Source organism: Streptomyces sp. E-08 (assembly GCF_049913095.1).
Lineage (GTDB): Bacteria > Actinomycetota > Actinomycetes > Streptomycetales > Streptomycetaceae > Streptomyces.
Genome location: NZ_CP183971.1, coordinates 224630 through 281366, shown reverse-complemented (window position 1 = coordinate 281366; position 56737 = coordinate 224630). Strand labels below are relative to the sequence as shown.

The 56737-nt window shown below is 70.4% G+C and carries 52 protein-coding genes and 2 pseudogenes (2 of these 54 cut by a window edge); 30 read left to right on the top strand and 24 right to left on the bottom strand.

The features are described from left to right. The 4 genes from ACN9MM_RS01400 to ACN9MM_RS01385 all read right to left on the bottom strand — a co-directional run. On the bottom strand, positions 1 to 189 hold the 5' end (the start) of the coding sequence (locus tag ACN9MM_RS01400; protein WP_426361893.1) for an ABC transporter family substrate-binding protein. It extends 1509 nt beyond the left edge of the window; the window shows 189 of its 1698 coding nt (coding positions 1–189); it begins with the start codon at positions 187 to 189; the stop codon falls past the left edge of the window. Positions 190 to 268: 79 nt separating this feature from the next. Then, positions 269 to 2359: a dipeptide ABC transporter ATP-binding protein gene (locus ACN9MM_RS01395; protein WP_426361892.1), complete on the bottom strand. Its 2091-nt coding sequence runs from the start codon at positions 2357 to 2359 to the stop codon at positions 269 to 271. Further along, the gene (locus ACN9MM_RS01390) at positions 2356 to 3255 is read right to left on the bottom strand and encodes an ABC transporter permease (RefSeq protein ID WP_426361891.1); all 900 of its coding nucleotides are present in this window, start codon (positions 3253 to 3255) and stop codon (positions 2356 to 2358) included. Before ACN9MM_RS01390 ends, ACN9MM_RS01395 begins: the two co-directional genes overlap by 4 nt. 1 nt (position 3256) lies before the next feature. Further along, a complete protein-coding gene (locus tag ACN9MM_RS01385) occupies positions 3257 to 4240 on the bottom strand; it encodes an ABC transporter permease (RefSeq protein ID WP_426361890.1) in 984 nt (327 codons plus the stop codon). A 408-nt stretch (positions 4241 to 4648) separates the two neighbouring features. Here ACN9MM_RS01385 and ACN9MM_RS01380 point away from each other — a divergent pair, with 408 nt between their 5' ends. Continuing rightward, positions 4649 to 5812: an extracellular solute-binding protein gene (locus ACN9MM_RS01380; RefSeq protein WP_426361889.1), complete on the top strand. Its 1164-nt coding sequence runs from the start codon at positions 4649 to 4651 to the stop codon at positions 5810 to 5812. Positions 5813 to 5844: 32 nt separating this feature from the next. Here the strand turns inward: ACN9MM_RS01380 and ACN9MM_RS01375 are convergent, their stop codons facing one another. Both ACN9MM_RS01375 and ACN9MM_RS01370 read right to left on the bottom strand, forming a co-directional pair. After that, positions 5845 to 6585: a FadR/GntR family transcriptional regulator gene (locus ACN9MM_RS01375; protein WP_426361888.1), complete on the bottom strand. Its 741-nt coding sequence runs from the start codon at positions 6583 to 6585 to the stop codon at positions 5845 to 5847. 168 nt (positions 6586 to 6753) lie between these two features. Continuing rightward, a complete protein-coding gene (locus tag ACN9MM_RS01370; protein WP_426361887.1) occupies positions 6754 to 8007 on the bottom strand; it encodes a haloacid dehalogenase-like hydrolase in 1254 nt (417 codons plus the stop codon). Positions 8008 to 8270: 263 nt separating this feature from the next. Here ACN9MM_RS01370 and ACN9MM_RS01365 point away from each other — a divergent pair, with 263 nt between their 5' ends. From ACN9MM_RS01365 to ACN9MM_RS01340, 6 genes are all read left to right on the top strand, one after another. Further along, positions 8271 to 9620, top strand: a complete 1350-nt coding sequence (locus ACN9MM_RS01365) for an ABC transporter substrate-binding protein (protein ID WP_426361886.1) — start codon at positions 8271 to 8273, stop codon at positions 9618 to 9620. Between the two features lie 5 nt (positions 9621 to 9625). Beyond that, positions 9626 to 10558, top strand: coding sequence for a carbohydrate ABC transporter permease (locus ACN9MM_RS01360; RefSeq protein WP_426361885.1), 933 nt, complete (start codon positions 9626 to 9628; stop codon positions 10556 to 10558). Continuing rightward, positions 10555 to 11430 carry a carbohydrate ABC transporter permease gene (locus ACN9MM_RS01355; RefSeq protein WP_426361884.1) on the top strand — a complete coding sequence of 292 codons (876 nt, stop codon included), beginning with the start codon at positions 10555 to 10557 and terminating at the stop codon, positions 11428 to 11430. Before ACN9MM_RS01360 ends, ACN9MM_RS01355 begins: the two co-directional genes overlap by 4 nt. Positions 11431 to 11432: 2 nt before the next feature. Beyond that, complete coding sequence (locus ACN9MM_RS01350) at positions 11433 to 13187, top strand: glycoside hydrolase family 36 protein (RefSeq protein WP_426361883.1); 1755 nt, start codon at positions 11433 to 11435, stop codon at positions 13185 to 13187. A 22-nt stretch (positions 13188 to 13209) separates the two neighbouring features. Continuing rightward, a complete protein-coding gene (locus tag ACN9MM_RS01345; RefSeq protein WP_426361882.1) occupies positions 13210 to 14205 on the top strand; it encodes a LacI family DNA-binding transcriptional regulator in 996 nt (331 codons plus the stop codon). Between the two features lie 265 nt (positions 14206 to 14470). Then, positions 14471 to 16786: a SpoIIE family protein phosphatase gene (locus ACN9MM_RS01340; RefSeq protein ID WP_426361881.1), complete on the top strand. Its 2316-nt coding sequence runs from the start codon at positions 14471 to 14473 to the stop codon at positions 16784 to 16786. A gap of 87 nt (positions 16787 to 16873) precedes the next feature. On the opposite strand, the gene ACN9MM_RS01335 is transcribed toward ACN9MM_RS01340, so the two are convergent. The 8 genes from ACN9MM_RS01335 to ACN9MM_RS01300 form a co-directional block, all read right to left on the bottom strand. Continuing rightward, positions 16874 to 17902: a LacI family DNA-binding transcriptional regulator gene (locus ACN9MM_RS01335; RefSeq protein WP_426361880.1), complete on the bottom strand. Its 1029-nt coding sequence runs from the start codon at positions 17900 to 17902 to the stop codon at positions 16874 to 16876. A gap of 66 nt (positions 17903 to 17968) precedes the next feature. Next, complete coding sequence (locus ACN9MM_RS01330) at positions 17969 to 19960, bottom strand: glycoside hydrolase family 36 protein (RefSeq protein ID WP_426361879.1); 1992 nt, start codon at positions 19958 to 19960, stop codon at positions 17969 to 17971. Between the two features lie 5 nt (positions 19961 to 19965). After that, on the bottom strand, positions 19966 to 20781 hold the full coding sequence (locus ACN9MM_RS01325) for a carbohydrate ABC transporter permease (RefSeq protein ID WP_382856794.1): 816 nt from the start codon (positions 20779 to 20781) through the stop codon (positions 19966 to 19968). Next, positions 20778 to 21767 carry a carbohydrate ABC transporter permease gene (locus ACN9MM_RS01320; RefSeq protein WP_426361878.1) on the bottom strand — a complete coding sequence of 330 codons (990 nt, stop codon included), beginning with the start codon at positions 21765 to 21767 and terminating at the stop codon, positions 20778 to 20780. Before ACN9MM_RS01320 ends, ACN9MM_RS01325 begins: the two co-directional genes overlap by 4 nt. A 2-nt stretch (positions 21768 to 21769) precedes the next feature. Then, positions 21770 to 23104, bottom strand: a complete 1335-nt coding sequence (locus ACN9MM_RS01315) for an ABC transporter substrate-binding protein (protein WP_426361877.1) — start codon at positions 23102 to 23104, stop codon at positions 21770 to 21772. Then, complete coding sequence (locus ACN9MM_RS01310; RefSeq protein WP_426361876.1) at positions 23089 to 24249, bottom strand: aminotransferase class V-fold PLP-dependent enzyme; 1161 nt, start codon at positions 24247 to 24249, stop codon at positions 23089 to 23091. Before ACN9MM_RS01310 ends, ACN9MM_RS01315 begins: the two co-directional genes overlap by 16 nt. A gap of 188 nt (positions 24250 to 24437) precedes the next feature. Then, positions 24438 to 27842, bottom strand: a complete 3405-nt coding sequence (locus tag ACN9MM_RS01305; RefSeq protein WP_426361875.1) for a hypothetical protein — start codon at positions 27840 to 27842, stop codon at positions 24438 to 24440. Further along, entirely contained in the window at positions 27839 to 28090 is a 252-nt protein-coding gene (locus ACN9MM_RS01300) for an ABC transporter permease (RefSeq protein WP_426361874.1), read from the bottom strand. Before ACN9MM_RS01300 ends, ACN9MM_RS01305 begins: the two co-directional genes overlap by 4 nt. A 321-nt stretch (positions 28091 to 28411) precedes the next feature. Here ACN9MM_RS01300 and ACN9MM_RS01295 point away from each other — a divergent pair. After that, a pseudogene (locus tag ACN9MM_RS01295) lies at positions 28412 to 28513 on the top strand (transposase); the annotation flags it as partial. Between the two features lie 443 nt (positions 28514 to 28956). After that, positions 28957 to 29145, top strand: a complete 189-nt coding sequence (locus ACN9MM_RS01290; protein ID WP_426361873.1) for a hypothetical protein — start codon at positions 28957 to 28959, stop codon at positions 29143 to 29145. Positions 29146 to 29293: 148 nt separating this feature from the next. Here the strand turns inward: ACN9MM_RS01290 and ACN9MM_RS01285 are convergent, their stop codons facing one another. After that, complete coding sequence (locus tag ACN9MM_RS01285) at positions 29294 to 30349, bottom strand: hypothetical protein (RefSeq protein ID WP_426368627.1); 1056 nt, start codon at positions 30347 to 30349, stop codon at positions 29294 to 29296. A 257-nt stretch (positions 30350 to 30606) separates the two neighbouring features. Between ACN9MM_RS01285 and ACN9MM_RS01280 the strand changes: the two genes are divergently transcribed. Further along, positions 30607 to 31281 carry a hypothetical protein gene (locus ACN9MM_RS01280; RefSeq protein WP_426361872.1) on the top strand — a complete coding sequence of 225 codons (675 nt, stop codon included), beginning with the start codon at positions 30607 to 30609 and terminating at the stop codon, positions 31279 to 31281. Here ACN9MM_RS01280 and ACN9MM_RS01275 read toward each other — a convergent pair. Next, on the bottom strand, positions 31263 to 32156 hold the full coding sequence (locus ACN9MM_RS01275; RefSeq protein ID WP_426361871.1) for an alpha/beta fold hydrolase: 894 nt from the start codon (positions 32154 to 32156) through the stop codon (positions 31263 to 31265). The two genes, ACN9MM_RS01280 and ACN9MM_RS01275, sit on opposite strands and share 19 nt — an antisense overlap. Before the next feature lie 267 nt (positions 32157 to 32423). Here ACN9MM_RS01275 and ACN9MM_RS01270 point away from each other — a divergent pair, with 267 nt between their 5' ends. Further along, a complete protein-coding gene (locus ACN9MM_RS01270; protein WP_426361870.1) occupies positions 32424 to 33527 on the top strand; it encodes a PP2C family protein-serine/threonine phosphatase in 1104 nt (367 codons plus the stop codon). Between the two features lie 41 nt (positions 33528 to 33568). Here the strand turns inward: ACN9MM_RS01270 and ACN9MM_RS01265 are convergent. Next, positions 33569 to 33827 (bottom strand): annotated as a pseudogene (locus ACN9MM_RS01265) (SRPBCC family protein); the annotation flags it as partial. 361 nt (positions 33828 to 34188) lie between these two features. Between ACN9MM_RS01265 and ACN9MM_RS01260 the strand changes: the two are divergent. The 4 genes from ACN9MM_RS01260 (at position 34189) to ACN9MM_RS01245 (ending at position 39611) form a co-directional block, all read left to right on the top strand. Continuing rightward, positions 34189 to 34371, top strand: coding sequence for a hypothetical protein (locus tag ACN9MM_RS01260; protein ID WP_426361869.1), 183 nt, complete (start codon positions 34189 to 34191; stop codon positions 34369 to 34371). A 92-nt stretch (positions 34372 to 34463) separates the two neighbouring features. Next, entirely contained in the window at positions 34464 to 36404 is a 1941-nt protein-coding gene (locus tag ACN9MM_RS01255; RefSeq protein ID WP_426361868.1) for a CASTOR/POLLUX-related putative ion channel, read from the top strand. A gap of 152 nt (positions 36405 to 36556) precedes the next feature. After that, the gene (locus ACN9MM_RS01250) at positions 36557 to 36916 is read left to right on the top strand and encodes an ArsR/SmtB family transcription factor (RefSeq protein ID WP_361398345.1); all 360 of its coding nucleotides are present in this window, start codon (positions 36557 to 36559) and stop codon (positions 36914 to 36916) included. After that, complete coding sequence (locus tag ACN9MM_RS01245) at positions 36909 to 39611, top strand: HAD-IC family P-type ATPase (RefSeq protein ID WP_426361867.1); 2703 nt, start codon at positions 36909 to 36911, stop codon at positions 39609 to 39611. The genes ACN9MM_RS01250 and ACN9MM_RS01245 overlap by 8 nt, the downstream gene beginning before the upstream one ends. Positions 39612 to 39633: 22 nt before the next feature. On the opposite strand, the gene ACN9MM_RS01240 is transcribed toward ACN9MM_RS01245, so the two are convergent. The 4 genes from ACN9MM_RS01240 to ACN9MM_RS01225 all read right to left on the bottom strand — a co-directional run bounded on the left by ACN9MM_RS01240 (position 39634) and on the right by ACN9MM_RS01225 (position 42545). Then, complete coding sequence (locus ACN9MM_RS01240) at positions 39634 to 39981, bottom strand: VOC family protein (RefSeq protein ID WP_426361866.1); 348 nt, start codon at positions 39979 to 39981, stop codon at positions 39634 to 39636. Positions 39982 to 40104: 123 nt separating this feature from the next. Further along, positions 40105 to 40548: a VOC family protein gene (locus ACN9MM_RS01235; protein ID WP_426361865.1), complete on the bottom strand. Its 444-nt coding sequence runs from the start codon at positions 40546 to 40548 to the stop codon at positions 40105 to 40107. 122 nt (positions 40549 to 40670) lie between these two features. Further along, positions 40671 to 42194, bottom strand: coding sequence for an LCP family protein (locus tag ACN9MM_RS01230; protein WP_426361864.1), 1524 nt, complete (start codon positions 42192 to 42194; stop codon positions 40671 to 40673). A gap of 120 nt (positions 42195 to 42314) precedes the next feature. Beyond that, the gene (locus tag ACN9MM_RS01225) at positions 42315 to 42545 is read right to left on the bottom strand and encodes a hypothetical protein (RefSeq protein WP_426361863.1); all 231 of its coding nucleotides are present in this window, start codon (positions 42543 to 42545) and stop codon (positions 42315 to 42317) included. Between the two features lie 165 nt (positions 42546 to 42710). Between ACN9MM_RS01225 and tatA the strand changes: the two genes are divergently transcribed. From tatA to ACN9MM_RS01210, 3 genes are all read left to right on the top strand, one after another. Then, positions 42711 to 42935 (top strand): Sec-independent protein translocase subunit TatA, encoded by a 225-nt coding sequence (gene tatA, locus ACN9MM_RS01220; protein WP_426361862.1) that lies wholly within the window; start codon positions 42711 to 42713, stop codon positions 42933 to 42935. Between the two features lie 143 nt (positions 42936 to 43078). Continuing rightward, a complete protein-coding gene (locus tag ACN9MM_RS01215; RefSeq protein ID WP_382856733.1) occupies positions 43079 to 43345 on the top strand; it encodes a GlsB/YeaQ/YmgE family stress response membrane protein in 267 nt (88 codons plus the stop codon). Between the two features lie 154 nt (positions 43346 to 43499). After that, complete coding sequence (locus ACN9MM_RS01210) at positions 43500 to 44084, top strand: TerD family protein (protein WP_426361861.1); 585 nt, start codon at positions 43500 to 43502, stop codon at positions 44082 to 44084. A gap of 159 nt (positions 44085 to 44243) precedes the next feature. Here the strand turns inward: ACN9MM_RS01210 and ACN9MM_RS01205 are convergent, their stop codons facing one another. Further along, the gene (locus ACN9MM_RS01205) at positions 44244 to 45305 is read right to left on the bottom strand and encodes a hypothetical protein (RefSeq protein WP_426361860.1); all 1062 of its coding nucleotides are present in this window, start codon (positions 45303 to 45305) and stop codon (positions 44244 to 44246) included. Between the two features lie 275 nt (positions 45306 to 45580). On the opposite strand from ACN9MM_RS01205, the gene ACN9MM_RS01200 reads away from it, so the two are divergent. After that, the gene (locus tag ACN9MM_RS01200) at positions 45581 to 46471 is read left to right on the top strand and encodes a hypothetical protein (protein ID WP_426361859.1); all 891 of its coding nucleotides are present in this window, start codon (positions 45581 to 45583) and stop codon (positions 46469 to 46471) included. A 33-nt stretch (positions 46472 to 46504) separates the two neighbouring features. Continuing rightward, complete coding sequence (locus ACN9MM_RS01195; protein WP_426361858.1) at positions 46505 to 47497, top strand: hypothetical protein; 993 nt, start codon at positions 46505 to 46507, stop codon at positions 47495 to 47497. A gap of 351 nt (positions 47498 to 47848) precedes the next feature. Here the strand turns inward: ACN9MM_RS01195 and ACN9MM_RS01190 are convergent, their stop codons facing one another. Both ACN9MM_RS01190 and ACN9MM_RS01185 read right to left on the bottom strand, forming a co-directional pair. After that, complete coding sequence (locus ACN9MM_RS01190) at positions 47849 to 48649, bottom strand: maleylpyruvate isomerase family mycothiol-dependent enzyme (protein WP_426361857.1); 801 nt, start codon at positions 48647 to 48649, stop codon at positions 47849 to 47851. Between the two features lie 196 nt (positions 48650 to 48845). Continuing rightward, the gene (locus ACN9MM_RS01185) at positions 48846 to 49220 is read right to left on the bottom strand and encodes a hypothetical protein (protein ID WP_426361856.1); all 375 of its coding nucleotides are present in this window, start codon (positions 49218 to 49220) and stop codon (positions 48846 to 48848) included. Between the two features lie 292 nt (positions 49221 to 49512). Between ACN9MM_RS01185 and ACN9MM_RS01180 the strand changes: the two genes are divergently transcribed. The 10 genes from ACN9MM_RS01180 to ACN9MM_RS01135 all read left to right on the top strand — a co-directional run. Beyond that, positions 49513 to 50607 (top strand): carboxylate-amine ligase, encoded by a 1095-nt coding sequence (locus tag ACN9MM_RS01180; protein WP_426361855.1) that lies wholly within the window; start codon positions 49513 to 49515, stop codon positions 50605 to 50607. Between the two features lie 103 nt (positions 50608 to 50710). Further along, positions 50711 to 51199, top strand: coding sequence for a flavin reductase family protein (locus ACN9MM_RS01175; RefSeq protein ID WP_426361854.1), 489 nt, complete (start codon positions 50711 to 50713; stop codon positions 51197 to 51199). Positions 51200 to 51262: 63 nt separating this feature from the next. Beyond that, positions 51263 to 52228 (top strand): LLM class F420-dependent oxidoreductase, encoded by a 966-nt coding sequence (locus ACN9MM_RS01170; RefSeq protein WP_426361853.1) that lies wholly within the window; start codon positions 51263 to 51265, stop codon positions 52226 to 52228. Between the two features lie 106 nt (positions 52229 to 52334). After that, on the top strand, positions 52335 to 52895 hold the full coding sequence (locus ACN9MM_RS01165) for a hypothetical protein (protein WP_426361852.1): 561 nt from the start codon (positions 52335 to 52337) through the stop codon (positions 52893 to 52895). 16 nt (positions 52896 to 52911) lie between these two features. Next, on the top strand, positions 52912 to 53637 hold the full coding sequence (locus ACN9MM_RS01160) for a hypothetical protein (RefSeq protein WP_426361851.1): 726 nt from the start codon (positions 52912 to 52914) through the stop codon (positions 53635 to 53637). A gap of 98 nt (positions 53638 to 53735) precedes the next feature. Continuing rightward, positions 53736 to 54578, top strand: coding sequence for a class II glutamine amidotransferase (locus ACN9MM_RS01155; protein ID WP_426361850.1), 843 nt, complete (start codon positions 53736 to 53738; stop codon positions 54576 to 54578). Between the two features lie 132 nt (positions 54579 to 54710). Beyond that, positions 54711 to 55082, top strand: a complete 372-nt coding sequence (locus tag ACN9MM_RS01150) for an STAS domain-containing protein (protein ID WP_426361849.1) — start codon at positions 54711 to 54713, stop codon at positions 55080 to 55082. A gap of 95 nt (positions 55083 to 55177) precedes the next feature. Beyond that, positions 55178 to 55546: a hypothetical protein gene (locus tag ACN9MM_RS01145; RefSeq protein ID WP_426361848.1), complete on the top strand. Its 369-nt coding sequence runs from the start codon at positions 55178 to 55180 to the stop codon at positions 55544 to 55546. Positions 55547 to 55908: 362 nt separating this feature from the next. Continuing rightward, the gene (locus tag ACN9MM_RS01140; protein ID WP_426361847.1) at positions 55909 to 56568 is read left to right on the top strand and encodes a glyoxalase; all 660 of its coding nucleotides are present in this window, start codon (positions 55909 to 55911) and stop codon (positions 56566 to 56568) included. An 82-nt stretch (positions 56569 to 56650) separates the two neighbouring features. Further along, on the top strand, positions 56651 to 56737 hold the 5' end (the start) of the coding sequence (locus ACN9MM_RS01135; protein WP_426361846.1) for a YdeI/OmpD-associated family protein. 348 nt of this gene lie beyond the right edge of the window; the window shows 87 of its 435 coding nt (coding positions 1–87); its start codon is at positions 56651 to 56653; its stop codon lies beyond the right edge, outside the window.

Genomic DNA, 56737 nt, shown 5'->3' with positions numbered 1-56737 from the left:
GCCGTCCTTCACGTTGTCGTAGGGCTGCGGGTTGTAGTCGACCTTCGCCGAGGCCGCGGCGGGGGTCGCCCCCTTCCCGGGGGCCTTGCCGGACTCCGTGGAGCCGGAACCGGAGGCGCTGCACGCCGTGGCGGCGAGCGCGAGGGCCGCGGTGAGCGCGGCGGTGGGGAGGGCGATTCTCGATCGCATGGCGGGGTGGATCCTCATTCCTTCATGGGGGGGTGCGGCGGCACCATGGGGTTGCGGTGCCGCCGGATGGCGCCCGATGTCAGCGGGCGTGGCAGGCGTGCAGGTGCCCGGAGTCGGGCGCCGCCGGGCCGAGCAGAGGTCGTTCCGTACGGCAGCGCTCCCGGGCCGTGTCGTCGAGCAGCCGGAACAGCGGGCAGCGGTCGACGAAGACGCAGCCCTGAGGGAGGTTCGACGCGCTCGGCTGCTCGCCTTCGAGGACGATCCGCTCGCGGGACCGCTCGCGCCGCGGATCGGGCACGGGGATCGCCGAGAGCAGGGCCTCGGTGTACGGGTGCCGGGGGTTCGCGAAGAGCTCTTCGGTGCTGCCGGTCTCGACGATGTGGCCGAGGTACATGACCGCGATGCGGTCGGCGAAGTGCCGCATCACGGCGAGGTCGTGCGCGACGACCAGGTACGCCAGGCCGAGCTCGCGCTTGAGCCGGGAGAGCAGGTTGACGACGCCCGCCTGCACGGACACGTCCAGGGCGGAGACCGGCTCGTCCAGGACCACGACCCGCGGCCGGGTCGCCAGGGCGCGGGCGATCCCGACACGCTGACGCTGTCCGCCCGAGAGGGCGCCAGGGAAGCGGTCCGCGAGCGAGGCGTCCAGGCCCACCAGGCCCAGGAGCTCGGACACCCGGGCCCGGATCGCCGGCCGGTCGGTGCCCACGGCTCGTAGTGGTTCCGCGAGGAGCTGGAAGACCGGGAGCCGCGGGTCCAGGGAGCCCATGGGGTCCTGCATGACGATCTGCACCGCGCCGCGGAGCTCCCGCAGCCGCTCGGCCGAGCCGGGGGCGGCGACGTCCGTGCCGGCCACCTCGATCCGGCCGCCCTCCGGCGCCCTGAGCCGCAGGACCTCCAGGAGCGTCGTGGTCTTGCCGCTGCCCGACTCGCCCACCAGGCCGAGCGTCTCACCGGCCCGCAGGTCGAACCCGACACCGCTGACCGCGTGGAGCGTGCCGACGCGGCGCTTGAGGAGCGCGCCCTTGGTGACGGGGAAGGTCTTGGTCAGGCCGGACACCCTCAGCACCACGTCGCCGGGGGCGGTGTGCGTGAGGGCCTCCGGCTCCTCCGGCGCGGGGAAGAGTGCATCCGCCGTGAGGCGGCCGTCGCCTATCTCGTCCGCGCGCAGGCAGGCGACGTCCCCGTGCCCGGCGACGGGTGTCGCCTCGGGTTCCCGCGTACGGCAGGCGTCGAGCACGGCGGGGCACCGGTCCGCGAAGGCGCATCCGGTCGGGAGCGCCACCAACGACGGAGGTGCGCCGCCGATCGGCACCAGCGGGCGGGCCTTCGGGGCGTCGGGCCGGGGTACCGCACCCAGCAGACCGATCGTGTACGGCATGGTGGGACGCCGGAACAGCTCGTCCGCGCCCGCCCGTTCCACGATCCGCCCGGCGTACATCACGGCGACGTCGTCGGCGTACCCGGCGACGACCCCGAGGTCGTGCGTGATCAGCACCACGCCCGCGCCGGTCTCGGCCTGTGCGGTCCGCAGCACGTCCAGGATCTGTGCCTGCACGGTCACGTCGAGGGCGGTGGTGGGCTCGTCGGCCACGATGACGGAGGGGGCGTTCGCCATGGCCAGGGCGATGACGACGCGCTGACGCATGCCTCCGGAGAACTCGTGCGGGAACGACCGTGCCCTGCGCTGTGGTTCGGGGATGCCGACCAGGTCGAGGAGCTCCACCGCGCGTCTCCACGCGGCCTGCTTCGTCAGGTCCTGGTGGACCCGCAGCGCGTCGGACAGCAGACGGCCGACCGAGAAGATCGGGGTCAGCGCGGACAGCGGGTCCTGGAAGACCATGCCGATGTCCTTGCCGCGCACCCGGGACAGCCGGCTGTCGTTCAGGCCGACCAGGTCACGGCCGCCGAGGAGCACCTCGCCCGACACCCGGGCGGTCGGCGGCAGCAGCCCCATGATGCCCATCGCCGTCGCCGACTTGCCCGATCCGGACTCGCCGACGATGCCCAGCGTCCGGCCGGGCAGCAGGTCGAAGCTGATGCCGCGCACGGCCTCGACGGCACCCGCCTCGGACGGGAAGGAGATCCGCAGGTCCCGCACCGAAAGGACCGGGGCGGACCCGGTGGCCCGCGCCGGAGGATCGGCGGTGGGCAGGAGGGTGAATGTCATCGCGCGCCTCCCGAGGCCGCCGATACGGAGGTGGGGTCGAGGGCGTCGCGCAGCCCGTCGCCGACGAGCGTCATCGACACGGTGAGCAGCACGACGAGGCCCGCGGGGAACACGAACAGCCACGGGGCACTGGTGATGCTGCCGGAGCCGTCGGCGAGCATGGTGCCCAGCGACACGTCCGGGGTCTGGACCCCGAAACCGAGGAACGAGAGGGCCGTCTCACTGAGGACGGTGGCGACGACCCCGAGCGTCAGGTTGACCACGAGCAGGGAACCCAGGTTCGGGATGATGTGCCGCAGCACGATGTGCCAGGGCCGCACCCCCATGAACTCGGCAGCCAGCACGTAGTCGCGCTCGCGCAGCGAGGTGGACAGCGACCAGACGACCCGGGCGGTCGTCATCCAGCCGAAGACGGTGAGTACGAGGATCAGCACCCGCCAGTCGCCGGCGAGCCGGTGCGAGACCAGGGCCAGGATCAGGAACGAAGGCACCACCAGCAGGAAGTGGATGACCGCCAGGGTCAGCTTCTCCACCCTCCCGCCGAGGTACGCGGCGCCCGCGCCGATCACCGCGGCCAGCACGATCGTCAGCACCGAGACGCTCACCGCGATCACCAGGGAACGCTGGAGGCCGTGCACCGCCTCGGCGTACACGTCGTTCCCGCCCTGGTTGGTACCGAAGTAGTGGGTCGCGCCCGGAGGCTGGGTGAGCGCGGTGAAGTCCGCGTCGGTGTACGCGAACGGGGTGAGGAGACCGCCGAGCACGCTGAACAGCACGAGCAGCGCGAAGAGCGCCACGCCGAGCAGGGCCGCGCGATTGCGGGCGAACCGGCGCAGGTACAGCCGCCCGGCGCCGGGGGCGCGCGGTTCGGACGGTGATGTCACGAGGGTCGTCATGTCAGCTCACCCGCACCCGGGGGTCGAGGAGGACGACGGCGAGGTCGGCGAGGATCGCGCCGACCGCGGTCATGGCCGCACCGAACGCCGCCACCGCGACCGTTCCGTGCACGTCGTTCTTGGCGATGGTCTGGATGAAGTACTGACCCATGCCGTTCCAGCCGAAGACGGTCTCGGTGATGACCGCGCCCGTGAAGATCGCGGGGATGCCGAACGCCACGGAGGTGGCGGTCGGGATCAGCGAAGCCCGCAGGGCGTGGCGGCGGATCGCCTGGGCGCGGGTGAGACCGGTGGCGCGGGCGGTGCGCACGTAGTCCGAGCCGATGGCGTCGAGCAGCAGTGTGCGCTGGGTCAGGTGATAGCCCACGTACCCCAGCAGGGTCAGGCTCAGTGTCGGCAGGATGAGGTGCTGCGCCCGGTCGGTCACCGTCGGCAGCAGGCCCTCGACGCCCGGGGACTTCTCCCCGGCGACGTACAGGAAGCGCAGCCCGAGACTCTGGTTGAGCCAGATTCCCACGAGCACCACGCCCAGCGCGGCGACGGCGGTGGGGATGTTGAACAGGAACACCGACACCAGCTGGGTGATCCGGTCCCACCAGCCGTACTGCCGCGAGGCGGTGGACACGCTCAGACCGACACCGATGAGCACCGAGAGGAGCGTGGCGGCGGTGACCAGCTGACCGCTGACCAGCACCCGGAATCCGATCTCGCCGTTCACGGAGGCCCCGACCGGGGACCTCCCCCAGTCGAAGTGCAGCACCACGTCGCCGAACCAGTGCCACCACCGCTCCACGAGGGGCACCCGAGGGTCCAGGTTGTAGGGCGCCAGGGCCTGGTCGATCTCCGCCTCGGAGCGGACCGGGCGCGTGTCCTTGTAGTTGGACCTCGGGTCGAGGAACCAGGCGGCGAGTACGTACGTGACGTTGGTGGCGACCACGATCATGGCCAGCCAGACGGCCGTCTTGCGTGTCACATGACGGAGCATGACTCCGCCTTTCCGTGCGCCGGGGGGACGGTCCGGATACGAGGTGTCGCGGTGGGGGCCGTACGGGGGGCCGGCGGGGGTGTGCCGGTTCTGGACATGCTCGACGTGACTTTCTGAGGGGGGGTGGAAGCACGCGGCCCGATCCGGGCGAGGGTGTGCTCGTGGTGCGATGCCGGGCTCAGGTCCTCTGATTCAAAGGGAGTTGCGAGCTGGCGACACATCATTCTGTGGTCATGATCCACAGGGTGGGAACCATACGCAGGCGACTGTCATGTGACTGCAAGACGCACGACACATTGGAGCAATGAGCGAGATATGTGTCGATTGTCCGTTTTCGTCGAACCCGTACGAGTCGTAGGTACTATCCTCAGGCCATTAGACCTTTTGTTCGTTAGTCAGGAGTTCTGTATGTCCACCGACCGGCGAAGGCGCGCCACTCTCCCCGCCTGTACGGCCCTGCTCGCGACCCTCTCCCTGTCGGGCTGCGGCTTATTGGGGAGCGGACCCGAGATCCCCGACCGGGCGACGCTGAGCAAGGCGAGTTCCGTGGGCGAGGCCGGCGGAATGGAGACGCTCGTCGAGGCCGCCCAGCAGGAGGGTAGGCTGAATGCCGTCGCGATGCCTGCCAGTTGGGCCAACTACAGCGAGATCATCGCCCGCTTCGAGAAGCGGTACGGGATCGATGTGACCGTGGAGAACCCGGACGGGACGAGTCAGGACGCCATCAGGGCGATCCGGGAGAACCGGCCCGAGGGCAAGGCCGTCGACGTGGTGGAAGTGGGGGTGGCCCAGGCCGAGTCCGCGGCGGACGACGCACTCTTCGCCAGATACCGCATCGAGCGGGACCAGGACGTCCCCTCGGAGCGCAGGGATCCCGGCTCCACGTGGTACGCGAACTACGGCGGCTACATCTCCATCGGCTGCGCGGTCCAGTACATGAGGATCTGCCCCGACACCTTCGCCGACCTGCTGAAGCCCGAGTACAAGGGAAAGGTCGCGCTCAGCGGCGACCCCACCAAGTCGAACTCCGCCCTTTCGGGCGTCTTCGCGGCCGCGCTGTCCGACGGCGGCTCCTTCGACGACATCACCCCCGGTGTGGAGTTCTTCGCCAAGCTGACGGACAAGGGCAACTACATACCCGTCAAGCCGACCACGGAGTCGATCAAGAGCGGAAAGACTCCCATCGTCATCAACTGGGACTTCAAGAACTCCACGTCCTGGCGAGCGCTGCTCCACACCAACGCGCAGTGGGCGGTGGCGATCCCCGAGGACGGCGTCTTCGCCGGCTATTACGCCACGGCGATCAACCGTAGGGCCGCTCACCCCGCCGCCGCGAGGCTCTGGCAGGAGTACCTGTTCAGCGACGAGGCGCAGAACCTCAGGCTGAAGGGCTTCGCCCGGCCCGTGCTGATGAAGCCGATGCAGAAGGCGGGATCCCTCGACGTGATCGCCGCGGGCTGGCTCCCCCGGCTCCCGCACGACCAGCCGGTCGTCCCTTCGAGCGCTCAGATGACCAAGGCCAGCAAGGCAGTGGGCGACGGCTGGGGCAAGGCGACCGAACAGTCGCCGTGAGGGGTGGGCCCGGTCCTTTCGCGCGAGGCGCGTCAGCCGAGGAAGCCCCGGAGCAGGGCCGCGGTGCCGGCGAGGTGATCCTCCATGACCGAGCGGGCGGTCTGCGCGTCACCGCGGAGGATGGCCATCAGGATGCCGTTGTGCTGTTCGTGCGAATGCTCGATGTTGCGCTGGAGCAGCGGTATGGCGTTGAGGAGGTCGTTGAGCCGGAGCCGGGTCTCGGCGATGCTCGCGTACAGCGACGGCGAACCGCACATCTCCGCGATCGCGAGATGGAAGCGCGAGTCCATCAGCCGGTACGTCGACGCGTCGGCGGCCAGGACGTCCTCCAGGCGCGCCTGGAGGACCTGACGGTCCTCCGCCGTGAGGGGACGCTGTGCGGTCAGGGCGGCGGCACCGGGCTCGATGACCTGCCGGAACGCGAGAGCGTCCGTGAGCTCGTCGCCCATGGTCTCCGCGATGCGGCGGACGTCGCCCTCACTGGGCGCCGACGGGCTGTAGGTCACGAACGTGCCGCCGTACCGGCCGCGGCGCGACTCGACGTACCCGGCCTGCTGGAGCGCCCGGATCGCCTCGCGCAGGGTGACCCGACTGATGTCCAGCTGTACGGCGAGCTCACGTTCCGGGGGAAGGGTCTCGCCCTGGGCGATGAAGCCGAGCTTGATGGCACACAGCAGGCGCTCGACGGTCTCCTCGAAGGCGTTGCCTGCCCGCACAGGGCGGAAGACGACGTCCTTGGACGTTCTCCCGTCTTCACTGAGCGCCTGGCTCATCGTGGCTCCTCTTCACCCGAACTGTGCCGGACGCGGGCATGCTCCCGCGTCCCCACAGTAACGCCTATGGACTGGACAAGGCGCCTATAAGGGGACCTACGTGCGGGGGCGGGGCGCCGGTCGAACGACCGACGCCCCGCCCCCCCGGCTGAAGGGTGCTCCCCCGGATCAGAAGACCCTGTCCTCCTGGTCGGGGATGGTCTGTCCGTACGTGTCGACGACGGGGCCCTTGGTTCCGTCGGTCCGGGTGTATCCGGTCGTGGAACACGGGTACGGCGAGGCCAGACGGGGCTTGGCCCCGATGAACATGGGGTTGACCAGCCACTTGCCGTCGCCGTTGTGGTACGAACGGCACATGAGTTCCGGCTTGTTCCGGTTCAGGACGAGACGCATCTTCGTCGCGTCGCCCACGAAGGTGACGTCCGTGTCGGAGTCGCCCGCGCCGAACGCCTGACGCTTCGAGACCGGCTGCTGACGGAAGGCGGCGGCTCCCTTGACGTGGAGCAGGTTCTGGTTGACGAAGCAGCGCTTCCCCTCGATGTAGGGGATGACCGAGTCCTTCTCCGCACCGCCGCAGTCGGCGAGGTGCGGCGTCAGCCTGCCGTTCACCGACGTGGTCTTCACGCCGGTGACCTGCTGGGGGCCGAGCCCGACGCCTTCGGCCCAGACCTCGACCACCGGCTGGGCGGAGGCGGAGACGATGCGTACGTCGAAGCCGGCCTGCAGGAGGGTCGAGATCAGGTTCTTCTGCTGCGGGTAGTAGCGGGCCCACCCGGTGACGTTCTTGGTGCCGACCCGCTGCGCGGTGCCTTCCGGCGCCGTGAGGTTCTCCGCTCGCGCCTGGCGGGCGAACCTCTTGATCTCGTCGGCGGTGTAGCCCGAGAGCAGCTGGGCGGCCCAGGCGTAGGAGGGCTCCATGCGGCGGTGGTCGTAGCCCGCGAACGCCGTCGCCCCCGTGGTCGTCTCGCCTTCGCTGTAGACGGAGAGGATCTCGTCGGCGCAGGCGGTGTCGGATCCGGTGGGGAGCGGTCGGCCGGGAGCGGCCGCGGGGCCGCAAGCGGCCTTCAGCGCCGTGGCGGCGGGCTGAGTGAGGTAGCGGCTGGTCGTCGTCCAGTCGCCGCGGCCGGGCTGGCGAATCTTGCTGTTCTTCAGCATCCAGAACGTGGTCGCGTCGCCCACATCGTTCTTGATCACGGTGTTGTCCCAGTCGAACAGGGCCAGGGGGCGGCCCTCGGCGCCGGAACAGCTGCCGTTCTCGTCGATGAAGTCCTGAAGGGCCTCGCGGTTGTCCCCGTACCAGGCGAGGTCCTTGCTCAGCTCGGGACAGGATCGCACCGTCGCCGCCGAACTGGGGTTCGCGGCGGCGCATGCGGTGGACGCCACGAGGGCGGCGACGAAGGCGGCCGATCGAACGATCTTCATGTTCCTTCTTTCCGTCTGATCCGGGCTGGTCAGCCCCGAGCGGAGAGCCTACTAGAGAAGGTCTTAGGTAAGACCTTTATCGAATAGGGGACGAGCGAAGAGCCCAGTCACTTTCTCTGTGCATGCAGTTCCTGCCTGCTCGATGCGTCAGCAAATTTTCAATGAACTCTTGCAAGGCGAGTTGGCTGGTTGCTAGCGTCCCGGTCGCCGGGCTGGGAGCCGCCGATCCGGCGTCAGTTCTGTGAGCAAGGGGTGGAAGCGCCATGGACATGAATCGCCGCAGCGTTCTCAAGGCGGGTGGAGTCGTCGCCGCCGGAGTCGGCCTGGGCGGGCTCACCGCCTGCTCGGGTACCGGGAACACCGGGGCCGGGTCCGGATCCGCCGGGGATGCCGACAAGGGCGACATCACCGTATGGAGCTGGGCGGGCCCGGCCGCGGAGATGCGCGCTCTGGTGCCGGCGTTCAACAAGAAGTACCCCGGCATCAAGGTGACCGTCCAGGACATCGGAAACCCGGCGATCTGGGACAAGATAACCACGGGCATGGCCGCCGGCGGCTCCGGTCTGGCGGATGTCCTGCACATCGGCGTCGACTACCTGCCCGGCTACGTCGAGAAGTTCCCGGGACAGCTCGCCGACCTGGGCCCGCTCGGCGCCGACGCGTACAAGGGCGCGTTCGCGCAGGGCCTGTGGGAGACCGTCTGCCCGGACGGCAAGCGCGTCAACGCCCTGCCCTGGGAAGCCAACTCGGGCGGCTTCTACTACCGCGCCGACATCTTCGAGAAGGCCGGCGTCGACGCGAACGCGATCGACACCTGGGACGACGCCATCGAGGCCGGCAAGAAGATCAAGGCCAAGACGGGCGCCTCCCTCCTGGGCATCGACAAGCCCGCCTCCCAGGCGGACTCCGCCAACTTCTTCCAGATGCTCCTGCAGCTGCAGGGCACCATGTTCTTCAACCTCGACGGCCACATCATGCTCGACTCGCCCGAAGCGGTGCGGGCCATGACGCTGATCAAGAAGATGAACGACGCCGGCCTGGTCAGTGACATCTCCGGCGGCTGGAACGCGCTCATCAGCTCCATCAAGAAGGGCACGGCCGCGGTCGTTCCGTGGCCGACCTGGTTCGGCGGCGTCATCGAGGAGACCGTTCCCGGCGAGGCCGGCAAGTGGGGTGTCCGGCTTCCCCCCGCCGTCCGCCGCGGCGGCAGCCGGGCCGCCACGGTCAACTCGACCCACCTCGCCGTCTCCGGGAAGAGCCACCACCAGGCCGCCGCCTGGCGGTTCGTCGAGTTCGTCCTGACCCGGCCGGAGTCCCAGGTGGCCATCTACAAGGCCAAGGGCATCGCCCCCGCGCTCATCAAGGCCTACGACGACCCGGTCTTCCACCAGCCCTCGACGTTCTTCAGCGGTCAGAAGAAGGGCGAGATCTTCTTCGAGGCACTCAAGGCCCCCCAGCCGGCGTACAACTACACCAGCGACTACGCCCGTGCGCTGAAGGCCGTCACCGACGCCCAGACGAAGGTCCTCCTCAAGGGGGCCGACCCGGCGGCGGAGCTCCGCGCCGCGGCCTCCCTGCTCGCCGGCCAGACCGGTCGCGAGATCGCCGGGTGACGACCGTGGTCACGATCAACCCCCCGCTGAACGCCGAACGGACCGCGACGGAGCCGGACCGAAACGGCCGCGCCCGGCGCCCGGTCGGGCGACGCATCGCCCCGTACGCCTTCGCCCTCCCCGCGATCCTCCTCTTCGCGACGTTCAAGCTCTACCCGATCGCCTGGTCCTTCGTCCTCAGCCTCTACAAGACGGTCGACGGGGTCGACACCTTCGTCGGAGGCGACAACTACACCCGTCTCCTCGACGATCCGCTCTTCTGGACCGCTCTGAAGAACACCGGCGTGATCCTGGTCGTCCAGGTCCCCCTCATGCTGGCCCTGGCGACCGGTCTCGCCGTCGCCTTCGACTCGACCTTCCTGAAAGCACGTTCGGTCTTCCGGCTCGGGTTCTTCATGCCGATGGTCACCGGCCTCGTCGCCTACGGAGTCATCTTCTCGGTGCTCCTGAACGAGAAGTACGGCCTGGTCAACTGGCTGCTGTCCGCGGTCGGCGCCGACGCGGTCCCGTGGCTCACGGACCCGATCTGGGCGAAGATCTCCCTCGGCCTCGCGCTGACCTGGCACTACACCGGCTACAACGCGGTGCTCCTGCTCGCACGGCTCCAGACCATCCCCAAGGAGCTGTACGACGCGGCCTCGGTCGACGGCGCCGGTGCGTGGGGCACGTTCCGTCACGTGACCCTGCCGGGGCTCCGGCCGGCGATCCTGCTCACCACGGTGCTGTCCACCATCGGAACCCTGCAGATCTTCGACGAGCCGTACATCCTCACCCGCGGCGGCCCGGACAACGCCACGCTCACCATCGGCGTGTACCTCTACCAGAACGCCTTCACCTACTTCGACTTCGGCTATGCCTCGGCCATCGCCTACGCCCTCGCCCTACTGATCGGCATCCTCGGACTGATCCAGTTCCGCGTCCTGGGAGACAAGAGATGACCACCTCCACGACCGGACCCACGCGGACGAGAGCCCGGAGCGCACGGCGCCCGCGCACTCGGGGCAACAGCATCCTCCTGACCTCCGGACTCGCCATCGCCCTCGCGGCGGTCCTCGTCCCCTTCTACTGGCTCGTGATCGCCAGCACGCACACCAGCCAGGAGATCTTCGACTCCCCGCCGCCGCTGCTTCCGGGCGGGCACCTCATGGACAACATCTCCGCCCTTCAGGAGACCGTGTCCTTCGGCCGGGTCGTGCTCAACTCCCTGCTCATCGCGGTCCTCTACACCGTCTGCGCGGGCGCGGTCTGCACCCTGGCCGGATACGCCTTCGCCAAGTACCGCTTCAAGGGCCGCGAAGCACTGTTCGGGCTGATCATGCTCGGCCTGGTGATCCCGAACCAGGTCACCCTGGTCCCGCTGTTCAAGCTGATGGCCGACCTGGAATGGCTCAACACCTACCAGGCCGTCATCATGCCCAACCTGGCACTGCCGTTCGGCATCTTCCTGATGCGCCAGTCGATGGACGCCCTTCCCGACGAACTCCTCGACTCCGGACGCATGGACGGCTGCGGCGAGTTCCGCCTCTTCGCGCAGATCGTGCTTCCTCCCATGAAGCCCGCGCTCGCCGCCCTGGGCATCTTCCTCTTCCTCTACCAGTGGAACGACTTCATCTGGCCCCTGATCGTGCTGCGCGACAACGTGTCGTTCACCCTCCCCGTGGCGCTCGCCTCGCTGCAGGGAGTCGACGACACCGACTACGGAGCCCTCCTCACCGGCACCGCCATCGCCGCGATCCCGATGGCCGTCGTCTTCCTCGCCCTCCAACGCCACTTCGTCTCCGGCCTGCTCGCCGGAGCCGTCAAGGAGTGAAAGTGACCACCCTGTCCCACGAGGCCGTCACCACCGCCGAGCTCGCACCGGCGACGTACCGGCCCCTCCTCGACACCGTCGAGGTCGCGGTTCTCGCCGCCGGATCCGAAACGGACTGGCACCTCACGGAGACCCCGGACGGACCGCGGATCCTGCACGTCGACGCGAGCGGCGCGCCCGTCGAGATCCGGCTCTCCCTCCCGCTGGGCGACGCCGCCGGCTACTGGCACCCCAAGGCCGGCTGGAAACGCACCATCGTCGCGGACTGGGAGGGCCGCGACGAGGTCAGCCTCGTGGACGGCCTCGCCGCCGGCTGCCTCTACGACTACGGCGGCGCCACGCTGCTCACCTTCGGCGTGGCCGACCCCGTGCCCGAGGTGTCCCTCCGGTACGGCGTCTCCGAGGAGAACGACACGTACGTCGTCCACCTCCACCTGCCCGCCGCACAGCGGCCCCACCGCCTCGTCCTCGTACCGCGCAGCCCCTCGGTCGGTGCGGCGGTGGGAACCCTGCGCGCCTGGTACGCCGCCGAGACGGCACCCATGCACGTCCCCGAGACGGCCCGCGTCCCGCTCTACTGCACCTGGTACGCCTACAACCAGCAGATCGACGCCGACGCGGTCGAGACGCAGTCCCGCCTCGCCGCCGGCATCGGCTTCGGCGCCCTCATCGTGGACGACGGCTGGCAGCGCCACGCCCGCGGCCGGGGCTACGCGGGCGTCGGCGACTGGATCCCCGACAGCGAGAAGTTCCCCGACTTCACGTCCCACGTCCTGCGCGTCCGCAAGACCGGCCTCCGCTACATGCTCTGGGTCGCCCCCCTCCTCCTGGGGCCCGCTGCGGATTGCCACGAACGATGGGCGGCCTGCGCCCCGGCCCTCGCCAAGGTGCCCGGTGCCCATGTCCTCGACCCTCGCCTGCCCGAGGTCCGCGCCCACGTCGTGGACACCTGTGTCCGACTCGTGCGCGACCACGGCCTGGACGGCCTCAAGATCGACTTCCTCGAACAGGCGATGGTCTACGCCGGCGACGGCCAGGGCGACGTGGGCCAGGCCCTGACCACTCTGCTCCACGAGCTGCGCGGCGCCCTCGTCCACGTCCGCAGCGACGTCCTCATCGAACTGCGCCAGCCCTACGTCGGCCCCGGCATGGTGCCCTTCGGGAACATGCTGCGGTCCTTCGACTGCCCCGCCGACTCCGCGGCCAACCGCGTCCGCACCATCGACACGGCTCTCCTGGCCGTCGGGGGAGCGGTCCACTCCGACCCGCTCCTCTGGTCCGCGCGGGCTCCCGTCGAGTCGGCGGCACGCCAGCTGATCGGCGCGTTCCACTCGGTCCCCCAGGTCTCCGTACGACTCGACACCCTTCCCGAGGAGCACATCCAGGCTCTGCGCTTCTGGCTCGCCACCTGGCGGAACCTGCGCCCGCAGCTCCTCGACGGAACCGTCGAACCCGGCCGGCCCGACGACCTCTACACCCTGGTCAGTGCGACGGGCGAGGGGACGCAGGTCCTGACCGTGCACGTGGACCGTCCCGTCCCCGTGGACCCCGCGACCCTGGACACGACCGTGCTGGTCAACGCCACGACCCGGCCTCGCCTCGTGCTCGACGTCGCGACCCCCGGATCCGCGGTGGAGATCGAGGCGTACGCCCCCGACGGCCGTATGATCGACCGACGCCGCGTCGAACTCCCGGCCGGGCTCCAGAACCTGCCGGTGCCGCGGATGGGCCTGGCGACGATCAAGAGCATCGCGTGAAGCACGTGTCGAGAGGGAGCGCATGAAGGTCGGCATCGTCGAGATCGCGGAGCGCGCCGGTGTGAGCGAGGCGACGGTCAGTCGGGTCATCAACCGGCGGCAGGGAGTGGCCAAGAAGACGCGCGACGCGGTCGAGCAGGCCATGACCGAACTCGGCTACGAACGCCCCGTCCAGGGACAGCTCGTCGCGCTCCTCACCGAGCACGTCTCCAACCCCTTCTTCGCCGACGTCGCCGAACGGATCGAGTCCACGCTCGCCCCGCACGGCCTGAAGACGGTGCTCTGCCCCGCGTTCCCCGGAGGCGTCCAGGAGCCCGAGTACATCAGCGCGATCGTGGACAAGGGCATCGCCGCCGTGGTCTTCCTCTCGTCGTCGAACACCGTCGACGGGGCGGACACCGAGACGTACGAGATCCTGCGCGGCCGCCGCATCCCGTACGTCGGCATCAACGGCGTGTTCGCCGACGGTGTGCCCGTGCCGGTGTACTCCACCGACGACGCCCTCGCCGCGGAACTCGCGGTCGACCACCTGTACCGGCTCGGGCACCGGGCGATCGGCATGGCCTCCGGCCCCACCGGCAACCTCCCGGCCGACCGAAGGGTGCGGGGCTTCCTCGACGCCATGGCCAAGAGGGGTGTCGAAGACGCCGAACGGCTCGTGATCCGGCAGTCCTACACCATCGAGGGCGGGCAGGCCGCGGCCCAGACCCTGATCGGCCTCGGGGCCACGGCCGTCGTCGCGGCCAGCGACTACATGGCACTCGGCGCGATCCGCGGCATCCGCCGCCAGGGCCGCTCGGTGCCCGAGGACGTCTCGGTCGTCGGATACGACGGCGCCCTCATCACCGAGTTCGTCGATCCGCCCCTCACCACGGTGCGCCAGCCCGCCGAACGCCTGGCGCTCGAGGTGGGACGCAGCGTGCTCGCCCTGGTCAGCAACAGGGACGTCCCGGTCGGCGAGCTGCTCTTCGACCCGGAGCTGATCATCCGCTCCACCACCGCACCCGCACCGCGGTAGCGGCAACCGAGCCGAGCGCGCCGCGGCGGAACCCCGGTTCCGCCGCGGCGCGCTCCTATGTGCCCGGATGCGTTCTTGCCGGCATCATGCTGCGCTCCACCGCAAGGAGCCATGTCGTCCACAGGGCCTAGCTCACGCAGTGGGGGCAGCCCGTCGCAAGGCGCGAGGACGTCGTGTGCGCCCGGGCGACGGTGAGGTGCATCCTGGAGGCATGGGTGATCCCGCGGGTCACCCCCTCGTCCCCTGCAGCGAGGGAGCGCGCGACGTGAGCCTTCTGAACCGGGCTTCGGGCTCCGACGGTGGTGGAGCGGAGGGCGTGGCGGCCGTGCTCCTCGACGGGCTGGGCCGTGTCATGTGGTGGTCCAGCGCGGCCGAGGAGCTCGTGGGGGAGGACACCGAGGACGTGACCGGGCGCCCCGTGGAGGACGTACTGGGGACGAGGGTGCCGCCGCCGGCGGCCGTCGTGCGTCTCCCCGCCGCCCCCGACGGGGGGTCGCTCCTCGTCTTCCGGGAGCGGGCCCGGTCAGGGGACCGGGAACGGGATCGTGACCTCGGCCGGTCGTTGCTGAACCAGCAGCGCATCGGCGTCGCCGAGTTCGACACGCGACTCCGCCTGACGCGGGCCAACACGGCCATGGAGGCCCTGCGTCCGGCGGGAGCGGGCGCGGCCTGGCTGGCGGAGCTGGAGGACTGCGACAGCGAGAAGCCGGTACGGGAGCTGCTCACGCGAGTGGTGGAGAGCGGCGCCCCGATCGTCGGTGTCGACTGCCGTTCCGGGCCGGCGGGGTCCGACCCGGTCCTGACCCTCGCCTGCTTTCCCATCGACGACGCCCACGGGACCCTGGCCGGACTGGCCGTCGTCGCGACCGAGCCCACCACGCGGCTGCGCGCACACCAGCGGCTCACCGACGCGTACCGGCGCGCCTTCGAGATCGGGGAGTCCCTCGACGTGGTCCACGCGGCGAGGGACCTCGTCGAACTGCTCGTACCCGGCCTCGGTGACCTGGCCTGTGTCGACTTCCCCGACGACGTGCTGCAGGGGCGCGACCCCGCGCTCGGATACCACGGGTTCGAGGCCTCCGCGCCGCGCCGGGTGGCGGTCAAGTCCGCGGACGGCGCATGGCCGGCCGCCATGGTCCAGCCCGGGGAACGCATTCCCCCTGTACCGGACCAGGCCTCGCACGCGGCGGTCGCCGTGGGTGTCGTGCGGAAGGCCGACGCCGCCGCGGCCCGGGCGATGCTCGGCGACGACCCGGAACTGGTCGCCCGCATCGTGCCCGAGCACATGCACAGCACGCTCGGGTGCCCGCTCTACCACCGCTCCAGGCTCTTCGGATACGTGTCGGTGTGGCGCACGCGCACTCCCGAGCCGTTCACGGAGGCCGAGGTACGGCTCCTGCAGGACCTGTGCGACCGCACCGCCGTCGCCCTGGACAACGCCTACCGCTACACCCGGGAACACCGTACGGCCCTCGTCCTCCAGCACAGCCTGCTGCCTCCCGCGGTGACCGTGAGCGCCGCGGCGGAGACCTCGGGGATCTATCTGCCGGCCAGCGGCAGCCTCAGCGTCGGCGGCGACTGGTTCGACGCCCTGTCGTTGTCGTCGATGCGGACCGGCCTCGTCGTCGGCGACGTCATCGGGCACGGACTCCAGGCCACGGCCACCATGGCCCGACTCCGTACGGCGGTCCAGACCCTGGCGGATCTCGATCTGCCGCCGGACGAACTGCTGACCCACCTCGACGACCTCGTGCAGCGCATGCAGGCCGAGGCGGAACAGCCGGACGCCGTGGGCGCCTCGTGCCTCTTCGCCGTCTACGACCCCCTCAGCCGCTTCTGCCAGATGGCGTCCGCCGGGCACCCCGCTCCCGGCCTCCTCCTGCCCGACGGCAGGACCGAGTTCGTGCCCGTCGTCCCGGGGCCCCCACTGGGCGTCGGTGACAACCCCTTCGAGACCTGCGAAGTCGTCCTGCCGCCCGGGAGCGTCCTCGCCCTCTACACGGACGGGCTGGTGGACTACGACCACGACATCGGACGCGGCGGGGAGGAACTGCTGCGGAACCTGCGACGGTTCCACGCTTCCTCCCGGTCCCTCGAATCGGTGGGGCGGGACCTGATCGGCTGCCACCCGAGCCCGGAGCGCCCCGCCGACGACGTGACCCTGCTGCTCGCCCGTACGAGAGCGGTGGCGGACGAGGACACGGTCCACTGGGAGTACCCGGCCGACCCGGCCGCCGTGCATGACGCCCGTGCCGACGTCGACGCCCAGCTCGACGCGTGGGGTCTCGAGGACCTCCGGTTCTCGACCGAACTGATCGTCAGCGAGCTCGTCACCAACGCCATCCGGTACGCGGGCGGTCCGGTCGGCCTGCGGCTGATCCGGGGTCCGGTGCTGGTGTGCGAGGTCTCCGACCCGAGCAACACGCAGCCGAGGCTGCGGCGGGCCCTGATCACCGACGAGGGCGGGCGGGGAATCTTCCTGATCGCCCAGCTCGCGGCCCGCTGGGGGTGCCGGTACGGAGCGCGGGGCAAGACGATCTGGACGGAACAGCCGTTGCGACTGGTGGGACTGCCGGCGTGAGCCGGGGTGTGTTTCCGCCGGCTCGGTCGGATGTCACGGGGAGGCCCGTCCGAGGTCCGTCGGAGGCGACGGCTCGCCCGGACCGGCCTACCGCTCCGGCGTGCTGTCGCGTGCGACCGGCTCCGCCGGGAGCAGCAGTCCGCTCGTCGGGGTGGCGCCGGGGTCCTCGACCGTGGTGATCAGCCGCTCGATCAGTGCGCGGGCGATGCCGGCCAGGGGGAGCCGGACGCTGGTGAGGGTGGGCTGGAGCACCGTACACAGCGGCATGTCGTTGAAGCCGGTGACGGCGACGTCGGTGCCGACCGCGAGCCCGGCGGCGCGGACGGCCTGGTAGGCGGTGAGGGCCAGCCAGTCGTTCGCGCAGATCAGGGCGGTCGGGCGGTCGGGGCCGACGAGCAGCCGCTGGAGGGCGTGGGAGAGCGCGGCCGGGTCGTCGTCGGGGACGCTGACCTCGAAGGCGCCGGCGGGCGCCGCGGCCGCCGCGCGGAGGAGGCCCGCACGGCGTTCGGCGAGCCAGGGCAGGGACGCGGCGGAGTTGACGTAGCAGATCCGGCGGTGGCCCTTTTCGAGCAGGAGCCCGACGACGGCCGCCGTGGCGCCCGCGGAGTCGATGTCGACCCAGTTCTGCGGACGGCCGGGGGCCGTGCGGCCGAAGGCGACGAACGGGAAGCCGGCCTCGGCGAGCACGTCCACCCGGGGATCGTCGTGGATGACGTCGGAGAGGACGAATCCGTCGACCTGACGGGCCGCGATCAGTCCGTTGAAGGACTTGGCGACCGCTCCGGCACCCCGCCGGGGGTCGCAGCGGAACAGCAGGACGCGGTGGCCGACGGCGTCCGCGGCACTGACCAGCGCCTCCAGGAAGCCGCCCATCAGAGGGTTGGGGTCGGCGGGATTGTCGGCGGGCGCCGGATAGCCGATGACCTTGCGGGTGCCGGTGCGCAGGCTGCGGGCCGACTGGTCGGGCTGGTAGCCGAGTTCGTCGATGGCGGCGGTCACGCGGGCGAGGGTGGTGGCGCGGAGCCGGTGAGGGGCGTTGAGGGCGTTCGAGACGGTCTGCCGGGAGACCCCGGCCGCGCGTGCGACGTCCTCGATGGTCACCTGTCGAGCGGTCATCGTTCCTCTGCGTGCGGTGGTCGGCGGGCCGGGGACGGCGAGCGGCCGTCCCCGGCCCGCCGGTCGTCAGTGCTCGCGCGTCAGCGTGAGCAGACCGCCCGTCGGCACGGTCACCGGGTTCACCCCCGCGACGAGGTCGAGGACGGTCTCGGACAGGATCTCACCACGGCAGTCCTGCACGCGGGCGAGGGCCCGTTCCGGCCGGGTGGCCGTCAGGAGTACGACGGGATCGTCGTCCGCGTTGGCGACGAGCAGCGTTCTCGGGCCGTCGGGGCCGTCGGGGCCGTCGGGGCCGTCGGGGCCGTCGGGGCTGTGGGGGCCGTCCGCGCCGTCCGCTCCGTGCGGGCCGTCCGCGCGGTCCGTTCCGTGCGGGCCGTCCGTGCCGTCCCGGTCGGGCAGGGCGACGGGGAGCGGTGCGTAACGGGCGACCACCGTGGTGAGGCCGTCGCCGGCCCGGACCTGGGGATAGCCGAGGTCCGGGCGGGAGGGCTCCAGGGAGCCGACCTGGAGCACGTCGGCGTGGTCGCGGAACACGCCGAGCCAGAAGCGCAGGGTGGCGAGCTGGCCGGGAGTCTGGGCGTCGAGGTCGACGGAGATCTGCGGCACCGAGAACAGGGCGTTGATCAGGTGGACGGCCACGGACTCGGGTGGCTGGGCGGGATGCCACGTGATCATGTCGGCGTGGACGGCGAGCGGGCCCGCGGTGAGCCGGCAGTCGATGATGCGCTGCCGGTTCTCGGCCGGACTGAGCGGGCAGTCGACGGTGCGGACCATGGTGGCGTACGGCCAGAGGCCGGGGCTGACGTACGGCTGGCGGTGCTCGACGATCACGTCGGGCCGGGTGCGGCGCAGCCGGGCGTCGAGATCGGCGAGCAGCCGGCGTACGGCCTCGTGGAGGCTGTCGTGGTCCGCCCCGGACGGGGCGGGCGGGACGTCGGAGACGGCGAAGCAGTCGATGAAGTCGAGCTTCACTCCGTCCATGCCCCATTCCTCGACGGCTCGGGAGACCTTGTCGATCAGGTAGGCGCGGACCTCCGGGTGGCGGGGGTCGAGCACGGCCGCCTCCAGGTTCGGATCCTCGCGCAGGATCGTGCCGTTGAAACGGTCCCAGGCGTCGCTGTGCCGGCCGATGAACGGCACCGCGTACCAGAGGAGGTAGGCGAGACCGGCCCGGTGGACCTCGGCGACGTGGGCGGCGATGTCGGGGAAGGCCGTCCCGTCGGGCTCCCAGTCACCGCTGTGACCGTAGCCGCGGGCCCGGTCGGAGGTCTGCCAGCCGTCGTCGACGATGATGCTCCCGCAGCCCAGCTCGGCGGCGAGTCCGGCCTGGCGCCGGACGACGTCCGCGTCGACGTTCTGGTGGAGGCTGTACCAGGTGGAGTACGCGGGCATCCGCGCCGCCGGCGCGACGCCGGGGTGGTCCGCGCCCTCGGCCCACCAGTCGGTGACGCCCAGCAGGGTGGTGGCGAAGTGGCGGCCGCTGAGGTCGATCCGCAGACGCATCGGCGGTCCGCCCGGCGTGAGCTCCTGCTCGAAGACGAACGTGAACTCTCCGCTCTCCTCCACCACGCCGTCGCCGACCCGCACGGGCGCGGTCGTCTCGCCGGCCGCGGCGGTGCACAGGGCACGGTCATGGGCGCCGACGAGGCTGACGACGGGTACGCCCCGGGCGAACGACACGGTCCGGGGCGCTCGCCATGAGGCCGGAAGCCAGCGGGAGGCGTTGGTGTCGGGCGTCCAGTAGGCGGAGGCCCCCACACAGGGGACGCGCCACTCGGCGCGGAGGGTGACGGCTTCCGCCGCCGTGACCTCGATCAGGGCCACGCCCGGTCCGGGCCGTGTGACGGTGGGCTCCCACGCGCCGCTGCCGAGCCCGGTCAGGTGGACGGTGACCGGGGCTCCGGTGGAGTCGTCGAGACCGGTGACGGCCTGCCGGTGGACGACGGTTCCGGGGAGGTCCCCGGCCGCCGCGCCGGGGCGCCAGACGGGCACGGGCTGCTGCGGAGGCGCGCCGACGTCCGCGTTCGCGGGAGTGGCGTGCGGCGGTGCGGTGGTCACGGTGGTCACTCCTTGGTGGCCCCGGCCAGCAGGCCGGAGATGAACTGGCGCTGCAGGACGAGGAAGAGGGCCATCACGGGGACGGCGGCGATGGCACTGGCGAGCAGGACCTGTGCGTAGTTGGTCGTCGACAGGCCCTGGAGTGTGGCGGTGGCCACGGGCAGCGTGTGCAACTCGGGGCTGCGCAGTGCGATCAGCGGCCACACGAACTGGTTCCAGCCGCCGAGGAAGACGAACAGCGCGAGCGCCGCGATGATGGGCCGGTTGACCGGGATGACGATCCGCCACAGGACCCGTAGTTCGCCGGCACCGTCGACCCGTGCGGCGTCCAGGAGTTCGTCCGGCATGGACCGCAGCGCCTGCCGCATCAGGAAGATGCCGAACGGAGTGACCAGGCCGGGCAGGATGACCGACTCGTACGAGTCGATCAGGCCCAGGTCCATCATCATCTGGAAGATCGGGATCAGCATCACCGTGTCGGGGATGACGAGGGTGCTGAGCAGCAGGACGAAGAAGAGGTTGCGTCCGCGGAAGTCGAACTTGGCGAAGGCGTAGCCCGCGAGGACGGAGACGACGACGGCGCCGACGGTCTGGAGGCCCGCCACCAGGACGGTGTTGAACAGGACGCGGGTGAGGCCGATGGACTCCTGGAGGCCTTGGAGGTTCTCCATGAGGTGGCCGCCGGGCAGCAGCTTCGGAGGCCAGGAGAACACGTCCTTGTCGTCCTGGGTGGCGGCCATGGCGAGCCAGTAGAAGGGGCCGACGCAGAGCCCGAAGGCGCCGGCGAGCAGCAGGGTGAGCAGGGGGCCTCGGTTCTTCATCGGCGGTCTCCCACCAGACGGACCTGGAGGATGCCCAGGACGGACACGATCAGCGCGAGCGCGTAGGCGAGGGCCGAGGCGTAGCCGAAGTCGAAGTACTTGAAGCCGTTGTCGTAGAGGTACATGGTGACCGTGAGAGTGGCGTTGTCGGGGCCGCCGCCGGTGAGGACGTACGGCTCGTCGAAGAGCTGCAGGGTGCCGATGGTGGAGAGCACCACCGTGAGGAGGAGGATCGGCCGCAGCTGGGGCAGGGTGATGGCGAAGAACCGGCGGACCGGGCCCGCGCCGTCGACCATCGCCGCCTCGTACAGCTCCTTCGGGATTCCCTGGAGTCCGGCGAGGTACATCACCGCGTTGTAGCCGGTGTAGTGCCAGGTGAGGACGAGGACGACGCCGACGCGGGCCCAGACGGGGCTGCCGAGCCAGTTCACCGGGTCGATGCCGAAGAGGGAGAGCACCCAGTTCAGCAGTCCGGCGTCGCGGTTGAGGATCACGGAGAACATCACGCCGGTGGCGACCAGGCCCGTCAGAGACGGGACGAAGACGCCGAGACGCCAGAGCGGGCGCAGCCAGACCTTGCCGGAGTTGAGCCCGAGTGCCACGAGCAGGGCGAGGCCGAGCATCAGCGGCACCTGGACGACCAGGATCAGCGCGGTGTTCTTGAGCGCGGTCCAGAACAGCGGGTCGTCCACCAGGCGGCGGTAGTTGGCGAGTCCGGTGAACCGCCGGCCGTCGCCGTTGCCGGTGGTGAGGCTGATCCAGAACGAGGCGGCGATCGGGTACGCCTTGAAGACCGCGAAGCCCAGGACGGCGGGCATGATCAGCAGGTACGGGAACGACTCGCGGGTCAGCAACCGGCGTCGGCCGGGGCGGGCGCGGTCTGGGCGCGGCGTGGCGCGGCGGCCGGCAGGAGTGCGGGCACCGCTGCTGGTCGTGGCGGCGACGGTTCCGGTGGCGCGGGCGGGTTCGGGAGGTGCGAGGGACATGGTCAGGCTGCCTGCTGCCGGCCGGTCTGCTGGGCGAGCTGCGCGGCGGCCGCCTTGAGGGCGCCGGCCGGGTCGGCACCCTTGAGCAGCACCTGGCTCTGGGCGTCGCTGGCGAGCTTGAGGGCCCGGCTGTAGTCGCTGGTGAAGTTGGTCGCCCCGGGTCCGGAGGAGAGCGACTCGACGAGGGACTTCAGCACGCGCTGGCCGCCGTAGAACGGGTGGGGCGCATCGAACATCGGGTCTGCGAAGGCCGCCTTGAGGGCGGGGAAGACGCTCCCGGAGGAGTACATGCGGTTGATCTCCGCCGGCTTGGTCAGCGCGTGTTCGATGAAGCGCCAGGCGGCCTTGCGGCGCTTGCTGGTGGCGGAGACCGCGAGGTAGGTGGAATTGACGATGACGCTGCGCCCTCCCCCGGGGACGGCCGCCGGCGGCTGCATGACGCGCCACTTCCCGCTCTGGGCGGGGAACTTCTCGGCCATGTACCCCACGGCCCAGGCGGCCTCCGGCGCGGTGGCGAGCTTGCCCTGGCTGATCAGCCGCTTCCAGGTGCCCTGGCCCGCGGTGTCGGCGAGCAGGCCGCCGTCGTTGAGCCGCTTGATGACGCCGAGGGCCTTGACCGCGGCCGGGGAGGCGAGGGTGACCTTGCCCTCGTGGTCGAAGTAGAAGGCGCCCTGGAGCTGCATCAGGTTCTGGAAGAAGTCCATGTCCTGGGTGGCGCCGGTCTTGTCGAGCCCGATCAGCTGGGCGCCGGTGGCGGCGCGGATCTTCGGTCCGGCGGCGATCATGTCGTCCCAGCTGGTGAGGGAGGCGGGGTCGACGTCGGCCTTCTCGAAGAAGTCGTGGCGGTAGAACATCCCGAGAGGGTTGACCTCCCACGGCAGGGCGTGGACGGCTCTGTCCTTGCCTATGACGGTCGGCCACAGGCCTTCGACGAAGGCGTCCTTGTACGTGTCGGCGCCGAGCCGGGACAGGTCGGCGATGCCCTCGGGGAACTTGTCCAGGTAGCCGGGCAGGTAGTCGACGCCGATGTGGAGGACGTCGGCGAGGCCCTTGCCGCCCGAGGCGAGCCCGACGGTGATCTTGTCCCAGATCGCCGGCTCGCCGACGTCCTGGATCTCCACCTCGATGCCCGGGTTGGCCCGCTCGAAGGAGGGCACGACCCCTCGCAGGGCCTCCGCCGCCGAGGTCCAGCTCCAGACGGTGATCTTGCCGCTGTCGCCGTCGGCGCCGGCGGTGTCGGAGCCCGACCCTCCGCCGCCGCACGCGGTCAGGCCGAGCCCGGCGGCGGAGGCGGTGGCGAGGTGAAGGATCTGGCGGCGGCTCAGCTGGTGGGACATGTCGGCTCCTGGACGTCGGTACGGGTGTGGATGCGCGTCGTGCGGTGGGTGAGCGTGTGCAGTGCCCGCGCGAACAGGTCCGTCGCGGCGGGCGGGGTGGAGGCGTGCGGGGAGATCCGGATCCACTCGTCCCGGCGCGTGGTGATCACCCCGGCCTCCCCGAGGGCCCGGTGGACGGTGCCGGGGTCATGACCGGGGAGTCGGAAGGAGCCGATTCCGGCGCGCTCCTGGTGGCCGAGCCCGTCCGAGAGGACCTCGGCGCCGGCCGAGCGTGCCCGGTCGAGCAACTCGGCGAGAGTGGCCCGGATCCGGGCACCGACGGCGGCCGGGCCCCCCTGGTCGAGCAGGTTGTCGACGGCCGCTCCGATGGCCGCGGCGGCCGGGAAGTCCGGGTTGGTGGCGAGATGGGCGGCGGCTCCGGGCAGCGGAGGCGCCGGATGCCGCGCCGCGAAGGGTTCCGTGACACCGGCCCAGCCGCCGAGCCCGGGGAGGAGGCGCTCGGCGCATCGGTCGCGGATCAGCAGAAGTGCCGCTCCCCAGCCCGCCCGCAGCCACTTCTGGCCGCCGCTCACGAGGATGTCGGCGGCGTCCGACTCGATCGGGACGGCACCGAGCCCCTGGATGGCGTCGACGATGAGGAGTCGGTCCGGCCCGAGGACCTCCTTGAGGGCGGCCAGCGGTGCGACATGGCCGGTGAGGGAGTCGACGGCGCTGACCGTGAGGGCGGTGACGTCGGGGGTGAGGTTCCGGCGCAGCTGGCCGGCAGTGATGTGCCGGTGCCCGTCCGGGTCGACGAAGCGGACGTCCGGGCCGCCGCGACCGGCGAACCGGAGCCAGGGGTACACGTTGGCGGGGAACTCGGCGCGCGGGACGAGGACGGTGCCCGGCCCCTGGAGGGCGGCGGCGACGGTGAACAGCCCGTTGCTGGTGGAGGAGGAGAGGGCGACCTCGTGGGGCCGGGCGTCGAGGAGCCGAGCCGCGGAGTCCCGCGCGGCGTCGCCGAGGTCGAACAGCCGGTCCAGGTCGCCGGGGGCCAGACGCCCGGCCAGGTCGGTGGCGACGGCGAGCGCGGCACCGGAGGCGCGGGAGAGCGGGCCGACCCTGGCGTGATCGAGGTAGCCCGGCATAGGACCGCTGGGAGCCACAGTTTGATCGTTCAAAATCTGTTCCTCGGTACACCATCAGAAAGAGTGGGTTCGAATTTGAAGGTTCACATTAGGGAGTCGCGAGTGGCACAGCAAGAGGTGTGACACGGCGACCTGAATCGTCTTCGTCCGGCAGTACCTGCACAGCCGCGGCACCTGGCACACCGACCCCGAGAAGACGCGGGTGCCTACTTCCCGGTGCCGCTCATCGGGACCGACACCGCGGGGGTGTCGGGATCGTTGCTGGTGAGGCGGAAGACCGCGGTGGCGATCCCGGCCGTGGTGGGCTGGAAGCGTACGGTGATGTCCTGCTCCTGGCCCGGCTGCAGGGTGAAGGGGAAGCCAGGTCCACCACCGGTGAGGGCGAACGCCGCGCTGCCCGACGCCCGCGCGAAGCCGGTCACGACGAGCGGCGTCGATCCCGCGTTGAACACCTTGGCCACCAGGTTGGACGAGGCGTTCGACGCCACCTTCCCGAACGCGAGGTTGGAGACGACCGCCACCCGGGGACCCACTGTGGTGACCAGCTCGAAGACGCTGCGGCCTTCGGTGCCGACGCGCAGCAACGACGGCGTGCGCGACCAGTCGAGGGCGAGCGACGTGCAACTCGCCGTGGGCAGCCCTACGCCGAGCACGCGCCAGGTCGCACCGTCATCGACGGTGAACAGCACGCCGGTCTGGTTGCCGCAGATCAGTGCCGGCGGCACGACGGGCACGCTGTGGTCGGTCCACGCCGTCCCGTCGGCGGAGGTGAGCACGGTGCCGAAGTCGCCGACGGCGATGAACTGCGAGCCGGTCCAGAGGATCGCGCTGAGCCGGTAGGCCGATCCCGTTGGCTGCAGCGTCCAGGTGACCCCGTCCGTCGAGGTGACGACCTCACCGGAGTTGACCGCGCCGACGAAGCGGACACCGGACCACGCCACCTCAGTGATCTGGTCGGGGGTCGGCGACACGCGCGCCGTCCACGTGCCGCCGTCCGGCGAGGTCAGGATGGTGCCGGTGCCGGTGGCCACGTACTGCGTGCCCGACCAGGCGACGGAAATGAGGTTGGCCGTCGTCGGGGTCGCGTGCGCGGTCCAGGTGACGCCGTCAGGCGAGGTGACCACGGTGCCGGAATACCCGACCGCGACGAACAGGCCGTTGCCCCAGGTGATGGCGAGCAGCGCCTGAGCGGCCGCGTCGTGGACCGAGATCCAGCTGACGCCGTCGGTCGAGCGGTAGACCGTACCGTACGACGCCGAGGTGACCACCAGCACCGCGCCGGACCAGGCCACGCCCTGCAGTGCCTCCGAGGACGGTCCCGCCTTGCGCGTGGTCCAGACGATCCCGTCCGGCGAGGTGAGGATGGCCCCGTCCAGGCCGACCGCGACGAACTGGGAGCCCGTCCAGGCCACGTCGGCCAGCGTGTTGTAGGCGCCCGAGACCCGCGCCGTCCAGGTGAGTCCGTCGGTTGACGTCAGGACCGTTCCGAACAGGCCGACCGCGACGATCACGCTTCCGGAGGTGGCGATGCCGGACAGGCCGTTGCTGGAACCCGGGTCCATGGCGACGCTGTAGACGGGCAGGTCGGGCAGGTTGGTGGTCGGGCTGCCGTCGGTTCCGCTGGCGTCGACCCAGGTCAAGCCGTTGTCGGTGGTCAGGTAGACGTGCTGGCTGCGGTTGGGCGGCGCGATCCCCGAAGCGCCCCAGTAGCCCGCCATCACGCGCTGCGTGCTGAAGGGATCGACCGCGATGCTGGTGACGCCGCGTCCTGGCAAGCCGGTCGAGTACGAGTTCCACGTCGACCCGGCGCCCATCAGCGCGTTGTCCGTCCGCCACATCGAGCCGTCGGTCAGACCCACCCACACGCTGGCGCCGCCGCTGCCGTGAACGGGCGCGATGCTGAGGACACCGGCGGGGAAGGTGTGGATGCTGGTGAAGCTGGCGCCCTGGTCGGTGCTCCGCAGCAACTGCGTGCCCGAGCCGCCCAGCGGCCCGCCGGCGGCGTAGACCCGGCTGCCGTCGCCGGGATCGACGGCGATGGCGCCGACAGCGGGCGTGATGCCCGCCGCGCTGGTCCACGTGGCGCCGCCATCGGTGCTGTGCTGGTAGTAGTCGTTGACCGTGGCGTGGACGGAGAGCGGGGCGAAGGGGTCGACGGCCACCCGGCCGCCGTCGCCGCCGAGTCGGTGGCTCCAGTCGTTGCCGGGCATGCCGGGTGCGCGCTGCGCGGTGCCGTTGTCCTGCGAACCGACGTAGCTGTAGCCGTTGTTCACCGCCGAGTGCCGGCCGATGTCAAGACGGCCGATGCCGACGAGGATGGTGGAGACGCCCTCGTTGAGGTTGGTCCAGGTGCTGCCGCCGTCGCCGCTGACCGCGGTGCCGCCGTCGGTGCCGACGTACAGTCGGGTGGGCGTCGCGCCCCAGTGGGACTGCGGGCTGAAGGTGATGGCGTGATGGTCGACGTGCACCTTGCCCCCGGTCACCGATCCCGGGGCGAAGCTGTCGCCGCCGTCGGTGGACAGGTGCAGCTCCAGGAAGCCCAGGTAGACCCGCCTGGCGTCCTGCGGGTCGACGCCGATGGTCTGGTCGAAGCCGAACTGCGCCCCGGTGGCGGCGGCCGCCGCGGCGGCGGGCTTGAGCTTCCAGTTGTGGCCGTCGTTGGTCGATTTGAACAGCCCCACCCAGGCACTGGACGTTGACGCCGTGGCGTACAGGGTGTGGTCGGCGGGCTTCGTCGACTGCGCCATGGTGACGGTCAGATAGGTACCGGCGGCCGGCGCACCCGGGTTGGCGAACAGGTTTGTGGGGAAGGTGGCGCCGGAGTCCGTGGACTCGAAGATGCCCTGCCCGCGCATGCACGCGTACACCGTGGTCGGCTTCGTGGTGTGGAGGTGAAGGTCCGTCAGCGGGCCACCCAGGACGGGCGCGTTGTTGTCGTAGGCGCCCAGGTTGTTGCCGAAGTCGGCACCGTCGTTTGCGGAGCGGTACACCCCGTTGACGAAGGTGCCCACCAGGACCACTCCAGGGGCGGGGAGGACGATGCGCACCACGCTCTGGCCGAGCATGGCGGCGCCGCCGATCGTGCTCCACGTCTCGCCGCCGTCGACCGAGCGGAACAGCGACGGGCCGGGCGCGAAGGTGCCGCCCGCGTACACGATGTCCGGGTTGACGGGGTCGAGGACCACCGCCCCCATCTGGGTCCACGGCAGGCGGTCGGTCTTCGGCGCCCAGGTGGCGCCGCTGTCGAGGCTCTTCCAGATGCCCCCGAGGGTGGCGGCGTAGAGGGTCTTGTCGCTGCTGCCGCGCGGGTCGACGGCCACGTCGTACACACGACCCGCCACCGGGGCGGGCCCGCCGCCCAGGGGCTGCCGCATGGGGGCCGGCCCCACCTGCCGCCACTGCGCCGCGACCAGCGGAGCGCTGCCGGCGACCCCACCGCCGAAGCCTGCGATGCGCAGCTGCATGCCGTCGCGCTCCAGGCCCTCGACCTGCTGCAGCGCCTCCAACCAGGCCTCACGGTCGAACTCCCCGTCCGCCCGAGCCCGCGCCAGCCGGCGCGCCTCGTGCAGATGCGCCCTGATGGCGATCTCGATGGCCGCATGCTGAGTCATGGCCGGCCCTCCGCACCGCTCGCCTGGGCCCTGCGCCACTCACCTCGCGCGAGCAGGGAGAACACGACGGTGGCGCAAAGGGCGACGGCGACGATCGCCCACTCAAGGGCCCCGCTGTGCTGATCGGGGTCCACCCCGAACACGCCCTCGATCCAGTCGGGCCAGACCAGGGTGACGAGGAACAGGCAGCCGCTGACGGCGGCTGCGACCGTCTCGAACCAACCTCGTGTGCGCAGACGTGACTTCATGTCGTGCCCCTTGACGTGCGGGCAAGCCGCGCGAGCGTCGCGGGCCCTCACCGGGGCGCGGGGACGTCGTGCATTGTCTGGCTCTGATGTCATCTTCAGTAAGCGTCGCTGCCAGGGGTCTGTCAAACGCACCCGGTGCAACCGAAGAACAGCAAGTCGCCGCACGGCAGTCGGTCACGCAGGTCGACCACGTACAGGGCCGCGTCGACACCTGGCTGCTGCCTGGCCAACGCCAACATCCCGGCGCCGGCATCGACGCCGGTGCCGCACCGCGCTCGCGCAGTGCTGCGGACAAAGAGCCCGAGCCGCAGCCGGGTTCGGACCGGCGTGCAGTGCCGTGACCTGCCCGAACGGTTCGGGCCGTGGAGAACGGTCCACGAACGCCATCGACTGTGGTCGGGCGACGGAACGGGGGAGCGGCTGCCCAGGTTCAGCCCTGCAAGAAGCCGGACAGCGTCGCGGCCGACACGGCATACGGCAACGGGCCCTGCCGTCGGTACCTGCGCAGTCGCGGCATCCGGCACACCATCCCCGAGCATGTTGCGGGACAGGGAGGAGCGCGCAGCCCCGTTCCGCAGCCAAGCTCTGGCCCCTACCTCGCCTGCTCCCGTAGGCTGCGTGATCCGCATCGCTCGGGGGGATCATGAGCTTCATCCGCGAACGAAGGCGGTCAGTCTTCCTGCTGCTGACGCTGGCGTTCCTTCTTGGCACCGCAGCCCTGGCCGGGGCAGTGACGGGGGACCAGGGTGGCCTGGTGCTGCTGAGCTGGCCTCGTGAGCAGGCGTTCCTGTTGGCCGGCGTGATTCTGATCCTCCTGGCCGCAGGACGGCCTGCTCGGGGAACGCCGTTGGGAGGTCGCCTGCTTCATGAGCGAGGAGGACGGGCTCCGGGACGCGATGTGGACGTCACCGGACCGGGTCCGCATCACCTTGGGTGGCTGGTCGCAGGAGAGCTATGAAGTGACCATCTCTCCGAGCGGTCAGCCCGACAGGGTCCTGCTTTACGGCAGCCTGATCTGTCCGGGCGACTTGCGCGGGGAATGCCGGAGTTTCTGATCCTGCTGGAAGACGTCGACCCCAGCGGCGCGTCGCCGGGCACCCCTCTGCGCTGGGCGCATCGACTTTCACTGGATGGGTGACCCGCCGGGGCGCGACGGATCCTGCTTCCACCGCGTGCCTGTCGGCACCCATGTGTCAGGGCCGGTTACTGCATGAGTTCCATGTGGGGGTGATCGGGATTCCTCGGGCAGGAGTAGAGCTGTTCCGCGTGGAGGTCGGCGATCTGGATCGCCGTGGGACGGTGGACCAGGTCCCGGACGGGACTCTGGTCAGAGGTCGCGGCGGGCTCGTCCTCGTACGGGATCCAGCTGTGCTGACCGCTGTCCCCCTCGGTCGAGGCGATGGTCAGCAGCGGGTCCATCTCCGTGCCGCAGGCAGGACACGGGCGGGGCGACGGATCGATGTACCCCCACCGGGAGTAGCCGCCGAACTTCCAGCCCGGCGCGACGGACAGGTCACTCCCGTAGTACGACTCGGGGTGGGCGGCGAAACCGCTGTCCAGTGGGGCGCCGCCCGCCTGCCACCGGCTCCAGTCCTTCACCTGCTCCTGCAGCTCCTTGCCCAGGTCCAGGAGGCTGGGGTACTCGGTGACCTGCTCCGGCGCGAGCACGCACGGAACGGGTACGTACTCCTCGGACTCCACCAGGTGCGGTTCCGGAGGCACGGTGAGGAGCTCGGTGACGTCGGCCGCAGTGCGCCAGAACAGCGCGGTCCTGGGCATCCACTGGTCCGGAGGGTGGTCGAAGGGGCACCACAGCACCTGGAGCAGGTCGGCCTCCGGTCGCCCGGGCGGACGCAGCAGGGGGACATCACGCGCGTACAGCTGCGCGACGGGCAGCAGGGGGACCGGAAGCTCGGGCTCGTCGTGATCCCAGTCGAATCGCTGCTCGGCCTGCCTCAAGGCTGCGCTCTCCTCGGGTGTGTAGTCGCCGGCGAGCGGATCGTCCGGCGTCATCGCCCGCCTCACCCGGGCTCGCTGCTCCAGGCGCACCACTGCCAGGAGGCTGCCTCCCCCCTCGTGCAGGGCATCGCAGTGCGGCCATGGTTCGTCGGCGGGCCACAGCAGGGGGCCTCCGACCGAACTGTCATACGGCGTCGGGATCCCCGGGCGCGGGTGCAGTCGGGTCGCCGTGCGGGCCAGTGGGGTCAGCTCCGGGAAGACCGCGGTGACATCGACCGCTCGCGGCGGGGTGGTTCGCATCCTCTTCACAGCCCGAATGGTGCCAGCAGCCTCTGACACGAGAAGGTCCACAACCGGCGTGCACAACGCTCGTGGTCGTGACATCCGGGGCGTGGATTCTGGATCGCGCCGGGCTCGTGGCCTATCCGGGCCTGCCTGGTTCGGGCACCATGAACCGGTCGAGGCCCCCGGGGGCGTACGCGCGGTCGGGGGGCCGTTGTCCGAGAACCGGGGGAGTGGCCGTGGGCAGGTTCGGGCGGGGTGGTCCGGCGACCGAGGTGGACGTTCAACGGCGGGTGCGGCGCAGCCCGTTGCTCTTCACGGCGCCGATCGTTCTGCTCGTCCTGCTGACGGCGGTGCTCGGCTGGGAGATCGTCCGGGCCAACATGACGGAGACGGCCCGGGCCGCATGGCCGTGGCGGCTCGAGCTGCTCGACATGGAGCCGCTCAGCAGCCTGCTCGCGGTCGCGGCCGGAGCGGTCCTCGCAAGAGCCCAGTACGCCCGCACTGTACGGCCGTTGCTCGGCTGGCGCGCCGACTGGACGACCGGGCACCTTGCGGGCGGCGCACCCGAGTGGCAGGTCGGACTGCTCAACGGAGGCTCGCACACGGTGGTCATCGAGGTCTACGAATGCCGGGCCGTCCTGCGCGGCGCGGACCCGCAGCACGCCGGCCCGTGGACTGACGTCCAGGGCGTGGCGGAGGTGCTGACCGGGGCAGGGCTCACCGTCAGGGAGGACTTCCAGCTGGTCACCATGGGGAACTTCCCGCTGGTGGGCACCAGCACCTACGAGACGACGATGCTCGGCGCCTTCTCCCGGCGTTTCGTCGACGAGGTCGAGGCGCTCCACATCAGGGTCCGCGTCGGCGACGTCGTCGGGGACAGCCACGAGCGGATCCTCGACGCCCTGAAGGGCGCCCGCTCGACCTCGTATCAGCGCCCGGCGCCCTGACCGTCGAGCCAGCGCAACACGCCGGGCAGCGCCAGCTGGGCCGCGAAATGACCGGCGTCCGGTACGAGGACGGGCTCGGCGCCGGGGATCCGGCCGGCCAGCCAGCGGGTGTGCGCCACGGGCGAGAAGGCGTCGTCGAGGCCGTGCCACAGCAGTACGGGCGCGGTCACGGAGGCGACGTCGAAGCCCCACGGGCCGGCGAAGGCCAGGCAGTCGTCGAGCCAGCCGTGGTGCGAGACCCGCAGGGCCTCCCGGTACGTGCGCAGCAGCACCGTGCGTACCCGGGGGTCCTCGACGACTGGCCGGTCGTGGGGGGAGAGGCCGTCACGCAGGTCGTCGAGGAGGCGCTCCGGGTTCCGCCGCAGGACGGCGGCCCGGGCGGCCAGGTCCCGCTCGAGCCCACCGGGGTCACGTCCGTCCAGATGAGCGTGGGCGAGACCGTACTCGTGCACGTTGAACGGGGTCATGCCCGCGTACCAGTCCAGACCCGCCGCGTCCGGCGGAGCGAGTCCGACCAGTACAGCGGCTGCCCGCACCCGGTCCGGCAGCAGCGCCGCGCACGCGAGCGCGTGCGGGCCGCCACCGGACCGGCCGACCACCGCGAACCGCTCGACGCCGAAGGCGTCGGCGACAGCCGCCGCGTCCCGCGCCGCGTCGGCGACCCGGCGACCCGGGGCGCGCTGGGAGTCCCCGTAGCCGGGACGGTCGTAGGAGAGGAACCGGAAGCCGGGGTGCTCCGCGGCGAGCCCGGGCAGCAGGGTTCCCAGACGGGTCCCGGGCGTCCCATGGAGGAGAACCACCGGAGACCCCGAAGGATCGCCCCAATCCTCGGCCACCAGAAGCCGACCGTCGGCGGTGCGCACAGGGTGTCCCATGAGGGGAGCCTAGGGGGTGCCGCCGGGAGACGTCGTCGAGACCGAAGGCACACCGTGTCCCCGCTTCGGTCGGCCGGACCCTCCTCGTCTGCGCGGGGTGCGGTGCGTGCCCCCAGGCCGACCAGCGAGCGACTGCGGCGCGCCCGCTTCCGTGCCCGCTTCCGCTTCCGCTCCCGATCCCGCTCCCGCTCCCGCTTCCGTGCCCGCTTTTGCTCCCGCTGGAAGCCGTGGAGTGCGCGGCGCTCTCCGGCATAGGAGCCTGGTGGTGTGGTGAAGGAAGGGAAGGCGGCGACCGGCGCGCACCGGCGGGGCTGGCTGCGCGGGGCCCCGCCGCCCCGCTGGGTGCGGGTCCTGCCCGTGTTGCTGCTCGTCGGGGTCGGCGTGGCCTCCTTCACCGACTCCGTCCCGGTGGACATCGGCTTCCTGCTCGGCGCGGTGCCTCCGCTGGCCGTCCTGGCCTACGGACCGGTGGCCACGGCCCTCCTCGGTGCCGCGACGATCGCGATGCTGACCGTTCCCGGCTTCCATCTGGACCGGCCGGGCGACACCGACCTCTTCACCCTCGGCTTCGTCGCGACCCTGAGCGTCTTCGTCTCCTTCGTCCGCGGACGAAGAGACGAGCAGCTCGACCTGGAACGTACCGTCGCCGAGACGGCCCAGCGGGCCATCGTCCCGGACGTACGGCGGCGGGTCGGCCCCGTGCGCTGCGCGAGCCTGTACCGCGCCGCCGAGCGCGGCACCCTGGTGGGAGGCGACTTCTTCGACGTCCGGCCAGGCCCCCACGGGGTACGGGCGGTCCTGGGCGACGTACAGGGGCACGGTCTGTCGGCCGTCGCGACGGTGGCCTCCGTCATGGGGGCGTTCCGCGAGGCCGTACTGGACGACGTGGACGCGGAGTCGATCGCGGCGCGCCTGGACCGGAGGCTCGTGGTCGACTCGGCGCGGAAGGAGCACGCGGAACTCTTCGCCACGGCCGTCCTCCTGGACTTCGCGCCGCACGGGCCGGAGGTCCGTGTCCTGGCCTGCGGCCACCCGCCGCCCGTCCTGGTGCGCGGCGGAACCGTGAGCACCCTCGAACTCGACCCCGGACCGCCCCTGGGAATGGGCCTCGCCGACGTCGCGCCCGGAACCGCCGCCACGGTGTCGCTGCTGCCCGGGGACCGGCTGCTCCTGGCGTCGGACGGCGTCCTGGAGGCACGCGATGCCTCCGGGGCCTTCTACCCGTTCGCCGAGCGTCTGGCCCGTATGACCGGTGTCGGCCTGGACCAGCTGCCCGACGAGATCTGGACCGACCTGAGCCGCTTCTCTCCGAAGATCCAGGACGACGTCACTCTCCTGATCCTCACCTTGGACGGCTCGGGGCCGGACTGACGGGACCGGCCGGTCGGGAGCCTGCCCGACATCAGGACGTGTCACCGCGCGGAGGCCCGGGCCTCGGCCCCTTGCTTGAGGTCACGCAGCCACGCCTCCAGACCCTCCCGCAAGGAGCCGGGTTGCGACGGGAACGTCCGCCTCGACCTCGGCGCCGGTGTGAGTCTCCTCGGTCCCCACCAGAACCCCGCTCCTGACCTGGGTGAACGTCCACACGTGGATGCCGCCGATGCGCAGCCCTTCGCCGATCGCGGGACCGGTCCGGCGGATGCACCGCCCGTGCTCGATCTGCCGGACGGTCCGGCGTCGCGGCGGTGCTGATGAGGCCGAGCGCGAGGGGGACCGTCAGCAGGGCGGCGCGGGCGCGGGTCATGGGGATCTCCTCCGGTCGTTGATTTCAGCTTCTCCAGAAAGAGTGAAGCTAGTACGTTCGTTAGATGTTGTAATCGCGAAACGAGGGGACCCCGACTGCAGCACGGAGCCCAGCGGGAGGTGCTGGTCCTCCTCGTCGGGGAGCCCATCGCCGTGCCCCGCGAGGGTCGCCGGCATCGTCGTCATCGCCCGTTCGTGACCGGCGCCTGGTGCGAATGCCGTGACGGCCACTGTGATCTGATGGAGAGGCACCTCGCGACCGATCCGCCGAAGCATGTCAGGAGAACCCTTGAAAAGATGGACGGCCTTCGGAGCCATCGCCGTGGGTGCGGTGATGGTCGGCCTCGACCTGTCCGGCGTCCTTCCGGTCCCCTACTCGATCTTCGCCGTCCTCGCCGGGACCGTCCTCGTCGTGGACGGGGTGCGAAGGATCGTCGAGCTCCGGCGTACAGAGGACCCTCGGAAGTCCTAGGAGCCGTCACGGCTCTGGAACGTCTCAAGGTCCGCGGCTGACGCACCGGCGCGCGGGGGGACTCGGTGCAGGTGCGGACGGGGGAGTCTTCGGTGTTGCGCGACAGGCTGCGGGCACGGTTCCGGTACTGGTTCGACGGCACGATGGACCGGGGGACACCGGCCCTGATCAGCTGGCTGGCACTGGCTTCGATGCTCCTCATCGTGGCGGCCTCGACGCTGGTCGTCCTCTTCACGGACACAGACGCCGAGGACAACGGCGGCTGGGCCGGCGTGGCCTGGATGAGCCTGCTCCGCACGCTCGATCCGGGCACCATGGGCGGGGACACCGGAGGTCCGGTGTTCCTCGCCCTGATGCTGATGGTGACGATCGGCGGCATCTTCATCGTCAGCGCGCTCATCGGTGTGCTGACCACCGGCCTGAACCAGAAGATCCAGGAACTGCGCAAGGGCCGTTCCCAGCTGATGGAGCGTGGACACACGATCGTCCTGGGCTGGTCGGACCAGGTCTTCACGGTGATCGCGGAGCTCGTGGAGGCGAACCAGAGCGAACGCCGCTCCTGCGTGGTCGTCCTCGCCGACCGTGACAAGGTCGCCATGGAGGACGCGATCCGGGCGCGGATCCCCGACATGGGCAGCACCCGCGTCGTCTGCCGATCCGGCAACCCACTGGTACGGGCGGACCTGGAACTGGTCAGCCCGGACACGGCGAAATCGATCATGGTGCTGCCGCCGGTCGGTGACGACAGGGACGTGGACGTCATCAAAATCCTCCTGCTGCTGCACAGCCGTACCTGGCGGGGGACCCGGCCCCACGTCGTGGCCGCGGTGCACGACTCGGACAACCTCGCGGCCGCCCGCCTGGCGGCGGGGGAGGGGGCGTTGGTGATCGACGCCGAGGACATCGCCGTACGCCTCATGGCACAGGCCCATCGGCAGACCGGCCTGTCCGGCGTCTTCAACGAACTGCTCAGCTTCGTCGGCAACGAGTTCTACCTGCGCGAGGAGCCCGCCCTCGTCGGCACGACGTACGGAACGGCGCTCCACGCCTTCGAGACCGGGACGCCGGCGGGGCTCCGCAGGAGCGACGGGCAGGTGCTGGTGAATCCCGCCATGGACACGGTCATCGACTCCGGCGACCAGCTGCTCGTGATCGCCGAGGACGACCTGCTCATCCGTCTGGCACGGACCAGACCGCCGATCATCGAGTCGGCCATCACCTCCGCCCCGGCCGAGCGGCCGGACATCGACCGGACACTGCTCATCGGCGAGAACTCCCGTACGACGAAACTCGTCACGCTGCTCGACAGCTTCGTCCAGCCCGGCTCGACCCTCGACATCGCCGCGCCACGGCGGCCGGACGCCGCACTGAACCAGCCGGTGGTCAATCTCAGCCTGGGGTTCAAGTACTGCGAGCCGACGCGCAGGTCCTCGCTGGAGTCCCTCGACCTCGGCGGCTACCGGCACATCGTCGTCCTCTCGGACGACACGTTCGCCGCCGGGCCCGCCGACGACCGGACCCTGGTCACGCTGCTGCACCTGCGGGACATCGAGGAACGCCTCGGAGACCCGTACTCGATCGTCACCGAGATGAACGACGACGCCAACCGCGAGGTCGCCCAGGTCACCAAGGCCGACGACTTCATCGTCAGTACCAAGGTGATCAGCCTCCTGCTCACCCAGCTGACGGAGAACCGCGACCTGTACGACGTGTTCACCGACCTCTTCAACCCGGAGGGCTCGGAGATCTACCTCAAGCCCGCCTCCGACTACGTCGTCCTCGGGGCGGAGGCCAACTTCGCCACCGTCGTCGAGGCCGCCCGGCGCGAGGGGGAGACGGCGATCGGCTACCGACTGGCCCGGCACGCCGACGAACCACCCGGCTACGGGATCTTCCTCAACCCGCCGAAGACCACCCCACTGATCCTCGGGCCCAAGGACGCCGTCGTCGTGCTCGCCGAGGAGGAAGACGCCCTCTCGTCGGCAGGCGACCACCGTGCCGACGGCAGGGCGGGGCGTGCGCGGCCCGCGTGATCACCCGTACGACCGACCCCACCACCAGGCTCGTCGCCCCGGGAACGACGGCCGGTCCCACCACCAGGCCGGTCACCCTGAGGAACGACGGCGTCGTCGGAGGCGGCTCTAGACTGGGAGCCCTCAGGCGAACGTGGAACGGGAGAGCAACGGTGGCGGCAGACGCGGGTGATTTCACGGACCCTCCTGCCGAGGTACTGGCCGAGGCCGCCGCCGCCTTCGGGCTCCTTTCCTCACCCTCACGTCTGCACATCGTGTGGGCGCTCGCCCAGGGGGAGAGCGACGTGACCGGGCTCGCGGAGCGGGTGGGCGGCGCGCTGCCGGCGGTCAGCCAGCATCTGACCAAGCTCAAGCTGGCCGGTCTGGTCCGTTCACGACGTGAGGGCCGACGGCAGGTCTACTTCGTCGACGACCCCGAGGTGGTGACCGTGGTCCGTGTGATGGTCGGCCAGCTCACCGCCCGCACGGACAGGTCGCTGACGCTCGTGCGACGCAGCGGATCCGGTGCCTGAGACGGCTGCTCCCGGCCCCCTCGTTCCGGAGGCCGAAGACCGTCGGGCGCCGTCAGGGCCGGAAGCCCCCGGGCTGCTCACCGCGCTCCAGGTGCTGCGGCGGCTGGACAGCGGACCACGCGGTCTGACGGACGCCGAGGCCGAGCGGAGGCTGGCCCGGCACGGAGAGAACGTCCTGCCCGCCTGGCGGCCGATCACCTGGAACCGGCGGTTCCTGCGCAGCCTGCGCGACCCGTTCACCGCGGTCCTGCTCTGCCTGGGACTGATATCGGTGACCGTCGCGGCCTGGGGCACCGGGTGCGTGATCCTCCTTCTCGTGGCGGTCAGCTGCGTGCTGCGCTCGACGGGCGAGCACCGGGCCGACCAGGCCATGGCGGCGCTGAGGGAATCCGTGGCCACGACCGCGACCGTACTGCGCCGCGCCGACCCCGACGGGCCGACGACCGGACCACGGGAGATCCCGGCCGACGAGCTCGTACCCGGCGACGTGATCCGGCTGGGCCCCGGAGACCTCGTCCCCGCGGATGTGCAGCTGCTGCGGGCGGCCGGACTGCGTCTGCACGAAGCGCCGCTCACCGGCGAGTCGGCGCCCGTGGCGAAGTACCCCCTCGACGCTCCCGACGGCTCGCACCCCGGCCCCTTCGCCCAGCCCCACATGTGCTTCTTCGGCAGCAGCGTCTCCTACGGCAGCGCGACCGCCGTGGTCGTCGCCACCGGTCCGCGCACCCGCTTCGCCTCCGCCCTCGGGACGACCGCTCGCGGCCGGGACAGCGCCTTCGACCAGGCGGTCCACGGCATCTCCTGGACCCTGATCCGGTTCATGCTGCTGACCCCGCCCCTCGTCCTCATGGCCGGCGCCGCGCTCCACGGGCGGGGACTGGAGACGCTCCCCTTCGCGGTCGCCGTGGCGGTCGGCCTGACCCCCGAGATGCTGCCCGTCGTCGTCACGACCGTCCTCGCCCGCGGCGCCGCACGGCTCGCCCGCGACCACAGGGTGATCGTCAAACGCCTGCCGGCCCTCCACGACCTCGGTGCCGTCGACGTCCTGTGCCTGGACAAGACCGGCACCCTCACCCAGGACCGGCCCGTCGTCGCCCGCGCCGTGGACGCGCACGGCCGGGACGCACCGGAGGTACTGCACTGGGCTGCCGTCAACGCCTGGTGGACCCTCCAGCTCGCGGAACTGCCCACCCCCGACGCCCTCGACGAGGCGATTCTGGACGAGGCCGACGATGCCGACCCACTGGACTGTGACGGGGTCGCGGCGCTGCCCTTCGACCCGGTACGCCGCCTGGCGACGGCCGTCGTACGCCGTCCCGGCCGCCTCGGAACGCACACCCTGGTCGTCAAGGGGGCCGTGGAGACCGTCCTGGAAAGGTGTGCCCTGGACGATGCCGAACGCGACCGTCTGCTCGACCTGGCCGCCCGCGAGGCGGACACGGGCGCCCGACTCCTCGCCGTAGCCCTCGCCGAAGGTCCGGCCCGCCACCGGGACTACACACCGGCGGACGAACGAGGACTCACCTTCCTCGGCTTCGTCGTCCTGCGCGACTCCCTCGCCCCCACCGCCGCGGAGGCGCTCGGCAGCCTCGCGCACCGGGGCGTCTCCGTCCGGATCCTGACGGGGGACCACCCGGGCACGGCCGCCCACACTTGCCGCGAACTCGGACTCGACCCCGGCGGGCTGCTCACGGCACGCGACCCCGGTGGGGCGCTCACAGGACTCGCCCCCGGTGGAGCGCTCACAGGACTCGACCCAGGCCGGGTGCTCACCGCCGAGGACATCGACCGGCTCGACGACGCCGAACTGGCCGAGGCCGTCCGGCACACCACGGTCTTCGCACGCTGTGCCCCCGAGCACAAGGCACGTGTCGTCACCGCCCTCCGCGCCCAGGGGCACGTCACCGGATTCCTCGGTGACGGCGTCAACGACGTGCCCGCCCTGCGCGCTGCCGATGTCGGCATCTGCCCGAACGGCGCGGTCGCCGTCGTCAGGGACACCGCGGACGTCGTCCTGGCCGAGAAGGACCTCGCGGCGGTCGACCACGCGATCACCGCTGGCCGGCACAGCGGCGGGAACATCGCCACCTACCTCCACCTCACCCTGTCGTCGAACCTCGGCAACGTCATCGCCATGCTCGCCGCGGCGCTCCTGCTGCCCTTCCTGCCGATGCTCCCCGCACAGGTACTCGTGCAGAACCTGTGCTTCGACGCCGCCCAGCTCGCCTTCGCCTACGACCACCCGGGCCCATCGACCCTCCAGGCACCCACCCGGCTGCAGCCCCGCGGATTCCTGCGCTTCATCACCGCGTTCGGCCTGCTCAACGCCCTCGCCGACGTGGCCACCTTCGCCGTACTCCTGGTCAGCACGCAGGCCTCGGACGACGCCCAGGGGGTCTTCCACGCCGGCTGGTTCACCGAGAACCTGCTCACCCAGGCACTCGTGATGCTCCTGCTGCGCAGCACCCGCCGGGACGGGGCCGCGCCCGGCCCCGTCCGGCACGCGGCAGCCGCGCTCGCCGTGATCGGCATCCTGCTGCCCCTGACCCCGCTGGGACCCGTACTCGCCATGACCCCCCTGCCCCCGCTGTACTACCTGCTCCTCGCCGTCGTCCTCGCGCTCTACGCGGCGGTGCTGCGCGCGGCGCGGTCCCGCTACGACAAGCAGCGCACGGCGGTCTCGCGTCCCGCGTAGGGACGGCGCAGCCCGGGTCCGCTCAGGGGCCGACGTACTCGTACACGCCCCCGTGCGGGTGTCGCAGCACCGCTCGGTGACCGTTGGGGGTGGGCTGCACGGGCATCACCACGGTGGCACCGGCCGCAACCGCCTCCTCCACGGCGGAGGCCAGATCTCCGACGGCGAGGGTGGCCCCCACCCCGGCAACTCGCTGCACCGCCTCGTCCGAACCGCAGAAGAGAAGGAACGGGCCGACACTCGCCAGCTGCACACCGGCGAACGCGAAACGACCGGCCGCCCGGCCGGTCAGCCGCTCGTAGAAGGGAATGGCCGCTTCCAGGTCGTCGACGCGCTGTCGCGCGACCACCGAGTCGATCTCCATCGCCATGCTGGAACACCTCGCTTGTGTCGGGAGCTTGATTTCACGTGCGTCGTCACGCTGATTGCCGGCACCGTACGACCTGGTGTGGCCGGCGCTGCAACGCGCCGGCCACACCAGGTCCACGAACCGTCAGCCGTTGTTACGGGCCGCCGCCCCGCCGCGCTCGCGCAGCGAGATGCGGTTGCCGTCCGGATCCGCCGTCTCAATACGGACGCCGAACCCGTAGTCCACCGGCTCCGGCTCGTCGAAGACCACACCACGGTCACGGAACACCTTGAAGTCCGCCCGCAGGTCGTCCGACTCGAGGATGACGGGACCGGGCGAATCGCCCGCCTCGGCCGGCTGGCCCGCGGCCGCGGGGTGCGCCCACAGGAGGATCTCCACAGGGCTGCCGGGGACACCCACGGTGAGGAACCGCCCGCCGGGGTTCGGGAAGTCGATGCGCTTCTCCAGGCCGAGCTGCTCCGTGTAGAACTGCAGCGCGCGGTCCTGATCGGTGACGTAGAGCGTCACGTACATGATGTTGGTCAGCATCTTCTGGTCCTTGATCCTTCCACTGTCGTTCTGTTTCACCTCCTTGACGGGCGCCGACAGTCGAATGTGACGGATGGACGGAGAAGACTTCGCGGACCCGCCGGCATGAGGGCATGGTCGGGTGCCGGTGGAGAGTTCTCGTCCGCCCGCTCGTCCGCGTCTCATCCGTAGGAGAGGTTCGAGCAGGGGTCGTCGTCCGCGGAGCGGGTGTCCTTGGTCGGTACGGTCGCGGGCGGGCCGGTCGGGTCGGCGGTGGGGTTGTCGGCGTAGGCCTGTCCCAGGATCACGTTGATGCCCGGAGCGGAGACGGGACGCAGCTCGGCGGAGGCGAAGAGCCGGGCGACCGTCGCGGCCTGCTCCTTCTGGGCGGTGCCGTACTCGATCACGGTGCCGGTGTAGTCCTGGGTGCTCGCCGTGGCCGTACCGGTGACGGTGAACCCCGCGGACCTCAGGCTCTCGGCCGCCCGGGCGGCCAGACCACGGGTCCGGGTGCCGTTGTAGACGGCGACCGAGATGCCTTCCCCGGAGACCGCCGAGGGAGATGTGCCGGCCGTGGGCGTGGCGCCCGTGTCACCGTTCTTGCCGCTGGCGTCCGTGCCGCCCGTGTGGTGGCCGCTCGCGTTCTCACCGTCGAGGGTGCGGTCGGCCTTCAGGGCCGCCCACAGCGCGTCCGCCTCGGGCTCGACGATCGCGACGCGGGCTCCCTGGTAGCGCCAGGGGATGGTGATGAACTTCGTGTTGTGCAGGTCCACGTCCTTCAGCGACATCGCGAACGAGATCAGCTTGTCGGCGGACCCGAGGCCGGGATCCACGGTCAGGGAGTCGGTCGCCGCGTTCGCCAGCGGCAGCAGCCTGGTCGGGGTGAGACCGTCGCTCTTGACCTTCTTGAGCAGGCCGGCCACGAACGCCTGCTGGCGCTTGATCCGGCCGATGTCGGAGCCGTCGCCGATTCCGTAGCGCAGACGGACGTAGTCCAGGGCCTTCTGCCCGGAGACGGTCTGCTCGCCCTTGGCGAAGATGCGCTCGCCCCGGGTCGCGCGCTTCGGGTTCAGGTCCTTCTGATACACGTCGTTGGGCACGCACACCCGGACGCCGTCGACGACGTCCGTCAGGGCGGCGAAGCCCTTGAAGTCGACGACGACGGTGTGGTCCACGCGAAGCCCCGTCAGCTTCTCGACGGTGTTCTGCGTGCACGCCGGGTTCCCCTCCGCGGTCTGGCCCACGGAGAACGCCGAGTTGAACATGGCGCCGCTGCGCGGCTGGGTCCACGAGCCGTCGGGGAGCCGGCAGGGCGGGATCTCCACGAGGGAGTCGCGGGGGAAGGACACGGCGACCGCGTGCTCCTGGTCCGCGTAGACGTGCAGGAGGAAGGCGGTGTCGGATCGGCCGATGTCGTTCTTGTCGCCGCCGCCGAGGTCGCTGTTCCCGCCGGTCCGCGCATCCGAGCCGATGACCAGGACGTTCTGCCCCTTGGTGGAGGCGGCGGGCCGGTCGTCGGAGAGGCCGTCCGCACCGAAGGTGCTGATGTCACCGTTCAGTTTGAGATAGACCCAGCCCACCCCTCCCGTCGCCAGCACGAGGAGCGCCAGCGCCGTGACGAGAAGACGCCCGCCCCGACCGCGTTTCCGAGGCCTGTCCGACGTCGTGGACCGGCGTGCGTGCGTGCTGCGGTTTCCGCCTGTCATGTGTGTGTCCTCATTAGTCCCAACCCCGATGAAGAGGACGGCGGATCCCCTCCAAGAGGTTGCGCAGCTGCGCAATCCGGCAGGGTTGGATGTGGCCGACCGACGTTCCCGGGCCCGCGCTCACGGACTGGCGGGGTCGTACCCGTATCGCAGCGGCCCGTCCCCGGTGCTCCCGTCGAGCCGGTAGACGTGGATCGCCTCGACGCGGACCCCGGTGGCGGCCTCCTCGACCGTGCACGGGTAGGTCACCTGCAGCATGAGCGGCCGGCCGGCCACCGTCACTCGCACCCCGTCTGCGGGCCCGCCCAGGAGCACTGCGCTCCGGCGGGCCGCCATGTCACTCGTCCCCATGGGGCAACTTTAAATGTTGCGCAACTCTGAAAGTATCGTGAGGTCCGTCACGCACGGCTTCGGCGCGGGAAGCGGATTGCCGCCTTCGGTCGGTTGTATGGTTGCGCAATAAAGCAAGCATGCGCGGTGGCGCACCGGGAGTGGACAACGAGGGAGAGTGGTCACATGCTGCGCAACGCACTGGAGCCATGGCATCTGCTGCTCGTGGCGATCGCGTTCATCGTGCTGTTCGGATCGAAGAGGCTGCCGGACGTGGCCAGATCCCTGGGCAAGTCCCTGCGCATCCTCAAGAGCGAGACACGGGCCATGCGCAACGACGGCGCGGAGGCCGGCTCCGCGTCGGCCGCCTCCTCCGGTCCGGGCGAAGGGGGCAGGCCCGACGCGCGGTAGGGGTACGGAGCTGAGCGCCAACGGCGCAACCTTCCGCGACCCGATCGCGTCCTTCCGGCTGTGTACAGTTGCGCAACTGCGCAACACAGGGTTGCCGAAGGCGGATCGGGTCTGTCGTCGGCGCAGGAGAAGAGGACATCGCCGTGGGCTTCATCAGCTGGATCATCCTTGGGCTCATCGCGGGCGCCATCGCCAAACTCCTGCTTCCCGGGCGGGACCCGGGCGGCCTGATCGTCACCACCCTCATCGGCATCGCCGGAGCCTTCGTCGGCGGCTGGCTGTCCGCCCGCTTCCTCGACCGGCCCGTGGCGAACGAGTTCTTCGACCCCGCCACGTGGGGAGCGGCCATCGGCGGTTCCTTCGTCCTGCTCATCGGGTATCGCTTGCTGTTCGGCAACTCGCGCGACTGAGCCAGGCACGTGAGGGGGACTCCGCCCGAGCCCCCCATTGATTGCCCCGTATGACAGAGAAGTAGGACTGCGGCTGACGGACGGGACGGAGCGACCACATGTTGCGTGTGCCGTTCACGTTCCACGATGCCGCCATGAAGAGGATGATCCCCGCATGATTACGCTCACGAAGGAAGACGGCCCGGCGGACCTGGACGGGGTGACCCACATGTCCATAGGCGTGTCCTGGGACCCCACGTCCGGAAGCAGCGGCGGGGTGATGGGCAAGCTCCGCCGCAAGAAGGGCACGGACCTGGACCTGATCGCCATCGCGATGCACGACGGGGACCCCGTGCGCCTGGCCGGTCTCGACTCCCTGGACCCGATGGGCAACGGCTCCCTGATCCACAGCGGGGACAACCAGACCGGTCACGGGGACGGCGACGACGAGACGGTGACCGTCGAGTTCGCACGGATCCCGCCCCACGTCACCTCGATCGTGTTCGTCGCCGCCGCTTACAAGAAGGGCAGCTCGTTCCAGCAGGCACGCAACATCAGCTTCAAGGTGTACGACGCGACCGGGGGCAACTCCCAGCAGGTGGCCGACATCTGGCCCAGCCTGCTCACCAGCGACAACGGCTGCGCCGTAGCGAAGGCCATGCGCGCCGGAGACAGCTGGAAGCTCGAAGTGATCAACCAGACGGGCAAGATCAAGCAGGGCGACGAGCACGCCCTGATGCGCTTCGCGGCGAGCAGATAGCCCTAGACGGTCGGCGAACCGGGGTTCCGGCGATGCTCGCGCAGCCGCCCGTACGGGCCCAGGCTGAGTACGGCGGCCACCGCGGGACCTGCAGAAGGAACAGGCGGGTGCGACCCATCGATCGCCGGCGGCAGGGCTCCTGCCGTCGCCGGTCGCGTCTCATGGGGTGCGTAGCCGCATCACCTGCTTGCGCCCCCAAGGCCACCATGACGCCTGATGGTTCTCCGGGGGGATCCGCGACGCCCAGTAGCGCGGCTGCTCGTCGGACCCCATGCAGAGGAGGCCGACGACCCTCTTGTCCTTCGTGGCGATGAGGGCGGCGCCGGAATCGCCACGCTCGGCGCGCAGACCGTCGACGGGAGCAAGCGCGATGAGGTCGCGCCAGTACGTGAGCCTGTCGCCGTCCAGTGTCATCTCGCCCTGTGCCCGCACCGATTGAATGGTGGACGTCTGGGCTTCGCCGGTCATCATTCCGATCCAGGTGACCGTTTCGCCGACCTTGGGAGGGCTGCGGATCTCAAGCGGAGACTCTTCCCGGTGGATGCCTCCCCATATGGTGAAGGAGGTCTGCTTCCGGTCGTCGTCGGCGACGCCCCACGCGAAGTCGTATGTGTTGCGGGGAAGGGAGGGTGCGTTGTTCAACGGGTCGAAGTTGACCGGGTCGATGGAAAGAGTGCCGTCACAGACCCCGATGCGGAAGTTGTCACGGTCGGGGATCTTATGAGGTTGGTAGACGTCGAGCCCCGGGCCGGACGTCAGGTCCCCTATGACGTGACAACAGGTCAGGAAACACCGCTTCTTCCGGTAGAAGGTGGTTACGCCCAGCGTTCCGCAGGTGTTCAAGGAGGCGTGAACGGTTGACGCGGCCTGGATCTGAAAGCCGCCGGGTGAGCCCTGCTCGGCCCACCAGAGCCCCAGCGGACGGATCCGGCCGGTCTCGATCACATCTGTCGGCATGGTCATGTGTCCGACGGATCCGTCCGGCTGGATGACATCGACCTCCACTGTTGGCGGTATGGGGAAGTCGACAGCCGTCAGGGCGGCGGCGGCCTTCTTCTCGATGACGCCGACGACGATGGCCAGTTGGCCGGTCTTACGGCCCCTCACCTCCTTCACCGCCGTGTCGAGCATCACGATGTTGGGATGGGCGACCCAGTCCTCGACGACAGTGTGGGCCTCGTCAACGGGAACAGCTCCGCCGTTCCTCCCGGACAGGCGCACCGACGGGTCCTGGAGGGCCGACCCGCTCGACGGGGGCCTCGCCGGGCAGACGTGTGCGGAAGCACATCTATCGACATGCTGCGCATTTCTGGCTGGTGTAGCTTTGAGTCGAGGCGAGGGATCGCACCCGACGCAAAGCAACCGGGTCGCTGCCGAAGGCCGTTTCCAGGCCCGTGCCCCCTTGCCTCTTTCCCCTTTCTCCGTCACCGGTCCCTCGGTGGCTTCGGTTCCGTCATGAGCGCCTCCGCGTCCCCACGCGCCAGGGGTGAAACCACATGCAGATGAACGACACGTACCAGCGTGCCATCAACGGGACACTGACATCGAAAGACAGTCAGACGGGAGAGCCTGCGACCTTCAGCAATCAGACGTGCATCCCACTCAACATCTTTCTCGCGAGCACCCAGGGGGAATTGTATGACGCGTCCGGTCCGATCGACGTGTGGATGGATGAGTCGCCTTGGCTGCTGCCACCCGGCTACAGCTTCACACGCCAGGATCCGGGCGAAGAGTGGTACTGGGTGTTCATGAACGCGTACACGGGGGCTTTCGCCGCAGCCTGTCAGACTCCCGAGAGCGGCAGCGTGACGATCACGAGTTTCGATTTGCTGGACCCCAACGACATAGGCGCGATACCGCACCCCCATCGCGACGTGCTCATTCCGCCGGACTCTCCGCTGATCATGGTGGGCTGCGGGACGCTCGGCAACGGGAACGCCGTGGTCCGGGAGCAGTTCTGGCAGCGTCTCCCCGACTCCTACAGCATCGGGCCGGGTGAATCGAAGACCGTGAGCAACACCGTGACCTCCGGTATGCGGCAGACCACATCGGCGTTGCAGACCATCGAGGGCTCGGTCAATACGAGTGTGGGTGCCGGCTGGGGACCCGTCTCCGCATCCGTCTCGGCTTCCCTGAGTCAAGCGGCGACGTCGTTCCAGCAGTTCACCGCCACGACACAGACGACGTCCTACGTGTCCGACCACTACGACAACACGGCCGGCGAACATTCCCGTATGTACCTCTACTGGCAGCTCACGGATTCGGTGGCCGTCTACGACTCGAGCGGCAACGTACTGAGTTCCCTCATCACCGGCACGCAGCCCGTCGTCATCGGAGGCCCGTACCCACCGGAGAGTCTCGGTGCCCGACCGGTGAAGGCCCTCTGAAACCAGCGGGATGCAACCATGAAGATGAGCGATGTGTACCAGAAGGCCATCAACGAGGAACTGAAGTCGACCACCACCGGAGACGGGTTCTTGGAATTCCGGCTCAACAACAGCCTCGCGTTCCCGGTTGCGGTGTATCTGATCTCGGACGACGGCTGGTGGGTGGGGGCGGTGGACTCCTCCTTCATCATGCCGGGACTCCCGGGAATAGTCGTACGGAGCAGCGCGGTCGTGCCCGTCAACAACTACATCGACAAGGGATGGTACTTCCTCTTCCTGAACGCCTACTCCGGAGCATTTGTTGCCGCCCTTCAGGCGGACGAGGCCTTCCGGGTCCCGGGCGGCGGTTACTACGTGCTCACGTTGAACCCGACGCATCTGCTGGAGCCGAACGACCTCGGATCTGTCCCGAAGCCCAGCAAGGACATCGTCATCCCCACGGATTCACCGCGGGTCGTCGTCGCCTGCGGCATGCTCGGGACAGGGAACGTGGCGGTGCGAGAACAGTACTGGCAGCGACTGCCCGACTCCTACAGCATCTCCAAGGGCGCGAAGAGAACGGTCGACTACACCGTCACCTCGGGTATGGAGCGCACCACCTCCGAGCAGTCCCGGCTGGGATCCTCGGTCATGGGCAGTGCCTCGGTCGGCTGGGGTCCCATCTCCGCCACCCTCTCGGCGAGCCTGAGCGTGAACTCGACCACTTTTCAGCAGGTCAGCACGAATGTCGAGACGACCGCCTTCGTGTCACAGACGTACGACAACACGGCCGGCAAGAAGTCGAGAATCTGTTTCTACTGGCAGCTGACGAACGTCCTGACGGTGTTCGACGGGGCCGGAGTCGCGCAGTCGTCGTTGGTCTACGGAGCCGAAAGCCCTGCGGTGATCGACGCCCACGACCTCGCCGCACTTCCTCCGCGGCCGGTCAGGAAGCCACGCCCGATGTCCGCCGACATGCGGGCACGGCTGCCCGAACCGCCTCCGTCGTTGAGGGGCGACGAGGTGAGGCAGAGGAGCGCGTGGTGAACGCCGCACCGGTTCCCGAGGTTCTCGGCCGGTACGCCTACTTCCAGGAGGCCCTGACGGTCGCCTCCGGTCCGAACGCAGTCCTGGAGAGCGGGGACTCGGGCGCCGCTCTGATCGCGGAGAAGGACAACAGGGTCGTCGGCCTCATGACCGCGAGTTCGGATCTCGAGCACGGGGCGCAGACGGTGGTGCCACCCGCATCCCGGAGGACGATCCCGTCCAGGGCGCGCACAGGCAGCCGATGCTGCTCCGGCCGCCCGTGCCCCCGATCAGGCCTGCCCGCGACCGACGAACCTGGCCAAGAGTAGTGCCGTACCGGCTCTACGCGCGGCCAACCGCCTCCGCTACGCCCTACTTCTCTTCCGGCTCCCAGGCGCGGAGCAGGTCGAGCAGCCCTGCGTCTCCGCCAACGTGCAAGGAGTCGGCCTTGACCCGGTCGTACAGGTAGAGGACCAGCTCGCTGGCCGTGCCGTGGACGGAGGCGCCGGCTGCGTCCGGGTCCTCGCCGGTCGCGGCGGTGGGCGCGGGGATGCGGGTGGTGCGTGCGCCGTCGCCGTCGACGGTGAGGCGCCAGGAGCGGCCCTCGGCGGCGTGGAAGTCGAAGGCCGTGGGCTTGTGCGGCCAGGCACTCGGCGTTGCGCAGACGGTGAACAGGAACTCCTCCACACCGTCGAGTGTCAGCTCGACCGGCAGTGGCTGCGGGGCGCCCCCGGCGAGCTGGGCGTCGTAGGTGTGCACCGCGGTCTCCTGGACCCGGTGCCGGGCCGTGCCGCCGGCGGTCTGCGGTGACTGCGACGCGGGCCACCACGTCCAGCAACCGCTCTCCGGTCCCGCCGCGCGCAGGGCGCCCACCAGAAGCTGCGTCGAAGCCTCCAGCCAGGCCAGCAGGGCCTCACGCTCCCGCGGCACTTCCAGCGCGGCGCGCGCGGCGACGGCCTCGGCCGGGGGCGCGTCGGCGGGCCCCGCGGCGACGATGGCGGCCCAGAAGCGGTCTCCCCCACCCAGGTGCTTCACCAGATCGAACAGCGTCCACCCGGGGCAGGTCGGCACCTGCGCGTCGAGACCGGGCGCGGTGGCGACCACGGCGCGGAAGGCGGTCGACCGTTCATCGATCAGTCGCAACAGGTCGGGGAACTCAAGATTCTTTTCCACGCCAGGTTTCTATCACTGTGCTCCGATGATCGGACAGCGATTTTCACCGTCGCCGCCGGTCGGCCATTCCTGGAGGTGTGGCCTCGCCCAGGCACCCGGCCCCCCCGGCCACAGGCCCTCCTTCGATGGGGGACGGGTGTCGTTGCGGCCCAGGGGCCGTCCCGGGCCCGGCGTCTCGCCGTGGTAGGCACGACCATCAGTCTGGCCGAGGGCGATCCGCTCCTATGGCCGGGGTGTGCACCATGGCGACCAGTATCGCGCCACATGCCTCCAGCACCTGCACCAGGCCGGCCGGACCCGCATCGCGGTCCGCGTAGAGGAAGACCGTGGGTCCGGCCTCCCTCTTCCGGCTCAGCGCGATGGGCACATGGGTGTCCAGCGGTGGGCTCTGCGGTCCCCGCTGGACGGCGTAGTAGAAAAGGTCGTTGGCGAGGTGCTCGGCGGTCTCCCAGCAGTCCCACTCCAGCGAACCGGCCTTGCGGTCCCACCCCTCCGCGGGTGCGTCCCGAAGGACGCCCACGGCGAGCCGCACGGCGAGGTCGACGTCGTCCGCGGTGAAGGGAGACGACACTCATCCGGTTTCGACTGACCGAGACATCGCAGCAGCGTATCGCGGGGGGAAGAGGGCGACCCTGCCGGCTTCCAGGGATCGCGGCCCGGCGGCGTGACAGGTCGGTGTGGAACGCGCCGGCAGCCATCGGGGCATTCCGCGTCGGATCGCGGGCAGTGGCGATGTGACGGGTGAGGCCGCCAGGCTCACCACGGATCGGCTGACGAAGGGCTCCTCCATGTCCCCCCTAGAGATCGCCCCGGTTCGTGTGGTCGACCGCGTCCATGCAGCCCTGCCACGGGAAGGCCAGCGGATGACACTGGGGGTGGAAGAGGAGTTCTTTCTGGTGGACCGGCTCACGGGGATGCCGGTGGACCGCGGTCCGCTCGTCGTGGAAGCCGCACGCGCGGTACTGGGCGAGCAGGCGCAGCCGGAGTTCTTCGAGGCGCAGGTCGAGGTGTGCACTCGCCCGACGACCGCCCTGGCCGAGTTGAGGTCCGAACTGGCACTGCTCCGTGAGGTGATGGCGGAGGCCGCGGCCGGTGAAGGCTGCCTCCTCGTCGCCACGGGCACCCCGGCCGTCCCCCCGGGGCGGCCGCCGGCCGTGACGCCGGGCGAGCGGTACGGGCGGATGGCCGCCCGCTGGCCCTCGCTGGTGGGCTCGTACGACGGGATGGTCTGCGGCTGCCACATCCACATCGGGGTGACGGGACGCGGCCAGGCACTCGCCCTGGCCAACCACCTGCGTCCCTGGCTGCCCGCGCTCCAGACGGTCGCCGCCAACTCACCCTTCTCGCTGGGCCGCGACACAGGCTGGGCGAGCCGGCGGTTCGTGGAACACGCCCGCTGGCCCAGCGTCGGTCCTGTCCCACTGCTCGACGAACCCGGCTACGACCGCCTCGCCGACCACCTGGTGCGCACCGGCATGCTGCTCGACCGGCGGATGATCTACTGGTACGCGCGTCCCTCCGAACACGTCCCGACCCTGGAGGTCCGGATCTGTGACGTGAACGCCGACCTCGACACCGTGGTGCTGCTCGCTGCACTCGTACGGGGGCTGGCCACCGCTCTGCTGCCCGAGATCGCCGACAGCCGTCCGGCTCCCTGCCCGGGGCCGGGGCTACGGGCCGCCCACCGGCTCGCCGCGCGGCACGGGTTGGGGGGCGATGGGCTCGACCCCGTGGGCGGTCAACGCGTTCCGGCCACGATGGCGGTGGAGCGTCTGCTGGCGCGGGCGGGTCCCGGACTGGCAGCGGTCGGCGACCTGGAAGTCGCGGAGAAGCTGTTCGACCGGGTGCGGCGGTCCGGTGGCGGTGCCGCCCTCCAGCGTGCGTCGTATCAGCGACGCGGGCGCCTGAGCGACGTGGTGGGCGATCTGGCACGCGCAACCCTCGCAGCCGGGGAATGAGGGCCCACGGGGGCCCGGGTCATCGGGCGAGGTTCAGCGCGCCCCGCGCCGGTCTCACGAGCCCATGGACGCCTAGGGACACGCTGAAGCGCAAGGAGGCGCTGTGACCGACTTCGACCCCTTCACCGACGTTCTCGACGGCCCGATGTACGTGGTCACGGCCGCTTCCGGCGGCGAGCGGGCGGGCTGCCTCGTGGGCTTCGCCTCGCAGTGCTCCATCGACCCGCCGAGATTCATCGTGTGGCTGTCGATCGCCAACCACACCTACCGCGTCGCACGCGAGGCCGCGTACCTCACCGTGCACCTGCTCCACCAGGACGACCAGGCTCTCGCGGACCATTTCGGAACGGAGACGGGCGACCGCGTGGACAAGCTCGCCACTGTCGGCTGGCGCCCGGGCGAAGCAGGCAGCCCGGTCCTGGAGCGGGCGTCCAGCTGGTTCACCGGCCGGATCGAGGAGCGGATCGAGGGCGGCGATCACGTGGGGTTCCTCCTGGCGCCCGTGGCGGTGTGCCGACCGACCGAGGGGCCGCCGCCCCCACTGCTCCGGTACCGGGAACTGCGAGATCTCGACCCCGGCCACCCGGCCTGAGGCCACAGGGCACGGCCCTGTCCGGGCACGTTTCAACGGGACCGAATCGGACAGTCGCCCGGCATGGTACGCATCGGATACACGATGATGTCCGAGCAGGCCGGGCCCCGGGAGCTGGTCGCCCACCTGGTGGGAGCCGAGCGGGCGGGGTTCGACTTCTCCGTCATCTCCGACCACTCCTTCCCCTGGCTGGAGACCCAAGGGCACGCGCCCTACGCATGGAGCGTCCTCGGCGCCGCCGCCCAGGCCACCACCCGGATCCCACTCATGACGTACGTGACCTGCCCGACCTTCCGCTACCACCCCGCCGTGATCGCCCAGAAGGCCGCCACGATGCAGCTCCTGTCCCAGGGGCGCTTCCGGCTGGGCCTCGGCTCGGGCGAGAACCTCAACGAGCACATCGTCGGCTCCGGCTGGCCCGCCGCCCACGTCCGCCTGGACATGCTCGAGGAAGCCGTGGGGATCATCCACACCCTTTTCGCCGGCGGATACGTGAGCCACCACGGCACCCATTTCGACGTCGAGAACGCCAGACTCTGGGACCTCCCCGATGATCCGCCCCCGGTCGGGATCGCCGTCTCAGGCGACCGTTCCTGCGAGATCGCGGGCCGGTACGGCGACCTGCTCATCGCCACCGAACCGAAGAAGGAGCTGCTGACCGCGTTCGGCGCGTACGGCGGTTCCGGCAAACCGCGGGTGGGCCAGCTACCGGTCTCCTACGGCCCCGATCGCGACGCGGCCGTGGCCCGGGCGCACGACCAGTTCCGCTGGGCACTCGGCGGCTGGAAGGTCAACGCGGAACTCCCCGGCCCCGCGGGCTTCGCCCAGGCCTCGCAGCGCACCAGGCCCGAGGACGTGGCCGATGCCATCCCCTGCGGCGACGACGTGGCCGCCTTCGTCGACGCGGTGCGCTCCTACACCGATGCAGGATTCACCGAGGTCGCCCTGGTCCAGATCGGCGGCGACCAGCAGGAGCCCTTCCTGGACTGGTCCGCCACGAAGCTGCTACCGGCCCTGAGTGAGCTGTGAACCCCGATTCACATCCGCAGCGACCTAGCCGGAGGGCTGTTTCAAGCCGCCTTGGACGGGCAGCCGCCATGGACACGGGGATGAGACCCGAGGGAGCGCGAGGCCGATGTCGACAGGAACGATTCTCGCCATCGTCATACCCGTCGCGGTGGTGCTCGCGGTGATCGTGCTGGCCATCGCGCTGGACAGGCGCCGCCGCAACCGGCTGCGTGAGCGGTTCGGGCCCGAGTACGACCGTACGGTCGACGATGCCGGAAGCAGGCGGGCCGCCGAGTACGACCTCGGGACGCGTGAGAAGCGCCATGAGGCCCTGGACATCGAGCCGCTGTCGAGCGGGGCGCGGGAGCGCTATGCCGCTCGGTGGCGCGGAGTCCAGGAGCAGTTCGTGGACCGCCCCGAGGGAGCGGTGCGCGACGCGGACAGTCTGGTGACCTCGCTCATGCGCGAGCGGGGCTACCCCACGGAGGGTTTCGAGCAGCAGACGCGAGACCTCTCGGTCGAGCACGGCCAGACGCTGGAGCACTACCGGGCGGCGCACGAGATCAACACGCTCAGCTCCTCGCGGCAGGCCACCACCGAACAGTTGCGAGGAGCGATGGTGCACTACCGGGCCCTCTTCGACGAACTTCTCTCCGACGGCGACGCACCCCGTCCCGACCGGACCTGACGAGGAGGCGCACGACATGCGCGAGCACGACACACGGGAGCGGCGCGGCGCCGGTTCGGACGCGCCGCCGCCGGTGTACCCCGGCGAGAGCACCGACATCGGCGGCGGCGAGCGGGACGCCGCCCCCGGCAGCGGAGTAGCCGACACCCATCCCCGCACCGCCCCGGCCGAATCCGGGAGCGGCTCCGACACAACCACGGACGCCGACACAGTCACGGACACCGACCCAGCTACGGACACCGGTACCGCCACGGACACCGACCCAGCCACGGACACCGACACAGTCACGGACACCGGTACGGCCACGGACACCGGGACGGAACGCGAACCCGGTACGGAGCGCGAAGCCGGAATCCTCACCCACACCGGCACGGAACGCGAGTCCATCCCCGAGCACGCCCGTGAGCCCGACGCCCCGACCGGGCTCGGCGAGGACGCCACCCGCTCCGAGGGGGTGGGCGAGGAGGGCGCACCCGCGCGCCTGCTCGACCCCGAGGACGAGCACGCCTTCCGTGACCGCTGGCACGAGATCCAGAGCCGGTTCGTCGACGATCCCCGCGAGGCCGTGCACGAGGCCGACTCGCTCGTCACCGACGTGATCCGTAGGCTCGCCGCCACGTTCGCGGACCGCAAGAAGGACCTGGAAGGCCAGTGGAACGAGGGCGGGGACGTCGACACGGAGAGCCTGCGCAAGGCCCTGCGCCAGTACCGCACGTTCTTCAACCGGCTCCTCACCACCTGACGTACGCACGCGAATCCGTGGATCCGACAGTCCCGTGCGAGAGCAACCAGGTGCGCGCGTACGGCAAGGGCGCGGCCCCTTCGGGTAGGTGATGACTCATGTGCCGCTGGCTCGTGTACGCAGGTACGCCGGTGCTGCTGGACACCATCTTGTACAAACCGGCCCACTCGCTGATCGACCAGAGCCGGAACGCCAAGCTCGGCGTGGAAACCACGAACGGCGACGGATTCGGCATCGGCTGGTACACCGCGGAGAGTGACACCCCGGCGCTGCTCAGGGACGTCGGACCCGCCTGGAACAACCGCAATCTGCGGGAGTTGGCGGATCACGTCCGTTCGCCGTTGTTCTTCGCCCACATCCGGGCTTCCACCGGAACGGCGGTGCAGCAGTCCAACTGCCACCCGTTCCGGCACGGCCCCTGGATGTTCATGCACAACGGCGCCATAGCCGGCTTCCACCTCATGCGCCGTGACCTCGCCCTGCTCATCGACCCCGCGCTCTACGCCGACCTCGAAGGAACGACGGACTCCGAGGTGATGTTCTATCTCACCGTCACCTTCGGTCTGGAACAGGACCCGCCGGCAGCCGTGGCCCGGATGGCAGGGGCAGTGGAGCGCGTCGGCCGCGAGCACGGGGTGGAGTTCCCCCTCCAGATGACCGTCGCGCTCACGGACGGCGAACGCGTCTGGGCCTTCCGCTACTCCAGCGAGCGTGCTTCGCGCTCTCTGTTCTACAGCAGCCGGGTCGACGACCTGCGGCGGCTACACCCCGACGTGTCCTTCCTGCGGGACATCTCACCGGAGACGCGCCTCATCGTGTCCGAACCCCTCGACGACCTGCCCGGAGCCTGGAACGAGGTTCCGGAGAGCAGCTACCGCGTCATCTCCACCGACGATGACATGCTGCATCCCTTCGCTCCGGAACCCGCGTACGACGGTTGATCCGGCTTTCCGTCATTCCGTTCTTCCGTTCTTTCTACCGTCCTTGTCTCGATTCGAGGCTCCGCGACGACGAGGAACGACCGCATGCGGCGGCCGATTCCGGGCAGTCGCCCTTCGAGGTGAGCCGTCGTGATGGCCGATGTGGAGAACGAAGCTACGGAACCCCGTCAAGCCGAAGTGCCTCCGCAACCGGTCGCCGTACGGGTGGCGGGGGACTTGGACATCCACCATGCGGAAGAGACGCGGCGCACTCTGCTCAAGGCGATCGGCGAGGCGGCACCGGGCGCCGAGGTGATCATCGATCTGAGGTACTCGTCCTTCTGCGACTCCTCCGGTCTCGACGTGCTCCTGGCCGTCAGGAGAACGGCCATGGAGTCCGGTCACCCCCTCCGGCTGGGGGCACCCGGCCATCAGATGCTGCGCCTTCTGGCCGCCACCGGGACGGCCGGACTGTTCGCGAAGAGCCACGTCCTCGGACGGGAGGAACCGCGTTCGACCCTGTAGCGGGGCGGGCGTGTCACGTCCGGGCGGTCGCGCCGAGGCGCGCCCGTCGCCCAGGGTCCTGAGGGGATGGGGCATGTCCAGGGAACATGGCGGGCATGACCACTGATCACCCCGCCGAGCGGGGCGGTACCGGGCACGGCCGGTTCGCCGCGTTCTCGGATCGGGCGTCGAACGTCACCAGCTCCCCGATGTTCTACGTTCTGTGCGTACTCCTGGTCCTCGGCACGATCGCCCTGCACTTCGTGCACCCACCGCTGTCCTGGCTGATCTTCGCCGGAGATGTCATGACGTCGGTCAACCTCCTGTTGATCGCCCTGCTGAAGAACACCGAACGGCGTGACTCGCACGCCGTACAGCGCAAGCTGGACGCGATTGCCGAGGCGCTGCTGGAGCAGTGCGAGGGCACGAGCCACGAAGCGGCTGACAGCCTGCGGCGTGCCATCCGTATGGACGAACGACAGTGAGGCCGAGGTCGTCGAGCCGTCTCAGTGTCGGCCCAGTTCCGGGTAGTAGCCGCGTTGGTACGGCGACAGACTGGAGGCGCTCAACTCACCGTGCCCCTGGCAGATGGGGCAGACCTGCCTGGTGCCGCATTCTGCGCATCGCTTCCTCCGGTGGGGTTCGCGGAGCACCCACCCGCGGCCACCGCATCCGGGACACCGGCCGAGGCCGTCGCACTCGTAGCAGAGGACGTAACCAGGTGTGAGGGTCTCGGGTGTGCGCATCGGCTCGCAGGGCGACAGGCGGGCGGCCGTGGACGGGCCCGGCGAGGACCGGTCAGGATTCGAGAAGCGACGGCTGCCGTGCGGCCCCTAGCTTGGTGGGCATGGCAACCACGGCTTCCACCGCAGTCAGCACGTCTCTCGCGTCGGTCACCCTTGAGGTGGCGGATCTCGAGGCCGCTCGTCGTTTCTACAGCGCTTTCGGTGTGGACACCCACGTACGTCTGCGGGCGTCCGAGGCGTACTCCTCCGGATTCCGCGGCTTCACCCTGGCGCTCACGGTCTCAGGTGCGGCGACGGTCGACGGCTTCATGGGCGCCGCCGTTGAGGCCGGTGCGACGGTGCTGAAGCCGGCCGCGAGGTCGTTGTGGGGTTACAGCGGTGTCGTCCGGGCCCCGGACGGGACGATCTGGAAGATCGCGACCTCGGAGAAGAAGCACTCCGGTCCCGCGTCCCGGGAGATCGATGACGTCGTGCTCCTGATCGGCGTCGAGGACGTGAAGGCCACCAGGGAGTTCTACGTCGGCCGCGGCCTGACGGTGGCGAAGAGCTTCGGCGGCAAGTACGCCGAGTTCACCCCGGGGCGGTCCGGCGCCGTGAAGCTGGCGCTGTACAAGCGCCGTGCCCTGGCCAAGGACCTCGGCGTCCCCGTCGACGGCACCGGCTCGCACCGCGTCGTCCTCGGCAGCACCGCCGGCGCCTTCGCCGACCTGGACGGGTTCGCCTGGGAGGCGGCCGCGTCACCCGCCCCCACGCTGTCCTGACCGCCTGCCCTGTCGTACCGATGGACCGGCGAACACCCGCCGACGCGAGAACGCCGACGCGAGAACAATGAGGAGAAGGATCATGAAGTTTCGGGCACAGGTCGAGCCGCCGGAGCCCATGCGGGGCCTGGAGGTTCCGCCCGAGGTGGTGGCAGCGCTCGGCGGGGGC

What these genes read in the sequence shown, in the direction of transcription:
- ACN9MM_RS01210 (WP_426361861.1), top strand. Translation starts at nt 43,500, where the DNA reads ATGATTACGCTCACGAAGGAAGACGGCCCGGCGGACCTGGACGGGGTG.
- ACN9MM_RS01380 (WP_426361889.1), top strand. Translation starts at nt 4,649, where the DNA reads ATGTCCACCGACCGGCGAAGGCGCGCCACTCTCCCCGCCTGTACGGCC.
- ACN9MM_RS01385 (WP_426361890.1), bottom strand. Translation starts at nt 4,240, where the DNA reads ATGCTCCGTCATGTGACACGCAAGACGGCCGTCTGGCTGGCCATGATC.
- ACN9MM_RS01285 (WP_426368627.1), bottom strand. Translation starts at nt 30,349, where the DNA reads ATGCGAACCACCCCGCCGCGAGCGGTCGATGTCACCGCGGTCTTCCCG.
- ACN9MM_RS01305 (WP_426361875.1), bottom strand. Translation starts at nt 27,842, where the DNA reads ATGACTCAGCATGCGGCCATCGAGATCGCCATCAGGGCGCATCTGCAC.
- ACN9MM_RS01335 (WP_426361880.1), bottom strand. Translation starts at nt 17,902, where the DNA reads ATGACCGCTCGACAGGTGACCATCGAGGACGTCGCACGCGCGGCCGGG.
- ACN9MM_RS01230 (WP_426361864.1), bottom strand. Translation starts at nt 42,194, where the DNA reads ATGACAGGCGGAAACCGCAGCACGCACGCACGCCGGTCCACGACGTCG.
- ACN9MM_RS01395 (WP_426361892.1), bottom strand. Translation starts at nt 2,359, where the DNA reads ATGACATTCACCCTCCTGCCCACCGCCGATCCTCCGGCGCGGGCCACC.
- ACN9MM_RS01320 (WP_426361878.1), bottom strand. Translation starts at nt 21,767, where the DNA reads ATGTCCCTCGCACCTCCCGAACCCGCCCGCGCCACCGGAACCGTCGCC.
- ACN9MM_RS01155 (WP_426361850.1), top strand. Translation starts at nt 53,736, where the DNA reads ATGTGCCGCTGGCTCGTGTACGCAGGTACGCCGGTGCTGCTGGACACC.
- ACN9MM_RS01200 (WP_426361859.1), top strand. Translation starts at nt 45,581, where the DNA reads ATGCAGATGAACGACACGTACCAGCGTGCCATCAACGGGACACTGACA.
- ACN9MM_RS01375 (WP_426361888.1), bottom strand. Translation starts at nt 6,585, where the DNA reads ATGAGCCAGGCGCTCAGTGAAGACGGGAGAACGTCCAAGGACGTCGTC.
- ACN9MM_RS01365 (WP_426361886.1), top strand. Translation starts at nt 8,271, where the DNA reads ATGGACATGAATCGCCGCAGCGTTCTCAAGGCGGGTGGAGTCGTCGCC.
- ACN9MM_RS01150 (WP_426361849.1), top strand. Translation starts at nt 54,711, where the DNA reads ATGGCCGATGTGGAGAACGAAGCTACGGAACCCCGTCAAGCCGAAGTG.
- ACN9MM_RS01275 (WP_426361871.1), bottom strand. Translation starts at nt 32,156, where the DNA reads ATGGGACACCCTGTGCGCACCGCCGACGGTCGGCTTCTGGTGGCCGAG.
- ACN9MM_RS01370 (WP_426361887.1), bottom strand. Translation starts at nt 8,007, where the DNA reads ATGAAGATCGTTCGATCGGCCGCCTTCGTCGCCGCCCTCGTGGCGTCC.
- tatA (WP_426361862.1), top strand. Translation starts at nt 42,711, where the DNA reads ATGCTGCGCAACGCACTGGAGCCATGGCATCTGCTGCTCGTGGCGATC.
- ACN9MM_RS01390 (WP_426361891.1), bottom strand. Translation starts at nt 3,255, where the DNA reads ATGACGACCCTCGTGACATCACCGTCCGAACCGCGCGCCCCCGGCGCC.
- ACN9MM_RS01140 (WP_426361847.1), top strand. Translation starts at nt 55,909, where the DNA reads ATGGCAACCACGGCTTCCACCGCAGTCAGCACGTCTCTCGCGTCGGTC.
- ACN9MM_RS01160 (WP_426361851.1), top strand. Translation starts at nt 52,912, where the DNA reads ATGCGCGAGCACGACACACGGGAGCGGCGCGGCGCCGGTTCGGACGCG.
- ACN9MM_RS01165 (WP_426361852.1), top strand. Translation starts at nt 52,335, where the DNA reads ATGTCGACAGGAACGATTCTCGCCATCGTCATACCCGTCGCGGTGGTG.
- ACN9MM_RS01345 (WP_426361882.1), top strand. Translation starts at nt 13,210, where the DNA reads ATGAAGGTCGGCATCGTCGAGATCGCGGAGCGCGCCGGTGTGAGCGAG.
- ACN9MM_RS01170 (WP_426361853.1), top strand. Translation starts at nt 51,263, where the DNA reads ATGGTACGCATCGGATACACGATGATGTCCGAGCAGGCCGGGCCCCGG.
- ACN9MM_RS01145 (WP_426361848.1), top strand. Translation starts at nt 55,178, where the DNA reads ATGACCACTGATCACCCCGCCGAGCGGGGCGGTACCGGGCACGGCCGG.
- ACN9MM_RS01290 (WP_426361873.1), top strand. Translation starts at nt 28,957, where the DNA reads ATGAGCGAGGAGGACGGGCTCCGGGACGCGATGTGGACGTCACCGGAC.
- ACN9MM_RS01225 (WP_426361863.1), bottom strand. Translation starts at nt 42,545, where the DNA reads ATGGGGACGAGTGACATGGCGGCCCGCCGGAGCGCAGTGCTCCTGGGC.
- ACN9MM_RS01355 (WP_426361884.1), top strand. Translation starts at nt 10,555, where the DNA reads ATGACCACCTCCACGACCGGACCCACGCGGACGAGAGCCCGGAGCGCA.
- ACN9MM_RS01325 (WP_382856794.1), bottom strand. Translation starts at nt 20,781, where the DNA reads ATGAAGAACCGAGGCCCCCTGCTCACCCTGCTGCTCGCCGGCGCCTTC.
- ACN9MM_RS01300 (WP_426361874.1), bottom strand. Translation starts at nt 28,090, where the DNA reads ATGAAGTCACGTCTGCGCACACGAGGTTGGTTCGAGACGGTCGCAGCC.
- ACN9MM_RS01180 (WP_426361855.1), top strand. Translation starts at nt 49,513, where the DNA reads ATGACACTGGGGGTGGAAGAGGAGTTCTTTCTGGTGGACCGGCTCACG.
- ACN9MM_RS01315 (WP_426361877.1), bottom strand. Translation starts at nt 23,104, where the DNA reads ATGTCCCACCAGCTGAGCCGCCGCCAGATCCTTCACCTCGCCACCGCC.
- ACN9MM_RS01240 (WP_426361866.1), bottom strand. Translation starts at nt 39,981, where the DNA reads ATGGCGATGGAGATCGACTCGGTGGTCGCGCGACAGCGCGTCGACGAC.